The sequence below is a fragment of the Streptomyces sp. AgN23 genome (genome assembly GCF_001598115.1).
GTDB classification, from domain to species: Bacteria; Actinomycetota; Actinomycetes; order Streptomycetales; family Streptomycetaceae; genus Streptomyces; species Streptomyces antimycoticus.
Map to the genome: position 1 here is coordinate 9,229,662 of NZ_CP007153.1, position 57,671 is coordinate 9,287,332.

37 protein-coding genes, 2 pseudogenes and 1 riboswitch (2 of these 40 cut by a window edge) are annotated in these 57,671 nt (G+C 72.8%); of the genes and pseudogenes, 24 read left to right on the top strand and 15 right to left on the bottom strand.

Translation table 11 applies throughout. The features are described from left to right. Nucleotides 1–258 carry the beginning of an MFS transporter gene (locus AS97_RS40125; protein WP_059146005.1) on the bottom strand. 1,080 nt of this gene lie to the left of the window's left edge, so only the first 258 of its 1,338 coding nucleotides appear in the window; the start codon lies at nt 256–258; the stop codon falls past the left edge of the window. 136 nt (nt 259–394) lie between these two features. Continuing rightward, a pseudogene (locus tag AS97_RS40130) lies at nt 395–559 on the bottom strand (winged helix-turn-helix transcriptional regulator); the annotation flags it as partial. Nucleotides 560–598: 39 nt separating this feature from the next. On the opposite strand from AS97_RS40130, the gene AS97_RS40135 reads away from it, so the two are divergent. Then, a complete protein-coding gene (locus AS97_RS40135) occupies nt 599–784 on the top strand; it encodes a hypothetical protein (RefSeq protein ID WP_330786131.1) in 186 nt (61 codons plus the stop codon). 52 nt (nt 785–836) lie between these two features. Here the strand turns inward: AS97_RS40135 and AS97_RS40140 are convergent, their stop codons facing one another. The 4 genes and pseudogenes from AS97_RS40140 to AS97_RS40155 form a co-directional block, all read right to left on the bottom strand. Next, nucleotides 837–1,958, bottom strand: coding sequence for a DMT family transporter (locus AS97_RS40140; RefSeq protein ID WP_059146003.1), 1,122 nt, complete (start codon nt 1,956–1,958; stop codon nt 837–839). A 97-nt stretch (nt 1,959–2,055) separates the two neighbouring features. Continuing rightward, nucleotides 2,056–3,612, bottom strand: coding sequence for a phosphatase PAP2 family protein (locus AS97_RS40145; protein WP_059146002.1), 1,557 nt, complete (start codon nt 3,610–3,612; stop codon nt 2,056–2,058). A 238-nt stretch (nt 3,613–3,850) separates the two neighbouring features. Beyond that, nucleotides 3,851–6,182 (bottom strand): annotated as a pseudogene (locus tag AS97_RS40150) (glycoside hydrolase family 95-like protein). 242 nt (nt 6,183–6,424) lie between these two features. After that, nucleotides 6,425–7,021, bottom strand: a complete 597-nt coding sequence (locus AS97_RS40155; RefSeq protein WP_059146198.1) for a TetR/AcrR family transcriptional regulator C-terminal domain-containing protein — start codon at nt 7,019–7,021, stop codon at nt 6,425–6,427. 148 nt (nt 7,022–7,169) lie between these two features. Here AS97_RS40155 and AS97_RS40160 point away from each other — a divergent pair, with 148 nt between their 5' ends. The 13 genes from AS97_RS40160 to cobM all read left to right on the top strand — a co-directional run bounded on the left by AS97_RS40160 (nt 7,170) and on the right by cobM (nt 22,282). After that, entirely contained in the window at nt 7,170–8,681 is a 1,512-nt protein-coding gene (locus AS97_RS40160; protein ID WP_247204641.1) for an FAD-dependent monooxygenase, read from the top strand. A gap of 180 nt (nt 8,682–8,861) precedes the next feature. Next, entirely contained in the window at nt 8,862–9,032 is a 171-nt protein-coding gene (locus tag AS97_RS40165) for a hypothetical protein (protein ID WP_185930157.1), read from the top strand. A gap of 280 nt (nt 9,033–9,312) precedes the next feature. Continuing rightward, complete coding sequence (locus AS97_RS40170) at nt 9,313–9,840, top strand: helix-turn-helix transcriptional regulator (protein ID WP_210566611.1); 528 nt, start codon at nt 9,313–9,315, stop codon at nt 9,838–9,840. Next, nucleotides 9,827–10,519 (top strand): hypothetical protein, encoded by a 693-nt coding sequence (locus tag AS97_RS40175; RefSeq protein WP_059145998.1) that lies wholly within the window; start codon nt 9,827–9,829, stop codon nt 10,517–10,519. Before AS97_RS40170 ends, AS97_RS40175 begins: the two co-directional genes overlap by 14 nt. Next, on the top strand, nt 10,512–11,696 hold the full coding sequence (locus tag AS97_RS40180; protein ID WP_059146197.1) for an MAB_1171c family putative transporter: 1,185 nt from the start codon (nt 10,512–10,514) through the stop codon (nt 11,694–11,696). Before AS97_RS40175 ends, AS97_RS40180 begins: the two co-directional genes overlap by 8 nt. 192 nt (nt 11,697–11,888) lie before the next feature. Next, nucleotides 11,889–13,118: a cytochrome P450 gene (locus AS97_RS40185; protein ID WP_125760530.1), complete on the top strand. Its 1,230-nt coding sequence runs from the start codon at nt 11,889–11,891 to the stop codon at nt 13,116–13,118. 333 nt (nt 13,119–13,451) lie between these two features. Continuing rightward, a complete protein-coding gene (gene mutA, locus AS97_RS40190) occupies nt 13,452–15,335 on the top strand; it encodes a methylmalonyl-CoA mutase small subunit (RefSeq protein ID WP_086706831.1) in 1,884 nt (627 codons plus the stop codon). Continuing rightward, nucleotides 15,335–17,563, top strand: coding sequence for a methylmalonyl-CoA mutase (gene scpA / locus AS97_RS40195; protein WP_086706830.1), 2,229 nt, complete (start codon nt 15,335–15,337; stop codon nt 17,561–17,563). Before mutA ends, scpA begins: the two co-directional genes overlap by 1 nt. 3 nt (nt 17,564–17,566) lie before the next feature. After that, the gene (meaB, locus tag AS97_RS40200; protein ID WP_059145994.1) at nt 17,567–18,565 is read left to right on the top strand and encodes a methylmalonyl Co-A mutase-associated GTPase MeaB; all 999 of its coding nucleotides are present in this window, start codon (nt 17,567–17,569) and stop codon (nt 18,563–18,565) included. Continuing rightward, the gene (locus AS97_RS40205; RefSeq protein ID WP_086706828.1) at nt 18,558–19,316 is read left to right on the top strand and encodes a (2Fe-2S)-binding protein; all 759 of its coding nucleotides are present in this window, start codon (nt 18,558–18,560) and stop codon (nt 19,314–19,316) included. The genes meaB and AS97_RS40205 overlap by 8 nt, the downstream gene beginning before the upstream one ends. A 37-nt stretch (nt 19,317–19,353) precedes the next feature. Further along, nucleotides 19,354–20,169, top strand: coding sequence for an acyltransferase (locus tag AS97_RS40210; protein WP_210566612.1), 816 nt, complete (start codon nt 19,354–19,356; stop codon nt 20,167–20,169). A gap of 50 nt (nt 20,170–20,219) precedes the next feature. Then, nucleotides 20,220–21,515 carry a precorrin-6y C5,15-methyltransferase (decarboxylating) subunit CbiE gene (cbiE, locus tag AS97_RS40215; RefSeq protein WP_346160284.1) on the top strand — a complete coding sequence of 432 codons (1,296 nt, stop codon included), beginning with the start codon at nt 20,220–20,222 and terminating at the stop codon, nt 21,513–21,515. After that, nucleotides 21,512–22,282, top strand: a complete 771-nt coding sequence (gene cobM, locus AS97_RS40220) for a precorrin-4 C(11)-methyltransferase (protein ID WP_059145991.1) — start codon at nt 21,512–21,514, stop codon at nt 22,280–22,282. Before cbiE ends, cobM begins: the two co-directional genes overlap by 4 nt. 123 nt (nt 22,283–22,405) lie before the next feature. Here the strand turns inward: cobM and AS97_RS40225 are convergent, their stop codons facing one another. Next, a complete protein-coding gene (locus AS97_RS40225) occupies nt 22,406–23,554 on the bottom strand; it encodes a cobalt-precorrin-5B (C(1))-methyltransferase (protein ID WP_059146195.1) in 1,149 nt (382 codons plus the stop codon). 53 nt (nt 23,555–23,607) lie between these two features. On the opposite strand from AS97_RS40225, the gene AS97_RS40230 reads away from it, so the two are divergent. After that, the gene (locus AS97_RS40230) at nt 23,608–24,369 is read left to right on the top strand and encodes a cobalt-precorrin-6A reductase (RefSeq protein ID WP_059145990.1); all 762 of its coding nucleotides are present in this window, start codon (nt 23,608–23,610) and stop codon (nt 24,367–24,369) included. 9 nt (nt 24,370–24,378) lie between these two features. Here the strand turns inward: AS97_RS40230 and AS97_RS40235 are convergent, their stop codons facing one another. Genes AS97_RS40235 through AS97_RS40245 form a run of 3 tightly spaced genes read right to left on the bottom strand, consistent with a single transcriptional unit; the run spans nt 24,379 to nt 28,117 of the window. After that, nucleotides 24,379–25,878: a precorrin-2 C(20)-methyltransferase gene (locus tag AS97_RS40235; RefSeq protein WP_125760486.1), complete on the bottom strand. Its 1,500-nt coding sequence runs from the start codon at nt 25,876–25,878 to the stop codon at nt 24,379–24,381. Further along, nucleotides 25,875–26,534 carry a precorrin-8X methylmutase gene (locus AS97_RS40240; RefSeq protein WP_059145988.1) on the bottom strand — a complete coding sequence of 220 codons (660 nt, stop codon included), beginning with the start codon at nt 26,532–26,534 and terminating at the stop codon, nt 25,875–25,877. Before AS97_RS40240 ends, AS97_RS40235 begins: the two co-directional genes overlap by 4 nt. Next, nucleotides 26,531–28,117, bottom strand: coding sequence for a nitrite reductase (locus tag AS97_RS40245; protein WP_210567388.1), 1,587 nt, complete (start codon nt 28,115–28,117; stop codon nt 26,531–26,533). Before AS97_RS40245 ends, AS97_RS40240 begins: the two co-directional genes overlap by 4 nt. A 75-nt stretch (nt 28,118–28,192) precedes the next feature. Further along, nucleotides 28,193–28,354, top strand: a riboswitch (cobalamin riboswitch). A gap of 33 nt (nt 28,355–28,387) precedes the next feature. On the opposite strand from AS97_RS40245, the gene cobN reads away from it, so the two are divergent. Further along, nucleotides 28,388–32,029 carry a cobaltochelatase subunit CobN gene (cobN, locus tag AS97_RS40250; protein ID WP_210566614.1) on the top strand — a complete coding sequence of 1,214 codons (3,642 nt, stop codon included), beginning with the start codon at nt 28,388–28,390 and terminating at the stop codon, nt 32,027–32,029. Between the two features lie 149 nt (nt 32,030–32,178). Here the strand turns inward: cobN and AS97_RS40255 are convergent, their stop codons facing one another. Beyond that, the gene (locus AS97_RS40255; protein WP_059146193.1) at nt 32,179–32,433 is read right to left on the bottom strand and encodes a hypothetical protein; all 255 of its coding nucleotides are present in this window, start codon (nt 32,431–32,433) and stop codon (nt 32,179–32,181) included. A 293-nt stretch (nt 32,434–32,726) separates the two neighbouring features. On the opposite strand from AS97_RS40255, the gene AS97_RS40260 reads away from it, so the two are divergent. Then, a complete protein-coding gene (locus AS97_RS40260) occupies nt 32,727–33,710 on the top strand; it encodes a cation diffusion facilitator family transporter (protein WP_197049160.1) in 984 nt (327 codons plus the stop codon). A 141-nt stretch (nt 33,711–33,851) separates the two neighbouring features. On the opposite strand, the gene AS97_RS48760 is transcribed toward AS97_RS40260, so the two are convergent. From AS97_RS48760 to AS97_RS48000, 3 genes are all read right to left on the bottom strand, one after another. Further along, nucleotides 33,852–33,980 (bottom strand): hypothetical protein, encoded by a 129-nt coding sequence (locus AS97_RS48760; RefSeq protein ID WP_282615712.1) that lies wholly within the window; start codon nt 33,978–33,980, stop codon nt 33,852–33,854. Between the two features lie 167 nt (nt 33,981–34,147). After that, nucleotides 34,148–37,831, bottom strand: coding sequence for a cation-translocating P-type ATPase (locus AS97_RS49115; protein WP_349017645.1), 3,684 nt, complete (start codon nt 37,829–37,831; stop codon nt 34,148–34,150). After that, a complete protein-coding gene (locus AS97_RS48000; RefSeq protein WP_247204642.1) occupies nt 37,720–38,772 on the bottom strand; it encodes a hypothetical protein in 1,053 nt (350 codons plus the stop codon). The genes AS97_RS49115 and AS97_RS48000 overlap by 112 nt, the downstream gene beginning before the upstream one ends. A 106-nt stretch (nt 38,773–38,878) precedes the next feature. Here AS97_RS48000 and AS97_RS40270 point away from each other — a divergent pair, with 106 nt between their 5' ends. Further along, nucleotides 38,879–39,196, top strand: coding sequence for a hypothetical protein (locus tag AS97_RS40270; RefSeq protein ID WP_125757986.1), 318 nt, complete (start codon nt 38,879–38,881; stop codon nt 39,194–39,196). A gap of 19 nt (nt 39,197–39,215) precedes the next feature. Here the strand turns inward: AS97_RS40270 and AS97_RS40275 are convergent, their stop codons facing one another. Beyond that, entirely contained in the window at nt 39,216–40,661 is a 1,446-nt protein-coding gene (locus tag AS97_RS40275) for a lipase maturation factor family protein (RefSeq protein ID WP_210566616.1), read from the bottom strand. 304 nt (nt 40,662–40,965) lie between these two features. On the opposite strand from AS97_RS40275, the gene AS97_RS40280 reads away from it, so the two are divergent. The 6 genes from AS97_RS40280 to AS97_RS48005 form a co-directional block, all read left to right on the top strand. Next, nucleotides 40,966–42,006, top strand: a complete 1,041-nt coding sequence (locus AS97_RS40280; RefSeq protein WP_059145983.1) for a beta-ketoacyl-ACP synthase 3 — start codon at nt 40,966–40,968, stop codon at nt 42,004–42,006. A gap of 38 nt (nt 42,007–42,044) precedes the next feature. Beyond that, complete coding sequence (locus tag AS97_RS40285; protein WP_059145982.1) at nt 42,045–43,763, top strand: 3-hydroxyacyl-CoA dehydrogenase; 1,719 nt, start codon at nt 42,045–42,047, stop codon at nt 43,761–43,763. A 637-nt stretch (nt 43,764–44,400) separates the two neighbouring features. Beyond that, nucleotides 44,401–47,277: an AAA family ATPase gene (locus AS97_RS40290; RefSeq protein WP_247204643.1), complete on the top strand. Its 2,877-nt coding sequence runs from the start codon at nt 44,401–44,403 to the stop codon at nt 47,275–47,277. A gap of 136 nt (nt 47,278–47,413) precedes the next feature. Further along, nucleotides 47,414–48,286: a glucose-1-phosphate thymidylyltransferase RfbA gene (gene rfbA / locus AS97_RS40295; protein ID WP_059145980.1), complete on the top strand. Its 873-nt coding sequence runs from the start codon at nt 47,414–47,416 to the stop codon at nt 48,284–48,286. A 13-nt stretch (nt 48,287–48,299) separates the two neighbouring features. After that, complete coding sequence (gene rfbB, locus AS97_RS40300) at nt 48,300–49,274, top strand: dTDP-glucose 4,6-dehydratase (RefSeq protein WP_210566618.1); 975 nt, start codon at nt 48,300–48,302, stop codon at nt 49,272–49,274. 137 nt (nt 49,275–49,411) lie between these two features. Continuing rightward, nucleotides 49,412–57,671, top strand: the 5' portion of a protein-coding gene (locus AS97_RS48005) for a type I polyketide synthase (protein WP_247204644.1). 4,838 nt of this gene lie beyond the right edge of the window; the window shows 8,260 of its 13,098 coding nt (coding positions 1–8,260); the start codon lies at nt 49,412–49,414; its stop codon lies beyond the right edge, outside the window.

Consider the following 57,671-nt stretch of genomic DNA (forward strand, 5'->3'; position numbering starts at 1 on the left):
CTTACGGCCGCGCCGGTCGGCGAACCGGCCCAGCAGCCAGCCGCCGACGGGACGCATGAAGAAGCCGACCGCGAAGATCCCGGCGGTGTTGAGGAGCTGTGCGGTGTCGTTGCCCTTGGGGAAGAAGGCTCCGGCGAAGTAGGTGGCGAAACTGGCGTAGACGAACCAGTCGTACCACTCGACGAGATTTCCGATCGAGCCGCCGAAGACGGCTCGCCAGGGTGTGCGCGCTTGGCTCGGGGGAGCGCTGTCGGTCACGGGGCCTCCAAGTGAGCGGGGTGATCTCCACACCCCTACCCCGCGGAGGCCCAGTTGGAAAATACGTGCGACGGCGCCGGTTGACGCCGATTCCCCGGCGCGGCCGCCGCCCCGGGCGGTGTGGCCGCCCCGTAGCTCAGCCTTGCCCCGCCTCCTCCAGCACCGCCATCCGGCGCTTGCCCCACGCGCCCAGCGGGCCCAGTGCCGTATTCAGCTCGTCGCCCAGCTCGGTCAGCGAATACTCCACCTTCGGCGGCACCACGTCGTACGACTCCCGGTGGACGATTCCGTCCGCCTCGACTCCGGCGACCACGCCACCGGGGTGGTCTCCAACCTCGCCATGCAGTCGGCCGCGTATCTCAACTTCACCGGCTCCGCGGAGGACCAGGGCATCAGCCCCGAACTGATCGCCCCGATCGGCGACCTCATGGCCCGCCGGGTCGCCGACGGCCATGGCCATGAGGGCCTCTCGGGGCTGGTGGAGCTGCTCGGCGCGGGACGGCCCGGCGCCGCCTGGACGAGGTAGCCGTCCAGGCGGGGTGCCGCCTGGGCATGGCGCCGCCTAGGCGTGGTGCTGCCTAGGCGTGGTGCTGCAATACCGCCTCGCCGCATTCGGGCAGGCGCGGGCCGGGGTCGTCCTCGCCGGTGGGCTGGCGGGGGATCGGCTGGGGGAGAAGGAGCGGGGTACCGGGCTCGGCAGGCCCGTCGGGGCCGGCCGGGACCTCGTGCGGGCCGGATCCGATGGGCCCGTCCGGAACCTCCGGCCCGCCGCCCCCGCCGCCGTGCCCGGGGGCGCCCGGCCCCTCGGCGGCCGCGGCCGGGGCGGCCGGAGCCTCCTCGGCGGCCGCTTCGGTCGCGGCCTCGGCTTCGGCCTCCGCCTCGGCGTTGTGCACCGTCAGCATCACCAGGCCGGTGCTCGCGACGAGGGCCGCGACCAGGGCCAGCAGGGTACCGGGCGTGCCGTGCCGGAAGTTCTCGCCCAGCGCGGCGATGCCGACGGCGGTGGCGACCACGGGGTTGACCACGGTCGCCGTCGCCAGCGGCGAGGCCAGCCCGGCGCCCCGGTACGACGCCTGGGAGAGCAGCACCCCGCCCGAGGCCAGCAGTCCGATCGTGACCAGGCCCGGCAGGGCGTCCTGCCACGCGTCCCAGGTCCACTCCACGGCCACGTTCTTGGTGACCACCGACGAGACGCCGAAGGCCGTCCCGGCGGCCGCCGCCAGCAGCACACCGCGGATGACGGGCGACCGCATCAGGCGAGCCGCCCCGGCCAGTACGGCGATGGTGGAGACCGTGATCACGACCAGCCAGACGCCCTCCTGCTCGGCCAGCGCCTGGGCCCGCGCGGTGCCGGTCAGGGAGAGCAGCCCGGCGAGCCCCACGGTCGCCAGCAGCGCGCCCCGCCAGCCGGGTCCGCCGACCCGGCGGCGGACGAATATGGCCGCCATCGGCAGGGCGAAGACGATCGTCAGAGCCCCTAGGGGTTGCACCACGCTCAGGGGGCCGTAGGCCAGGGCGATCACATGGAGAACCGCGCCCGCACCGTTGAGGGTCACCGCGGCCCACCAACTCCCGCGCCGCAGCGGGGCGGCGGCGAGGCGCGGCGTCGTGGCCGCGACATGCTCCTGGAGTATGGCTCCCGCGGCGTAGCAGACCGCCGAGACCAGGGCCAGCAGCACAGACAGCGCAAGGGAGGTCACGTCGCGGCCCCCTGGGCCGATCGGTCGTCGTCCATGCCCTCATCCTTGACGGTGGGAGGCGCCCCCGTCGTCGTCCTTGAGCACAGATTTCCGAGTACTACTTGCGTAGTAGAGACCTCCACCAATGGGGGGCCTTCGCGGCGGCCGTACGGGCCCGCTGGAGCAGTTCGTTCTGCGGCTCGGCGGGGCGGTAGACGGTGAGTGCCCCCGGCCACTTGTCGATCAGCAGCTCCTCCGCGGGGTCGGCGGCCACCTCTCCGTCGTAGGCGCGGCTGTCCACGGCGTGGAGGCCCGAGAGCCGCAGTTGGCGCATGCGCCGCGTCGTGTAGACGTGGGACCGCCCGAGCGTGCCGGTGAGCGCCGAGATCAGCAGTCGGGTGCGGGCCAGCCGCTCCTCGCCGTCGATCGCCCGCACGTCGAGCAGCCCGTCGTCGAGCTGCTGACGGTAGGTGGGCGCGAAACCCTCGGGGGAGTAGATGCCGTTGCCGGCGAACAGCATCCACAGCCGCCGCTGCCGCCCGTTGACCTCGACCTCCATGGGGCTCGCGGTGCGCAGCACCCGGGTGAGCGCGACCGCGGCCGCGGGCCACTTGCCGAGCCGGCCCTCCAAGCCCTCCCGGATCCGCACCAGCTCCGGGTAGAAGCCGATGCTGAAGGTGTTGACGAACTGGCTGGTCTCGCCGCCGCCCGCGAGAGGGGTGGCGCGGCCGAGGTCCACGGCCACGGCATCGCCCTCGGTCACGGCGTGCGCGGTGTCCTCGAAGGCCGGTACGCCGAGGTCCAGCGCGAAGTGGTCGAGGGTGCCGCCGGGGAACACGGCGAGCGGCAGCCCGCGTTCGGCCGCGATCGTGGCGGCCGCGTTGACGCTGCCGTCCCCGCCGCAGATGCCCAGTGCCCCGGCCCGGTCGGCGGCGCGCCGGGCGGCCTGCCGGAGCAGGTCCAAGAAGTCGTCGTCGGGCCCGCACTCCAGAATCTCCGCGGCGGGCAGCAGCACCTGCAGCTGCTCGGCGACCGTGAAACCGCCGGGGGTGGCCATCCCGGCCCGCTGGTTGACCAAGACCACCAGCCCCTCGCCCTTGGGCAGGGCGGGCGCCGAGATCCGCGGCCGGGCCTGCGCCGGGGCCTCGGGGCGCGGCGGCCAGTAGCGGCAGGTCAGCGCGGCGGCGCCGGCGCCGAGGGCGATTCCGGCCAGCACATCGCTCGGGTAGTGGACGCCCACGTACACCCGGGAGACGGCGACGGCGGCGGCGAGCGGGGCGACCATCAGGCCGTACCGCGAGGACTCCAGGGCCACCCCGGTGGCGAAGGCGGCGGCGGAGGCCGCATGCCCGGAGGGGAAGGAGCTGGTCCACGGCTGCCGGCGCAGCTGACGGACCAGGGGCACCGTGTCCCTGACCGGACGCTTGCGTTCGACCGTCCACTTGACCACGACGTTCGACACGAGTGAGGCGGCGGCGAGCGAGCCGATCCCGCGCAGCGCGGCCCGCCGCGCGGTGCGGCCGCCGACCGTGGCGAGCACCCCTGCGGTGCCGAACCACAGCCTGCCGTGGTCGGCGGCCCGGCTGAGCCGGGGCAGCAGCGGGTGGGCGCCGCGGAGCCGGCTGTCCGCGACCCGCACGAGCAGCCGGCGGTCCAAGTCACTGATGCGTCTCATGCGTGATGGGTATCCCGGATCGGCGGTCGGCAGTCGTCATCGGACGCCGATCGGGCCGATCCGGACCGCTCCACCGACGGGACCGTGCCGGTCGAACCGACCGTGCCGGTCGAACCGACCGCGTCATCGGAACGGTCCGGCCCGGCCCGGACCGGCCCGGAGCGGACCGGCCCGGATCGCCGAATCGGGGCGGCCGGGCCCGGCCGGGAGAAGCGTGCCGGGAGACCCTGCCGGGGGATCAGGACGCGGGGAGCCCCCAGCGCGGCGCCGGCTCGCCTGCCTCGACCGGGCGGACCGTCAGGTCCGGGCGGTCGCCGCGGGCGGTGATGATCGCCTCCTGGCCCCTGCGGAGCGCGATCCGGATCGTTCCCGCGCCCACCGTCTCGTACGGCAGCCGCCGCCCGCGCGCGTCCCGCACCTCGATCGGCCCGTCGAGGGAGTGACGTACCACACAGGGCGCGCCCGCCTCGCTGCGCAGCCGCACCCAGCGGGTTCGGCCCTCCTCGCGGGCGGCGCTCAGCAGGAACGCGCCCTGGGTGCGGAAGTCGTGGACCACCAGCTCACGCCAGGCGGCGGGCAGCGCGGGGAAGATCCGGATCACCTTGCCCCAGCTCTGGCAGACCATGTCGTGCAGCGACTGCGCGGCGGACAGCGGAGTCTCGATGACCGGGCCCGACTCCTTGTACATGGTGTTCGCCTGGATGAAGCGGCTCATCAGCTCGCCCAGGTACGTGAGCGCGTCCTCACCACGCCCCATCTGCGCGGACATCGAGGCGGCGCCGGTGAAGGTGTAGCCCTGGAGCGCGCCCTCGAAGCCGACCCAGTGGTTGGAGGGAGGTCTCGATCAGCTCGCGCTTGGCGGGATCCTCCCAGGTGACCTCGTACAGCGGATAGACGGCGAGCAGATGGGAGTAGTGGCGGTGGGACTTGGCGAACGGAACACCCGCGCCGATCATGAAGCCGTTCTCGTCGACGGGGTACGGCGTGAGCTTGGCCAGCACCTCCCGCCAGCGCGGCGCGGCGGGATCCTTGACACCGAGCAGCCGGGCCGAGTCCAGGAGAGTGGCGCAGCCCCAGCGCAGCAGCATCAGATCGTAGTTGCAGTCGGGCGCGTTGACGCCGTACTCGGGCGAGAAGGTGGCGGGCAGATGCAGCTTGCCGTCGCCGCCGGGGGTGAGGAAGTGGAGGTAGTACGCGACGGACTTGCGCAGCAGCGGATAGACCACCTCGCGCAGCACCGACTCGTCCATGGTGTGGCGGTAGGTCAGCCAGACGTTGTGCAGCGCCCAGGTGAGGTTGCCGACCTCGGGGGTGGGCGGGTCCTGGCCGGGGATGCCGACCGCGTAGCCGCCGTTCGCCGCGTCGCCGCCGTTGACCAGGTGGATGTCGGTGGTGCGGGGAATGCCCGCCGAGTCCTTGCGGTACGGGGTGTCGAGCTGGTTGGAGAGGTTGTCGCGGAATTCGCTGAGCGCCCGGGTCACCGCGTCGAGTTCGAGGTGGTTGGAGCCGTGGATCAGCCAGTACTCGAGCTGCACATTGAGGTTCCACCAGGTCGCGGGCCACGGGGTGGACTCCAGCCAGGGCCCTGAGGTGGCCATCACGGGGGCGTCGGCGCGCGCGGCCGCCGCCACCTTGTACAGCTGGATCCAGTAGAAGCGCTGCAGCCGGGCGTCGGGGAGGGAGAGGAAGCTCTTCCGGTAGTACGCGTGCCACCAGGCGCGATGGCTGGGCGCGAGGACGTCGTAGGAGAGCGCCGAGGCGAGCCGGATGTCCTTGAGCGCGCGGTCGCGCGCGGTGCGCCGGGGGTGGGAGTGGGCCACGGTGACGTACAGCGTCCGCCGCCCCGGGTGGGTCCGCTCCCGCCAGGCCGTCACATGCTGTCCGCCGGCGAGCAGCGGCTGCACGGCCGCCTGGATGCCCTGGTGGTCCTCGACGACGGCCGGGGGGTTGCCGGTGTAGCCGTCGGGGACCGGTTTGAAGGCGACCCGCGGGCTGATGGCCTCGGCGGGGTGGAACACCCAGCGGAACGCGGTCTCTCCGGCGCTCGGGGTCACCTCGATGGCCAGCAGGGAACGGGAGTTGTGGACGAGGGCGCGCAGCCGCAGGGTGCCCTTGTCGGTGGTGATGGTCCCGGTCAGCTCGGCGTCGCGCAGCCGCAGCCGCCAGTCGATGGCGGTGATGGCCCCGACCGGCTCCAGGGTGAAGTACCCGATGGGCAGCCGGGCGAGCCCGAAGAGGGAGCCGAACTCCGGCCGGTGGTCCTGGACCTCGCTGTGCTGCACATTGAAGCGCACCGCGTTCGCGTCGCCCGGCTCGGCGTAGATGCCCGAGCCGAGCAGGGCGTTCCCGAGGAAGGGGCCCTCGTACCAGGTCTGCGGCAGCTTCTGCCACACCAGGTCGGCATCGGCGAGGACCGTGGCCCAGGGGTCCCCCGCGGGCTGGGCGGTCACGGCCGCGGCGGGGGTCTGCGGCTCGGCGGCGTACGCGGTGGCCGGGCCGGAGAGTCCGGCGGCGGCACCGGCGGCCACGGCGGTGCCGACGACTGTCCTTCGGGTGGGTGCGGATGACATGACGCTCCAGGGGATGTGAACCGGGTGCGGACGATCTTCTGCGGGGGCAGCAGCGGACGGTCACGTACATGCCTGAGGTTCCACGATCTGAACCTCCGGGCATGATGCAGCTCCCGTGGCAGAACCGGAACCCCTTGTGCGCCATAAACATCGGATGGACGGCGTGCAGTTATGGGGGAAATGGCGCCCGCATGGTGCCAGACACAGGAAGACCTCGGACCTCCCGGCCCTGAGTGAGCGGGTTACGCGCTCGCTTCCCGCCCCCGGACGATCAGCCCGACGCCATGCCGGAAGCGGTGCTCGAAGTCGCCGAAGTGTCCGGCGACCGCGGCCAGGGCGGGGAAGCGCCCGGCGGTGGCCGCGCGCAGCAGCGGCTCCATGCCGCCGATGCCCTGGGCGGCCTGTTCCTCCTGGGTCAGGCCGAGCGTGAAGTAGACCAGCGACCAGGTCCGCCAGCCGGCTTCGGTGGCGCTGTGGCCGCCGCTGAGGAACGCGCCGGTCAGGGCGTCCGCGAAGCGCAGGGTGTGCTCCTCGGCGACATACGTCCCGGCCACGACCCGTGCGCCGTCGCGGCGGGAGAGCAGCGCGGCGCGATAGCGGTGGGCCAGGGTGCACGCCCGGTCGTCCCAGGAGTCCGGGAGCGGCGCGTCGGCGCATCCCACGAGCATCGTGTCGGCCATCAGCTCCAGCAGCCGGGGCTTGCTGGAGGCGTGCCAGTAGACGGTGTTGAGCCGCACACCCAGCCGCTCGGCCACCTTGCGCATCGTGAGCTTGTCCAGCCCCGCCTCGTCGAGCAGTTCCAGCGCCGCCGTCACCACGGCCGTGCGGTCCAGGCCCATGCCGCCGATCTCCTTCGCTTGCGTCTTGATCCGGGATCAAGTCTACTGGGGGCAGCTTCTTGATCCTGGATCAAGAGAGATCGAGAGAGATCAAGAGAGGGACCAAGGAGCCGATCGAGAGACAAGACCGAGCGACAAGGGAGATGGTGTGGTGAACGACGTCGTCGTGGTGGGGGCCGGACCCGTGGGGCTGCTGCTCGCCGCCGAACTGCGGCTGGTGGGTGTGGACGTCACGGTGATCGAGCGCGCCGCCGCCCGCAGCCCGCACTCCAAGGCGCTGACCCTGCATCCACGCTCCCTGGAGGTGCTGGCGATGCGCGGTCTCGCCGGGCCGTTCATCCGTGAGGGCGTTCCGATGCCCACCGGTCACTACGGCGGGCTGCCGGTCCGGCTGGACTTCTCCGTACTGGACACCCGCTTCCCGTACACGCTGGTCCTGCCGCAACTCCGCACCGAGCAGCTGCTGGAGGAGCGGCTGCGGGAGCTGGGCGGGGAGATCCGCTGGGAGCACCGGGCGCTGCGGGTGCGCCAGGACGCGGACGGCGCCGAGGTGGACGTGGCGGGCCCCGACGGGACGTACACCCTGCGCGCGGCATGGGTGGTGGGCTGCGACGGGGCCGGAAGTACCGTGCGGAGCTCCGCCGGTATCGACTTCCCCGGCACCCGCGCCACCACGACCGGCTTTCTCGGCGATGTGGTGCTCGACGCGCCGCCTTCGGCCCCCTCGGTCGACAATGAACACGGGGGCTTCCTGGTCGTCCCGCTGGCCGACGGACACCACCGCATCGCGGGCACCACCGGGGAGTCCCTCGCCATCCCCGCCGATCAGCCGCTCACCTTCGACGAGCTGCGCGGATATGTGCGCCAGGTCGCGGGCACGGACTTCGGGATGCGGGCGCCCCGCTGGCTGTCCCGGTTCGGCAACGCCTCCCGCCAGGCCGCCCGCTACCGCGACGGCCGCATCCTGCTCGCCGGGGACGCGGCGCATATGCATATGCCCATGGGGGGCCAGGGCCTGAACGTGGGGCTCCAGGACGCTTTCAACCTCGCGTGGAAACTGGCCGCGGTGTGCCAGGGCCGCGTCCCCGAGGGGCTGCTGGACACCTACCACGCCGAGCGCCACCCCGTGGGGGCCGCGCTGCTGGAGAACACCCAGGCCCAGACCATGCTCGGCGCCACGTACACCGCCGACGCGCGCGCCCTGCGCTCGGTGTTCGGCCGGCTCCTGGCCGTCCATCCGGCGGTGAACCGGCAGTTCGCCGGGGAACTCTCCGCGCTGGACGTGGCCTACCGCCCGGCCGCGGGGGAGGAGGCGGGGGCAGCGGGGCGGGGAGGGGGCGGCCACTCGCTGGTCGGTACCCGCGCCCCCGACCTCGGGCTGGACGGCGCGCCCGAGCCCAGCCTGTATCCGCTGCTGACCGACGGGCGCTTCGTACTGCTCCACCTCGGCCCGGGCGGCGACGCGGGCCGTGGGACGGCCGATGGCCCGGGCGCCGCCGAGGCGTGCGCCGCCGCCGAGGCGATGGCCGGGAGTCCGGACCGGATACGGGTCGTGACCGCGCGCCCGACCACCACCCATGACGGCTGGGCGGGCCGGAGCACGGTGCTGGTGCGCCCGGACGGCCATGTGGCCTGGGACGCGGCGCCGTCCAGCACGTGAGACGAGTTCGGTGGGTCTCGTAGTGCCAGCTCACCACGGACGGCTCCGCGCGGCCACCGGACGCGGAAGGGGGTCCCGGCGACGGCTCGTTGTCCAGTCCCTGAGAATCGACGCGCGGACCGTTCAGACGCTGGTTAGTCTGACGACAGATCCGGTTCAGCCGACACGAGGGAGTGTGCGGTGACCCCCGAACAAACACAGAGCGACGACGCGCGCGCCGATAACGGCGGGCGGTTCGTGCAGGCCACGGAGGTGGGCAGTCTGGAAGTGTGGGCGCGTTCCGCGCCGATCCGACTTGCCGGTTACGAGGACGACCTCGCCGAGCCGCACATTCTCCAGAGCGTGGACTGATGGCCCGGCGCAGGCGCTGAGAGCGAGGGAGGACACCGGCCCCCCGGCCGCGGCCGCTGGCAGCAAGCGGACATCGCGGCCGTCGGCCGACCTCCTCCCTCGCCTGATCGATCACCCTCTCGGCCCGGCTACCAACTGGTAGTTAAGTCGGCCGCCCCCAGGATTCGGCATCGGACTGGTGTGCTGTGCGATGGACGTGGCAGGATGCGTCGCGCGGCATCGTCCGCCTTAACCAACCGTGAGGGTGTTCGAGCCCGGGAGCAGCCGTGAGGGGGCGCAGATGGCAGCGGGTGCCGACAGGTCACCGGACGCGGCCCACAGCCCGCTGGCGGACCGGCTCAACTACCTGTTCACCACCATGCACCCGCCGGGCGCGCCGTACACCAACGCCCACGTCGCCGAGGAGATCAGCGGCGGCGAGGAGTACGGCGGGGTGAGCGTGACCGAGCAGTATCTGTCGATGCTGCGCAACGGCAAGCGCACCAATCCCAGCCCGGATGTGCTGCGGGCGCTCGCCAGGTTCTTCGCCGTGCCGGTCGGTTATCTGCTGGGCGACCTGTCGCCTTCGCAGGCCGAGCGGGTCGAGGAGGAGGTACGGTTCCTTGTCGCGATGCGCGACAAGCGGGTCCGCAGCATCGCGCTGCGCTCCGTGGGCCTCCCGCCGGAGGTCCAGGACAGTCTCACCACGATCATCTCCCAGTTCCGGCAGCAGATGAACCTTCCGCCCGAGCCTCCCGGTGCGAACGGGGCCGCGGAAGCGGACGGTTCGGGTGGTCCGGACGGCGAGGCGACGAATGGCCGCCGATGACCCGGAACTGTTCTCCTCCTGGCGGCAGACCGGATACGAGGGTGGTACAGGCATGCGAGTGGGCCGGATACGGCGGCAGTGCAAGCAGCTCATCAAGGAGCTCGGGCTGCCCGCCTCGACCGACCTGCCCGGTCTGTGCGACCTCGTGGCCCGCCGCGTCGGACGCCCCGTCCACCTGGTGCCGATGAGCCTGGGCGGTGTGGTCTCGGGCATGACCGCCTCCACCGACGAGGACTACTGGATCTTCTACGAGCTCAGGACGTCCCCCTGGCACCAGATCCATATCGTGCTGCATGAGATCGGCCATCTCCTGCTCGGACACGAACAGGACCCGGCGGTCACCGAGGACGCGCTGCGGATGTGGACGCCGTCCGTCGATGTGACCACCGCGATGCGCCGGCTGGGGATGACTCCGGACTTCGCCCGCCACCACTGCTACGACAACCTCACCGAGCGCGAGACCGAGGTGCTGGGCACGCTGCTGATGGAGCATGTGGTGCCGACCTCGCCGGACCACGGGCTGCCGCTCCAGGGCCGGGCGGCCGAACTCGCCGCGGCGCTCGGCCCGGCGCTGCGCCACGTGCGCACCGACCGCGCCGACCACGCCCACCTGGCCGACCGCACGGGCGGCGCCGACGGTGGCGTACGCGGTGAACCGGGCGGTGACACCGGTGTTTGACCTCGTCTATCTCTGCTTCGGCGCCGCCGCTTGGACGATGGCCGGCTACAAGGCCCGGGCCTGGTTCCGCGACCGCGCCAACGCCGATCTCGGCCTGGCATGTGTGATGACCGCGGCCGTGGCGAATGTCTTCCTGCTCTCCGCGCCCAGCGTCTACCGCTGGTTCGACGGCCTGGTGGGCGTCGCCAATCTCGCCATGGTCTTCCTCTACTCCTCCGTCGTGGTGTTCGCGACCGGCGCCCTGGTGCTGCTGCTGCGCTGGACGGGGTCGGCGGTGCGGCCCGTCGTGGTGGTCGCCGCCGTGGCCGTGGCATGGACCGTGGCCATCATCGGCTTCGCGGTCGGCCGCCCGGACGCGGTCGAGCACCCCCGCGACTTCAGCACCGCCTATGCGGATGCCCCAGGAGTGCTCCTCTTCCTGGTGCTGTATCTGGCCATTTTCGGAGCCGGTCTGGCAGGGCTCGGCATCCTCTGCCCGCGCTATGCCGCCAGCCTCCGCGGCTCATGGCTGGCCCGGGGACTGCGGGTGCTGGCCGCCGGATGCTGGCTGGGACTGGCGTACTGCGCCTGCAAGCTGATCGGTTTCGTCTTCTCCTGGGCGGGCCGTGAGCTGTACTGGCTCTCCAACGGGGTCGCCCCGCTGACCGCATCGGTCGCGGCGCTTCTGGTGCTGGCCGGTTTCGCCATCCCCGCCGTGGGGCCCCGGGCGTCCGCATGGCGCCGCTTCCGGCGGCTGCGGCCGCTGTGGCGGGAGGTCACCGCGCAGGCCCCCGAGGTGTCCATGGGCCATTCCCGCTGGAGCGGCTGGTGGCCGTTCGCGGACCTCGAGTGGCGGGCCAACCGTCAGATGGCGGAGATCCGCGACGTCCAGCGCGGCGTACGGCGCCATGTGGAGGCCGGCGCCCTGGAGATCGCGCATGTCAAGGCCGGCGCGGCGCGACTCGACGATTGGCAACTTGCTGCCGTAGTGGAAGCTGCGGCGCTCAGACGCGGTTTGCTGAATCAAGCAGCGGGCCATGTGCCGGAGTCCGCGGCGGACAGCGTGGTGATGACGACAGGGGCCGAACTGGTGGAGGAGCACGAGCATCTGGCCCGCGTCGCCGACGTCTATCACCTGCCGCTCGTGGACGAGGTGCTCGCGGAACTGAGGGAGGGGACCGCCGCACAGCGGCGGTGAACGGGGGGGATCACAGACGAGGTGGCCCTGGACGGGGGTCGGGGCCGCCCGTGGCACAGGCGGCGCCGGGGGGATTCAGCCCCGGCGCCGCCTCCCGGCCACCACCACGCGCAGCTGTGCGCATCGCCCGGACGGGCCGAAACGCCCCACCCGTTCCGGCCCGGAGGACGCCACCGCCTAGAGTCGGGATCCATGCAGAACACCGCGCACGCCGCCGGAACGGACGGTCCGGAGCTCGTTGACACCGCCCCGATGATCGAGGACCTCTACCCGGCCCTGGCCACGCTCCGCGAGGTCGGCCCGGTCCATCGGATCGCCGGCACCGACGGACGCCCCGCCTGGCTGGTGACTCGTTACGAGGATGTGCGGCGGCTGCTCGCCGATCCGCGCCTGGCCCTGGACAAGCGCCACGCCGCCCCGGGCAACTACAGCGGCTTCTCCCTGCCGCCCGCCCTCGACGCCAATCTGCTCAACATGGACCCGCCGGACCACACCCGGGTGCGCCGGCTGGTGGTCAAGGCGTTCACCCCCGGCCGCGTGGAGCGGATGCGCGAACCGGTCCGGCGGATCGCCGACGAGCTGCTCGACGCCATCGCGTCCGACGGCCGCGCGGACCTGCTCACCGCCTACGCCGGACAGCTGCCCATCATCGTCATCTGCGATCTGCTCGGCGTCCCGCAGCGCGACCGGCTCGACTTCCGGGCCTGGAGCGACGCCCTGATCACCCCCGATCCGGCGCGGCCTGGGGCGGCGAAGGAAGCGGTCGGCAGCATGCTCCGCTTCTACACCGAGCTGATCGCGAAGAAGCGCGCAGAGCCCGGGGACGATCTGCTCTCGGATCTGATCCGGGTCCGCGACGACGAGGCCGGGGACGGCGACGGCAGGCTCACCGAGGACGAACTGACCTCGCTTGCCTTCCTCATCCTGCTCGCGGGCTACGAGAACACCGTCCACCTCATCGCCAACTCGGTGCTCACCCTGCTCGACCACCCCACGGTGCTCCAGAAGCTGCGCGAGGACCCGAGCGGTCTCGCGCCCGCCTTCGACGAACTGGCGCGGTACCAGGGCCCCGCGTCGCTGGCGATCCGCCGTTTCCCGCTCGAGGAGATCGAGATCGGGGGTGTGACCATCCCCGCCGGGGAGACCGTGCTGCTCTCGCTGGCCTCGGCACACCGTGACCCGGCCCAGTTCAAGGATCCGGACGACTTCAATCCACATCTTGGCCGGTCCGGTCACCTTGCGCTCGGCCATGGCATCCACTACTGCCTTGGCGCGCCCCTGGCCCGGATGGAGATGGAAATCGCTCTGGCCGCGCTGCTTCGGCGTTTTCCGGGGCTGCGGCTGGACGCCCCGAGGGAGCAGCTCCGGTGGCGGCCGTCGACCCGCGCGCGTGGCCTGATCTCGCTGCCCGTCGCATGGTGAACCGGGGAAGCGAACACGTTTTTGATGCATAACCCCCCGCCGATGCGGTAAAAAGGTCTTCGAGCCCGCCCGGTGTGCATCCCCCGTCGCACCGGGCGGGCCTCTGCGTGCCCGAGGCGGTGCCATGTCCCGGCAGCCGGTCTGTATCCGGGGCCGTCGTCGACCTTGGGCTCCCGTTCCGCACCCCGCGCCGGGCCCATATGCCTCACCCACCCCGGCCGGGGGCGGGCGCCACTGTTGAAATCCCCAGTGCTCACACCTGAGATCACTAGAGAGTAAGGTCACAGCCTGAACCACTGCTCCGGCTTTAGCGGATCCCATTAGCCTCCTCCTATGACGGTCCTGCCCGACGGGCTTCCCCTAGCCGACGATTTCCCTGAAGTGACGCGAGACCAATGGCGCCACCTCGTCGAAGGCGTGCTGCGCAAAACCGGCACATCGGACGCCGTGGGCGCCGAGGCCGAAGAGGCCCTCGCGACCGCGCTCGAGGACGGCATCACCGTCCACCCCCTCTACACCGCCGAAGACGCACCCCAGGACGCCGGATTCCCCGGCTTCGCGCCCTTCGTGCGCGGCGGCCGGGCCGAGGGCTCCGCCGTATCCGGCTGGGACGTACGCCAGCGCCACGCCCACCCCGATCCGGCGCGCACCAACCAGGCGATCCTCGCCGACCTGGAGAACGGCGCCGGCTCGGTCTGGCTCGCGGCCGGCGCGGCCGGAGTGCCCGTGGACGCCCTCCCCGAGGCGCTCAAGGGGGTCTACCTCGACCTCGCCCCCGTCGCCCTCGACGCGGGCGCCGACTTCGAGGACGCCGCCCGCGCCCTGCTGCGGCTCTACGCCGGCCACGAGGTGCCGCCGGGCGCCGCGCTCGGCAACCTCGGCGCGGACCCGCTGGGGCTCGCCGCTCGTACCGGACGCGACGACGGCCTGACCGGGCAGCTGGCCGCCGCGGCCGACCTCGCCGGGATCTGCCACCGCGACCACCCCGGGGTGACCGCCTTCGCCGTGGACGCCCTGCCGTACCACGAGGCGGGCGCCGGGGCGGCCCAGGAGCTCGGCTGCTCCCTCGCCGCCGCGGTGGCGTATCTGCGCACCCTCACCGAGGCCGGGCTGAGCGTCGAAGCCGCCTGCGCCCAGCTGGAGTTCCGCTACGCGGCCACCGCCGACCAGTTCCTCACCATCGCCAAGCTCCGGGCCGCCCGCCGCCTGTGGGCGCGTGTGGCGCAGGCGTGCGGCGCGCCCTCTGAGGCGCGCGCCCAGCGTCAGCATGCGGTGACCTCCCCGGTGATGATGACCCGGCGCGACCCCTGGGTGAACATGCTGCGCACCACCGTGGCCACCCTCGCCGCCGGCGTCGGCGGCGCGGACGCGGTCACCGTGCTGCCCTTCGACAGCGCGATCGGCCTCCCCGACGACTTCGCCCGCCGCATCGCCCGGAACACCTCCACGATCCTGCTGGAGGAGTCGCATCTGGCCCGGGTGATCGACCCGGCCGGCGGCTCCTGGTACGTCGAGAAGCTCACCGACGACGTCGCCCGCGCCGCCTGGGCCTGGTTCCAGGAGATCGAGCGCGCCGGCGGAATGGCCGCGGCCCTCGCCTCCGGGCTGGTCCGCGACCGGCTCGCCGAGACCTGGGCGCGCCGCGGCCGCGACCTCGCCCGCCGCAAGGAGCCGATCACCGGCGTCAGCGAGTTCCCGAACCTCGCCGAGCGGCCCGTCGAGCGCGAGCCCGTCCCGGAGCAGCCCAGTGGCGGACTGCCCAGGGTGCGCCGCGACGAGGCGTACGAGGCGCTGCGCACCCGCGCCGACGCCCAGCTGGCGGCCGAGGGCAGCCGGCCCAGGATCTTCCTGGCCGCGCTGGGCCCCGCCGCCGCGCACACCGCCCGAGCCTCCTTCGCCGCCAACCTCTTCCAGGCGGGCGGGATCGAGGCGGTTCACGAGCCCGCCACCGTGACCGCGGAGACGGTCGCCGAGGCGTTCGCCGCCAGCGGTGCCCGGGTGGCCTGCCTGTGCTCCAGCGACAAGCTGTACGAGCAGGAGGCGGCGGCCGTGGCCGAGCGGCTGAAGGCGGCCGGGGCGACCCGGGTCTACCTGGCCGGACGGCCGGGCACACAACAGGATGAGTACGAACGGGCCGGAGTGGACGGATACGTCTTCGCGGGCTGCGACGCGGTCGAGGTGCTCTCCTCGGCTCTGAACACCATGGGGGTGGCGTGATGGCCGGCGCTCCGGTGGAGCCGGGCAAGATCCCGGACTTCTCGGCGGTCGATCTGGACGGACCGGCCGAAGGCCCGGTGCCCAGCTCCGGCGACTGGGCCGCCGCGCTGCAGAACAGCGTGGGCAAGGGCGTGGAGGACCTGGTGTGGGACACCCCCGAGGGCATCGGGGTCAAACCGCTCTACACCGCCGAGGACCTGCAAGGCGTCGACTTCCTGGGCACCTACCCCGGCGCCGCGCCCTATCTGCGCGGCCCGTACCCGACGATGTACGTCAACCAGCCCTGGACCATCCGGCAGTACGCGGGCTTCTCCACCGCTGAGGAGTCCAACGCCTTCTACCGCCGCAACCTCGCGGCCGGTCAGAAGGGCCTGTCGGTCGCCTTCGACCTGCCCACCCACCGGGGCTACGACAGCGACCACCCCCGGGTCACCGGTGACGTCGGCATGGCGGGCGTGGCCATCGACTCCATCTACGACATGCGGCAGCTCTTCGACGGCATCCCGCTGGACAAGATGAGCGTGTCGATGACGATGAACGGCGCGGTGCTGCCCGTGCTCGCGCTCTACATCGTGGCCGCCGAGGAACAGGGCGTACCGCCCGAGAAGCTGGCCGGGACCATTCAGAACGACATCCTCAAGGAGTTCATGGTCCGCAACACCTACATCTATCCGCCGCAGCCGTCGATGCGGATCATCTCCGACATCTTCTCCTTCACCTCGCAGCGGATGCCGCGTTACAACTCCATCTCCATCTCCGGCTACCACATCCAGGAGGCCGGAGCCACGGCCGATCTGGAGCTGGCGTACACCCTCGCCGACGGTGTGGAGTATCTGCGGGCCGGCCGGGACGCCGGGATGGACGTGGACGCCTTCGCGCCCCGGCTGTCGTTCTTCTGGGCGATCGGCATGAACTTCTTCATGGAGGTCGCCAAGCTGCGGGCGGCGCGGCTGCTGTGGGCCAAGCTGGTCAAGCAGTTCGACCCGAAGAACCCCAAGTCGCTGTCGCTGCGCACCCATTCGCAGACCTCCGGCTGGTCGCTGACCGCCCAGGACGTCTACAACAACGTCGCGCGCACCTGCGTGGAGGCCATGGCCGCCACCCAGGGCCACACCCAGTCGCTGCACACCAACGCTCTGGACGAGGCGCTCGCGCTGCCCACCGACTTCTCCGCCCGGATCGCCCGCAACACCCAGATCCTGCTGCAGCAGGAGTCGGGCACCACCCGGGTCATCGACCCGTGGGGCGGCAGCGCGTACGTCGAGAAGCTGACGTACGACCTGGCGCGGCGGGCCTGGCAGCACATCGAGGAAGTCGAGGCGGCCGGCGGCATGGCCAAGGCCATCGACGCGGGCATCCCCAAGCTGCGCGTGGAGGAGGCCGCCGCCCGCACCCAGGCGCGGATCGACTCCGGGCGCCAGCCGGTGATCGGCGTCAACAAGTACCGGGTCGACAGCGATGAGCAGATCGAGGTCCTCAAGGTCGACAACTCCGCGGTGCGCACCCAGCAGATCGAGAAGCTGCGGCGGCTGCGGGCCGAGCGCGACGAGGCCGTCTGCCAGGACGCGCTGCGTGCCCTGACCGCGGCCGCCGAGTCCGGCCCCGGCGCGGGCCTGGAGGGCAATCTGCTGGCGCTCGCGGTGGACGCCGCCCGCGCCATGGCCACCGTGGGCGAGATCTCCGACGCGCTGGAGAAGGTCTATGGCCGCCACTCCGGCCAGATCCGTACGATCTCCGGTGTGTACCGAGACGAGGCCGGACCGTCGTCCGGCGTGGACCGCACCCGCGCGCTGGTCGAGGCGTTCGAGCGCGAGGAGGGCCGCCGCCCCCGCATCCTGGTCGCCAAGATGGGCCAGGACGGGCATGACCGCGGCCAGAAGGTGATCGCCACCGCCTTCGCCGACCTGGGCTTCGACGTCGACGTCGGCCCGCTGTTCCAGACCCCGGAGGAGGTCGCGCGGCAGGCGGTGGAGGCCGATGTGCACATCGTCGGCGTGTCGTCGCTCGCGGCCGGCCACCTCACGCTGGTGCCCGCGCTGCGCGAGCAACTGGCCGAGGCGGGGCGCGAGGACATCACCATCGTGGTCGGCGGGGTCATCCCGCCGCACGACGTCCAGACCCTGCACGAGGCCGGTGCCGCCGCCGTCTTCCTGCCGGGCACGGTCATCCCGGACGCCGCCCACGACCTGGTGCGGAAGCTGGCCGCCGACCTCGGCCACGAGCTGTAGGCCATGCCGCGGACGATCGACATCGAGGAGTACGCCAAGGGCGTGCTCGACGGCAATCGCGCGTACATCGCGCGTGCGATCACGCTCGTCGAGTCCACCCGGCCCGACCACCACGACCTCGCCCAGCGGCTGCTGGTCGAACTGCTGCCGCACACCGGCGGGGCGCGGCGGATCGGCATCAGCGGGGTGCCCGGGGTGGGCAAGTCCACCTTCATCGACGCCCTGGGCACCATGCTCACCGGGACCGGCCACAAGGTCGCGGTGCTCGCCGTCGACCCGTCGTCGACCCGCACCGGCGGCTCCATCCTGGGTGACAAGACCCGGATGGAGCGGCTGGCGGTCGACCCGGACGCCTTCGTACGGCCCTCGCCCAGCGCCGGGACGCTGGGCGGGGTCGCCCGCGCCACCCGCGAGTCCATGGTCGTCATGGAGGCCGCGGGCTATGACGTGGTGCTGGTGGAGACCGTGGGCGTGGGCCAGTCCGAGACCGCGGTGGCCAATATGGTCGACTCCTTCCTGCTGCTCTCCCTGGCCCGCACCGGCGATCAGCTGCAGGGCATCAAGAAGGGCGTCCTGGAGCTGGCCGACGTGGTCACCATCAACAAGGCCGACGGCCCCCACGCGCGGGATGCCAAGTCGGCGGCCCGTGAACTGGCAGGCGCGCTGAGGCTGCTGCAGCCGCCGGACGCGCCCTGGAACCCGCCGGTGCTCACCTGCAGCGCCCGCGAGTCCACCGGGCTCGACGTGGTGTGGGAGCGCCTGGAGCAGCACCGCCGGGTGCTGGAGGCCACGGGCGCGCTGCGGGCCAAGCGGCGCGACCAGCAGGTCGACTGGACCTGGTCGATGGTGCGCGACCAGCTGCTCGCGCGGCTGCACGCCCACCCCGAGGTGCGGCGGCTCGGGCCCGAGCTGGAACAGCGGGTCCGCGAGGGCACCCTGACGGCCACGCTCGCGGCGGACCGGCTGCTGGAGGCGTTCCGGGCCCCGGCCGACGGTGAATGAGGCACCGCTGCCGGACGCGGCGCGGGTCGGGCCGTTCTTCGCCCTGCGCACCGGGAGCGGTGACCCGCGCGAGGAGGGGTACGTACGCATCGGCGAGGCGTACCGGCTGACCGCCGAGGGCGCTGCCGGGCCGGTGCTGCGCGCCCGGGTCGAGGCGGTCGCCGCGAGTCTGCGCACCGATGAGCCGAGGGTCGCGGCCTCGCTCGCCTTCCAGGGGCTCGCCGCCCGGGTGTGGTCGCTCGCGCTCGGCCCGGCGGCCCTCTCCGGCCGGGTGCCCCACCTCCGGCCCGACCGGCTGTGGTGGAACCCCGGGCGAGTCGCCCCCGACGACCTGTGGTGGCCCGGCGCGCCGCACGTGATGGGCGAACCGGGAGGACTCGCCGGTCAGGTGGGCACCGCGGCGTTTGTCCATCTGATGCCGCTGCACCATGCCATCGGACGGGCCTACCGGGTCTCGGAGCGGCTGCTGTGGGGCAACGCCGCCTCGGCGCTGGCCGGTTCACTGCGCGTGCTGCACGACTGGTGCCGGGCGCACGGCCGCGCCGAGGCGGCGGACCGGGCCACCGAGCTGGCGCGGGCCCAGCTCGTCCACCCGCCGCTGCGCGAGGCCGGCACCCTCGGCACCGCGCCGCTCGGCTACCGGCGCCGCACCTGCTGTCTCTACTACCGCGTGCCCGGTGGCGGGTTGTGCGGCGACTGCGTACTGCGCGAGGCGCCGGGGCGCGGGAGCGCGCAGGGGAGCCCGGGGTGACGCTGACGGTCTCCCGAGGGGCCGATACGGTGGGCGAATGCCGAAGAACGAGAACCTGTTCTCATCCTGGCGGGGCCGGCGTGGGCGCGTCACCTCCCGTCTGGTCCACCGTGGATGGCGCGCCGTGCAGCGGGCCGGCGCGGTGACGGCCGAGCGCCCCGGCCCGTACCGGTTCGGCCGCATCGGCGTCGGCACCCGGCTGGCGTTCCCCCAGGGCACCCTCTTCGGCGAACCGTGGATCGAACTCGGTGAGCACTGCGTCATCGGCGAGCAGGTGACGCTCACCGCCGGCATGATGCCCGGTGTGGACCTCGGCCCCGATCCGGTGCTGCGCATCGGCAACGGCGTGGTGCTGGGCCGGGGCAGCCATGTGATCGCGTCGGTGCCGGTCGAGTTCGGCGACGATGTCTTCTGCGGCCCGTACGTCTACGTGACCAGCGACAACCACTCCTACGACGATCCGGAGCAGCCTGTCGGCCGCCAGTGGCCGCGCTCCGCGCCCGTCCACATCGGCCCCGGCAGCTGGCTGGGCGCGGGCGCGGTGATCCTGCCCGGGGCGCGGCTGGGGCGCAATGTGGTGGTGGCGGCGGGCGCGGTCGTACGGGGCGAGGTGCCCGACCACGCCGTGGTGGCCGGGGCGCCGGCCCGGATCATACGGCGGTGGGCCCCGGAGGAAGGCTGGCAGCCGCCGCTGCGCACCCCGGCGCCGGTGCCGATCCCCGAGGACATGACCGTCGAGCAACTGCTGGCGCTGGCGGAGCTGGAGCGCGACCAGGAGCGGGCGGGGGAGCGGGGGCTGGAGGAGGCGCGCGAAGGGGGCCTGGAGCGGGAGCCGGGGGCCGGGGCGTCGTAGCAGGTCAGTAGAGTTTCGTGGACCGCTCCCCGACCCGTGAGGTGACCATCGTGAGCCCGCCGCCTCCCCCCGTGACCGTCATCGGCATCGGCGCCGACGGCTGGGACGGGCTCGGGCCCGTGGCCCGCGAGGCGTTGCGCACGGCCGAGGTGGTTATCGGCGGACGGCGTCATCTGGGTCTGCTGCCGCCGGAGTGCCGCGGCGAGCGGGTGCCGTGGCCGTCCCCGCTGCGCCCCGCCGTCCCCGGGCTGTTCGCCGCGCACACCGGGCGGCGGGTCTCTGTGCTGGCCAGCGGCGACCCCATGTTCTTCGGCATCGGCCGTACCCTGGCCGAGCTGCTGGGCGCCGAGCGGCTGCGGGTGTTGCCCCATCCCTCATCCGTCTCCCTGGCCTGTGCGCGGCTCGGCTGGGCGCTGGAGGAGACCGAGGTGATCAGCCTCGTCGGCCGTCCCCTGGCCACGCTGAACCGTGAGCTGTACGCCGGACGGCGGCTGCTCGTGCTCAGCGCGGGCGCCGAAACCCCCGCCGAGGTGGCCGGGTTGCTCGGGGACCGCGGCTTCGGCCCGAGCCGGATGCGGGTGCTGGAGCAGTTGGGGAGCGCGGCGGAGCGTTGTGTGGAGGGCACGGCGGACAAGTGGCCCCATCCGCCCGCCGACCCCCTCAACGTCATCGCCGTCGACTGCGCCCCGGCGGACGGCGCCCGGCCGCTGTCGCTCACGCCGGGGCTGCCCGACACGGCGTACGACCACGACGGGCAGCTGACCAAGCGCCATGTGCGGGCCGCCACCCTCGCCGCGCTCGCCCCCGCCCCCGGGGAGCTGCTGTGGGACGTCGGCGGTGGCTCGGGCTCCATCGCCGTGGAGTGGATGCGCGCCCACCGCACCTGCCGGGCGGTCTCGGTCGAACGCGACCCGGTGCGCGCCGAGCGCATCGGCCGCAACGCCGACGCGCTCGGTGTGCCCGGGCTGACCGTCGTCACCGGCGCCGCCCCGGACGCCCTGTCCGGACTGCCCACCCCCGACGCGGTGTTCATCGGCGGCGGCCTGACCGCCCCCGGGGTGCTGGAGGCGTGCTGGGCGGCCCTGCCGCCGGGCGGCCGGATCGTCGCCAACACCGTGACCCTGGAATCCGAGGCACTGCTCGCCGACCGGTACCGCCGCCACGGCGGCGACCTCGTCCGCCTCGCCGTCTCCCACGCCACCGCGGTCGGGGCCTTCACCGGCTGGCGGCAGGCGATGCCCGTCACCCAGTGGTCCGCCACCAAACCGCTCGACTCCCGAGGCCCTGGCGGGCATGCCGCCGATCCCGCGGGATTCGTCGAAGCCGCTCAAGGAGAGACACGATGACGGTGTACTTCATCGGCGCGGGCCCCGGTGCCGCCGATCTGATCACGGTGCGCGGCGCCCGGACCCTGGCCCGCTGCCAGGTGTGTCTGTACGCGGGCAGTCTGGTGCCGCGTGAACTGCTCGCCGAATGCCCGCCGGACGCCCGCCTCGTCGACACCGCCCGGCTCGACCTCGACCAGATCGCCGCCGAGTTCGTCGCCGCGCACGAGGCGGGCCATGACGTGGCCCGCCTCCACTCCGGCGACCCGTCGGTCTTCAGCGCCGTCGCCGAACAGATGCGCCGCCTCGACGCCGCCGGCATTCCGTACGACGTCGTCCCGGGCGTTCCCGCCTTCGCCGCCGCGGCCGCCGCGCTGAAGCGTGAGCTGACGGTCCCGACCGTCGGCCAGACCGTCATCCTCACCCGCATCGCCCAGCAGGCCACCCCCATGCCGGAAGGGGAGGACCTCGCCACCCTCGGCCGCAGCGGCGCCCTCCTCGTGCTGCATCTCGCCGCCCGCTATGTGGACCGCGTGGTCGGCGAACTCCTCCCGCACTACGGCGCCGACTGCCCGGCGGCCGTGGTCGCCATGGCCAGCCGCCCCGACGAACTGGTGCTCCGCGGCACGCTGGACGACATCGCGGCCCAGGTGAAGGCGGCGGGCGTGGTACGGACGGCGGTCATCATCGTGGGCCGCACCCTCGGCGCCGAACAGTTCCGCGACAGCCACCTCTACTCATCGGACCGCGAACGCCCCCACGGGCCCTGCCACCCACACGGCACCTGACCGGCCCGGCCACCACCCGCCGCCTGACGGTGCCGGGGCATTGGCCCCGGTGGTGACCGCATGGGCGTGGGCACCGCATCGCGCCGGGCGCCGTGCCGCAACGCGCTGGGCGCGGCGAAGGGGTCAGCGCTCCCGGGGGCCGCGGGGTCCGGCGCGGCCCACGATCGTGCCCGCGCGGTCGATGCAGATCACGTCCACCGCCACCGGTGCCCCGCGCAGCACCCCGAGCGCCGTGTCGCGGGCCGCCGCCGCGACCAGGTCGCCGAGGGGTACGCCACGGGCGGAGCACAACTGGACCGTCTCCAGGCCGGTGTTGGCCGTCGCCACCGCCTCCGCCAGCTTCTCGTCCGCCCCGCCCCGCCGGGCCAGGTCCGCGAGGAACCCCTTGTCCACCTGGGAGCGTGCGGAGTGCAGATCCAGATGCCCGGCGGCCAGCTTGGAGAGCTTGGCGAAGCCGCCGGCGACCGTCAGCCGGTCCACCGGATGGCGGCGCAGATACTTCAGCACCGCCCCCGCGAAGTCGCCCATGTCCAGCAGCGCGTCCTGCGGCAGCCCGTGCACGGCCACCGCCACCTTCTCGGACGTCGAGCCCGTACAGCCCGCCACATGGCGGCGCCCCGCCGCGCGTGCCACATCCACCCCGCGCCGGATGCTGTCGATCCACGCCGAGCAGGAGTAGGGCACCACGATGCCCGTCGTGCCGAGGATGGACAGCCCGCCGAGGATGCCCAGGCGCGGATTCCAGGTGGAGCGGGCGATCTCCTCGCCGTGGTCCACCGAGATCTCGATCTCGACGTCGCCGGTGCCGCCGTGCCGGGCCGCGACCGCGGCGATGTGGTCGCGCATCATCTGGCGTGGCACGGGGTTGATGGCCGGTTCGCCGACCGGGAGCGGCAGCCCGGGCCGGGTCACCGTGCCGACGCCCGGACCGGCCCGGAAGACCACTCCGCCGCCGGACGGCAGGGCCCGTACCGTGGCCCTGACCAGCGCGCCATGGGTCACATCCGGGTCGTCGCCCGCGTCCTTGACGACCGCGGCCATGGCATGGTCCGCCGCCAGCTCCTCGGCCGCGAGCGCGAACGCGGGCCGCTGCCCCTTGGGCAGTTCGATGGTCACCGGATCGGGGAAATCCGCGCCCAGCAGCGCGGTGTACGCGGCCGTCGTCGCGGCGGTCGCACACGCCCCGGTGGTCCAGCCGTGCCGCAGCCCCGACCGCTCCAGCTGGGCGCCCCGCCCCCCGGTCGCCTTGGCCTCCGTCTCCGCCTCAGCCATGGGCCGGCCGCCGCGCATACGATGACGGGCGCACGGACGACGAAAGGCACCCGATGAACAGCGCACCGGCGCGGCGCCATGTGCTCATCCTCGGCGGCACCACCGAGGCGCGCCGCCTCGCCGGGGAGCTCGCCGACGACCCCGCCCTGCGTGTCACCAGCTCCCTCGCGGGCCGGGTCGCCGCGCCGCGGCTGCCCGTGGGGCAGGTGCGGATCGGCGGGTTCGGGGGAGCCGAGGGCATGGCCCGCTGGCTTCGCGAGCACCAGGTGGACGCGCTCATCGACGCCACCCATCCTTTCGCCGACACGATCAGTTCCCACGCGGCCCGGGCGGCCGCCGACGTCCATGTTCCCCTGCTCGCCCTGCGCCGTCCCGGCTGGGTACCCGGCCCGGGCGACCGCTGGCATGCGGCCGGCTCACTGGCCGACGCGGCGCGGCTGGCCCCGGTCCTGGGAGAACGGATCTTCCTCACCACGGGCCGCATGGGCCTGGCCACCTTCGCCCACCTCACCGAGCCCTGGTTCCTGGTCCGCTCGGTCGACGCCCCCGAGCCGCCGGTCCCGCCCCGGATGGCGGTGATCCTCGACCGCGGCCCGTTCACCCTCGACGGCGAGGCGGAGCTGCTGCGCCGCCACCGCATCGAGGTGCTGGTCACCAAGGACAGCGGCGCCCACGCCACCGCCCCCAAACTCGCCGCGGCCCGCGCCGCCGGCATCCCGGTCGTCGTCATCCGCCGCCCGCCCGCCCCGCAGGGCGTCCCGGTGGCCGAGACCCCGGCCGAAGCCGCCGACTGGCTTCGTACGAGCCTGGCCTGAGCCCGGAGGCTAGCCCTCCGGGTACCGGCGTGGCGTCCAGACGACCTCGGTGCCGTCGCCGCGGCGGACCGTGCGGGTCTGGGAGGAGCCCACCAGGAGGATCGTGCGCATGTCGACGTCGGCCGGGTCGAGGTCGGCCAGGCGGACGATCCGCACTCGTTCGCCGGGGCCGCCGATGTCGCGGCCCAGCACCACGGGCGTGTCGGGGGCGCGGTGCTCCAGCAGGAGTTCGCGGGCCTTGCCCACCTGCCAGACGCGGCTGCGGGAGCCGGGGTTGTAGAGGGCGAGCACCAGGTCGGCCGCGGCGGCGGCGCGCAGCCGTCCGGCGATGACCTCCCAGGGCTTGAGCCGGTCGGAGAGGGAGAGCACCGCGTAGTCGTGGCCGAGCGGGGCGCCGGCCCGGGCGGCGGCGGCGTGGGCCGCGGTCATGCCGGGGACGATCCGCACCGGGACCTCGCGGTAGGGGTCCTCGGAGGCGGCCTCCAGGACGGCGGTGGCCATGGCGAACACGCCGGGGTCGCCGGAGGAGACGACGGCGACACGCCGGCCCCGCCGGGCGAGGTCGAGGGCGAACTCGGCGCGTACGGACTCGACCTTGTTGTCGGAGGCGTGGCGCCGCTGGCCCGGCCGTACGGGCACCCGGTCCAGATAGGTGCTGTAGCCGACCAGGTCCTGCGCGGCGGCCAGTTCGGCCCGCGCCTCGGGGGTGAGCCACAGCGGGCCGGCCGGGCCCAGGCCGACGACCACGACCTCGCCCACGCCGGACTCCTCGCGCGGCGCGTCCACCCGGCTGGGCAGTACCGCCATCGAGAAGTACGGCACCGACTCCGGGTCGACCTCGGCCAGCGGGGCGGTCCGCTCCGCGTCCATCGTGGCGCGCTCCACATAGCGCGCGTCCGCGAGCCGCCCCGACCGCTCCAGCGCGCGCCGCACCGTGGGGAAGGTCCGGCCGAGCTTCATCACGGCCGCCGCGTCCGTCGTCGCCAGCCGGGCCGTCAACTCCTCCTCCGGCAGGGTGCCGGGGAGGACCGTCAGCACCTCCTCGCCCTCCACCAGCGGCGCGCCGAGCCGGGCGGCCGCCGCGCTGACCGAGGTGACCCCGGGGACGACCTCGGTGAGGTAGCGGTCGGCGAGCCGCTTGTGCATGTGCATATACGAGCCGTAGAAGAGCGGATCGCCCTCCGCGAGCACCGCGACCGTGCGCCCCGCGTCCAGATGCGCGGCGAGCCTGGCGGCCGCGTCCGCGTAGAACTCGTCCATCGCGCCGCGATAGCCGCCCGGATGGTCGGTGGTCTCCGTGGTGACCGGATAGACCAGCCGCTCCTCGATGTGGTCGGGCCGCAGATGCCGCTCGGCGATGGAGCGCGCGATGCTGCGCCCGTGCCGGGCGCTGTGGTACGCGATGACATCGGCCTCGGCGATGACCTCCACGGCGCGTACGGTCATCAGGGAGGGGTCGCCGGGGCCGAGCCCCACACCGTAGAGCCGGCCCGTCTGCTGCTCGCTCACTCTTCCTCGCTCGCTATCGCGTTGATCGCGGCCGCGGCGATGGCACTGCCGCCCCGCCGGCCGTGCACCACCAGATGGTCGAGCGCCGCCGGATGCCCGGCCAGCGCCTCCTTGGACTCGGCGGCGCCGATGAAGCCCACCGGCACACCGATCACGGCGGCCGGGCGCGGCGCGCCCGCCCCTTCCGCCCCTCCTTCTTCGAGCATCTCCAGCAGCCGGAAGAGCGCCGTGGGGGCGTTGCCCACCGCCACCACCGCCCCTTCGAGCCGGTCCCGCCACAGCTCCAGCGCGGCGGCGCTGCGCGTGGTGCCCATGCGCCGCGCCAACTCCGGTACGGCGGGGTCCGCGAGGGTGCAGATGATCTCGTTGTCGGCGGGCAGCCGCTTGCGGGTGACCCCGCTGGCGACCATGCGGGCGTCACAGAGCACCGGCGCGCCGGACCGCAGCGCGGCACGGGCGCGGGAGACCACCTCGGGCGTGTACGCGAGGTCCTTGACCAGGTCGACCATGCCGCAGGCGTGGATCATCCGCACCGCCACCTGGCTGACGTCGGCGGGGAGCCCGGCGAGGTCGGCCTCGGCACGGATGGTGGCAAAGGACGCGCGGTAGATGGCCGCCCCGTCCTTCTCGTAGTCGAACACGGTGTCCTCGATCATGTCGTTCCACGGGCCGCCGCGACGGCGCCGGCCAACTGTTCTGCTGTCACATCCGCGCTGTCCGCGCTGTCCGCCTCCGGCGTGTCTCCCCTCACGCCCCGTACGGTGACGCGGTAGTCCGTGTCGCCGGTCGCGAGCGCGTCCACCCAGCGGCCCCCGGGGTGACCGCAGCGCCGTTCACAGCCGGAGACGTACACCGGCAGCGGATCGGGCCCGGCCGGGCCGCCGCCGTACGCCGTGCCGCTCACCGGCCACGGCTTCGCCCCGCCCGCGTCCGCTCCCGCCGGGTTCGCGGCTCCCCGGGCCGTGCCCGAGGTCCCGCGCGCCGGGTCCATGGCCCCCCGCGCCGTGTTCGCGACCATGCATGCCGTGTCGGCCCGCACATCCGCCAGGGACTTGGCGCAGCCCGGCCGTCCCGTGCACGCGCCGACCCCGAGCCACGGAGAGTCCGGCGTGGTCACCAGTCCCGCGTCGGACAGTTCGGCCAAGGCACCGCGCGTGTCGTCCGGGGAGAACCCGGGGAGCACCACGCCGCGCCAGGGTGTCATACGCAGCTCAGCGGCCCCGCTCCGGGAGGCGAGCCCGGCGAGCAGCCGCCACTGTGCGGCGCTCACCCGGCCCAGGGGGAGGGCGACGGACAGCGCGTGACGCCCGTTCGGGCCGGGGACCGGCCCGAAAGCGGGTGGCGTGGCGCGGGCGCGGGGCGCTGGTTCATGCTCCACGGGTACGGCCTCGACGCCCGCGTCGGCGAGTCGCGCGGCCAATCCCTCGGTCGTCACGGCGTGTCGTGCGGGGAGTTCGCGTACCCGCCACGCCCGGGTGCCGCTCTCATGGGCCTTGGCCAGGAACTCCACCGCGGCCAGCGCCGCCGCACGCGGCGCGTCCTCGCGCCGCACCCGGAGACCGCCCCCTGCCGCCGACCCGGCCGTAGGAGACCCCCGCCGCGCTGCCGCGTCCGGGTGTGCCCCCGCCGTCGACGGCGACGGCACACCGGGGCCCGGCAGCGGACCGCCGACCCGTAGCACCGCTCCACCGTCCGGCGTTGCGATCAATGTCACATCCGCGCCCAAGGTGGCCACATCGCCACGCCCATCGTCCAGCGCGAAGAGGAACCTGCCCGACAAGCCCGACAATTCCCCGCCCCTCGTCGGTGCGCCGCCGCACAGTGCGGCGTCCAACTCCCGCACCCACGCCACCACGTCCGCATGCCCCTCGCCGTCCAGGCCGGACAGCGGCGACGCCACGATGTTGCGCACCCGGTCATGGCGGTCGGAGGGCAGCAGTCCGGCCGCCCGTAGCCGGGCCGCCAGTTCCGCGCCGCACCCCGCGTCCAGGCCGCGCACCTGCAGATTGCCCCGTGAGGTGATGTCCAGCCGCCCGTCGCCCAACTCCTCGGCCACCCGCCCCAGCGCCTGTGCCTGACGGGCCGTCAGCAGTCCGCCCGGCACCCGTATCCGGGCGAGCGAACCGTCGTCCGCCGGGTGCAGCCGCAGCGCGCCCGGACAGGCGTCATCGCGCCCGCGCACGGGGGTTTCATCCCCGGATGGGGTGGTTGTCGGGGGGAGGGGCATGGCGGCGAGCATACCGACGATCCGGTCCGGCCCGCCGCCCCGGCCAGGCCGGAACTCACCGTCCCGTGGCAGGTCAGCAACGCTTACTATGCTCAACGGTGGGTCGGTCCCGGCCCGCGATACGCACAAGACGGCACTCACGGTAGGAAGCCGGTGGAAATCCGGCGCGGTCCCGCCACTGTGAGCGCGGCGGCTGCCGAACGGCAGCGGCGGCGCGAGCCAGGAACTGCCGCCGTCTTCAACCCGCCCGGGGCGCGGACCCCGAGGAAGGCATGCCGTCGCATGATTCTGCTGCTGTCGACGTCCGACACCGACCTGCTGAGCGCCCGTGCCGCCACGGGCCCGGTGCCGTACCGCCTCGCCAACCCGGCCCGTCTCGCTCTCGACGACCTCCCCGGCCTCCTCGACGGTGTCGAACTCGTCGTCGTACGGCTCCTCGGCGGCATCCGCGCCTGGCAGGAGGGGCTCGACACGCTGCTCGCGGGCGACCTCCCCGTGGTCGTCCTCACCGGTGAACAGGCGCCCGACGCCCAGCTCATGGAGGCGTCCACGGTCCCGGTCGGCATCGCCGCCGAGGCCCACGCCTACCTCGCCCACGGCGGGCCCGCCAACCTCGACCAGCTCGCCCGGTTCCTCTCCGACACCGTGCTGCTCACCGGCCATGGCTTCGAACCGCCCGCGCCCGCGCCCACCTGGGGTCCGCTGGAGCGCACCGGCCGCGAGGCCGCCCCCGGCGGCGTCACCGGCCCGACCATCGCGGTGCTCTACTACCGCGCCCACCACATGAGCGGCAACACCGCCTTCGTGGAGGCCCTGTGCCGGGCCGTGGAGGACGCCGGTGGCCGCCCGCTACCGCTGTTCGTGGCCTCGCTGCGGGCCCCCGAGCCCGAGTTGATCGAGGCACTCGGCGCGGCCGACGCCATCGTCACCACCGTCCTCGCGGCCGGCGGCACCCGCCCCGCCGAGGCGTCCGCGGGCGGCGACGACGAGGCGTGGGACGCGGGCGCGCTCGCCGCGCTCGACGTGCCCGTGCTGCAGGCGCTGTGCCTGACCTCGTCGCGCGCCGCGTGGGAGGAGAACGACGAGGGGCTCTCCCCGCTGGACGCCGCGACCCAGGTCGCCGTCCCCGAGTTCGACGGGCGGCTCATCACCGTGCCGTTCTCCTTCAAGGAGGTCGACGAGGACGGCCTGCCGGTCTATGCCGCTGACGCCGAGCGCGCCGCGCGTGTCGCCGGAATCGCGGTACGACACGCCCGGCTCCGCCATATCCCCGCCGCCGACAAGCGCCTGGCGCTCGTCCTCTCCGCCTACCCCACCAAGCACTCCCGGATCGGCAACGCCGTCGGCCTCGACACCCCCGCGAGCGCCGTCGCCCTGCTGCGCCGGCTGCGCGCCGATGGCTACGACCTGGGCCCCGAGGACGGGCCGGACGCGCTCCCGGGCCTGGTCTCCGGCGACGGCGACGACCTGATCCGCGCCCTCATCGAGGCGGGCGGCCACGACCAGGAGTGGCTCACCGAGGAGCAGCTCGCCCGCAACCCCGTCCGCGTCCCGGCCGCCGACTACCGTCGCTGGTACGCCGCGCTCCCGCAGGTGCTCCGGGACGCGGTCGAGGAACACTGGGGCCCGCCGCCCGGCCAGCTGTTCGTCGACACCAGCCGCGACCCGGAAGGCGAGATCGTGCTGGCCGCGCTGCGCCGCGGCAATCTCCTGGTGGTCATCCAGCCCCCGCGCGGCTTCGGCGAGAACCCCATCGCCATCTACCACGACCCCGATCTGCCGCCCTCGCACCACTACCTGGCCGCCTACCGCTGGATGGCCACCCCTCGTGCCGACGGCGGATTCGGCGCCGACGCCATGGTCCACCTGGGCAAACACGGCAACCTGGAGTGGCTGCCGGGCAAGAACGCCGGGCTGTCCGCCGCCTGCGGCCCCGATGCCGCGCTCGGCGATCTGCCGCTCATCTACCCCTTCCTGGTCAACGATCCGGGCGAGGGCACCCAGGCCAAGCGCCGCGTCCACGCCACCCTTGTCGACCACCTCGTCCCTCCGATGGCCCGCGCCGACTCCTACGGCGACATCGCGCGGCTGGAGCAGCTGCTCGACGAGTACGCCGCCATCTCCGCGATGGACCCGGCCAAGCTCCCCGCCATCCGCGCCCAGATCTGGACCCTCATCCAGGCCGCCCGGCTCGACCACGACCTGGGCCTGGAGGACCGGCCGGACGACGACGGCTTCGACGACTTCCTGCTGCATGTCGACGGCTGGCTGTGCGAGGTCAAGGACGCCCAGATCCGCGACGGACTGCATGTCCTGGGCACCGCCCCGGCCGGGCCCGCGCGCGTCAACCTGGTGCTGGCCATCCTCCGCGCCCGCCAGATCTGGGGCGGTACGTCCGCGCTCCCCGGCCTGCGCGAGGCGCTCGGCCTGGACGAGTCGGCCGCCACCCGCACCGGCGCCGACGAGGCCGAGGAGCGGGCCCGCGGGCTGGTCCAGGCGATGGAGGACGCCGAATGGGCCCCGGAGGCCGTCGAGAAGGCCGTCGTCACCCTGCCCGAGGAGCAGCGCCCCGCCGTCTCCGCGATTCTCGCCTTCGCCGCCCGCGAGGTCGTCCCCCGACTGGCGGCCACGACGGACGAGATCGACCACGCCGTCCACGCCCTCGCCGGCGGATTCGTCCCCGCGGGGCCGTCCGGCTCGCCGCTGCGCGGACTGGTCAACGTCCTGCCGACCGGCCGCAACTTCTACTCCGTCGACCCCAAGGCCGTGCCCAGCAGGCTGGCCTGGGAGACCGGCCAGGCCCTCGCCGATTCGCTCCTGGAGCGCTACCGCGCCGACAACGACGGCCAGTGGCCGAAGTCCGTCGGCCTCTCTCTGTGGGGCACGAGTGCGATGCGCACCTCCGGCGACGATGTGGCCGAGGCGCTGGCGCTGCTGGGCGTCCGGCCGGTGTGGGACGACGCCTCGCGCCGGGTGACGGGCCTGGAACCCGTGCCGCTCGACCAGCTGGGCCGCCCGCGCGTCGATGTCACCCTGCGCATCAGCGGCTTCTTCCGGGACGCCTTCCCCCATGTCGTCGGGCTGCTGGACGACGCCGTACGGCTCGCCGCGTCCCTGGAGGAGAGCGACGAGGACAACTACATCCGGGCACACACCCGCGCCGACCTCGCCGCACACGGTGACGAGCGCCGCGCCACCACCCGGATCTTCGGCTCCCGCCCCGGTACCTACGGCGCCGGGCTGCTCCAGCTCATCGACAGCCGCGACTGGCGCACCGACGCCGACCTCGCCGAGGTCTACACGGTCTGGGGCGGCTACGCCTACGGGCGCGGTCTCGAGGGGCGGCCGGCGCGGGCCGAGATGGAGAGCGCCTACCGCCGGATCGCGGTCGCGGCCAAGAACACCGACACCCGCGAGCACGACATCGCGGACTCCGACGACTACTTCCAGTACCACGGCGGCATGGTGGCCACTGTGCGCGCCCTCAAGGGCACCGCGCCCGCCGCGTACATCGGCGACTCCACCCGCCCCGAGACGGTCCGCACCCGCACCCTCCACGAGGAGACCTCACGGGTCTTCCGTGCCCGGGTGGTCAACCCGCGCTGGATCGAGGCGATGCGCCGCCACGGCTACAAGGGCGCCTTCGAGCTCGCCGCGACGGTCGACTACCTCTTCGGGTACGACGCGACCACGGGCGTGGTCGCCGACTGGATGTACGACAAGCTCGCCCAGACCTATCTGCTCGACCCGGAGAACCGCGCCTTCCTGGAGCAGGCCAACCCCTGGGCGCTGCACGGCATGGCCGAGCGGCTGCTGGAGGCCGAGAGCCGCGGGCTGTGGGACGAGCCCGACCCGGAGGTGCTGGAGCGGGTGCGGGAGCTGTATCTGGAGACGGAGGGCGGCTTGGAGGGCGGGGACGAGTAGCCACGTCCGCGGGGGCAGGTTGGCGTGTTCGCGGGGACGAGTAGGCACGTCCGCGGGGGCGGAGTAGGCACGTCCGCGGGGGCGGGTGGGCGTGTCCGCGCCGCCCCCGCGCGAGCCGGCCGGTGGACGGGCGGTGTACGGCCGGTGGCTCAGTCGGCGGACGGTCGTGCGGCCGGGCGGGCCGCCGCCCGGATCCGGTCCGGCCAGGGGGGACAGCTGACCAGTTCGGTCCACTCGCGGTCGTAGCGCCCGGGCACCGCGCGCCCCGCGGACGCCCAGCGCTCGACGAGCGCCGCGTAGATGGGTACGGAGGTGGATGTGTGAACGGTCTGATGAACCGTTCCGTCGCCTTCGGTGCTCCGGTCCAGCGCTCTGCTCGGCTGCGAGAGAGAACGGCGTCGCATCGTCGTCGTCATAGTCGGACAACGCGCCGTGCCCCGCCGGGTCACCCTCCGCGCGCCGGTCTCACCCGCATCGGCGTGGTCTCGCACATGTCAGCGACTCCCTGGCGGCGGGCCCGGGCGGCCGGGCCGTACCTCTTTTCGCACTGCGAAATGAAAAGCATTGCCGCATTCATAAAGCCACTTCGCCGGCGGTGCGGAAGTTTATTGATAACCGTGTCCATTGCAGCCTTTGGCGAATTCCCTCCGGGGCTGTTTCAATTGCGCTGTCCCGAAGACGATCCGAGGAGGAGCCGGTGGGAGCTCATGCGCACGGACCCGACGAGGGGCACGGCGGCCACGCCCACGGGGTGGCGGAGAACGCCGACCGCCGGTGGCTGTCCTTCGCCCTCGCGCTGATCAGCGGCTTCATGGCGGTCGAGGTCGTCGTCGGGATCATCGCCCGTTCCGTGGCGCTGCTGTCCGACGCGGCCCATATGCTCACCGACGCCGCCTCGATCGTTCTCGCGCTCATCGCGATCCGGCTCTCGGCGCGCCCCGCACGGGGCGGATACACCTATGGGCTCAAGCGGTCGGAAATCCTTTCCGCCCAGGCCAATGGGCTTTCTCTGCTGCTGCTCGGCGCCTATCTCGGCTATGAGGGCGTGGGGCGGCTGATCGATCCGCCCGAGGTGACCGGCGGTCTGGTGCTGGTCACCGCGCTGGCCGGGGTGGCGGTGAATCTCGTGGCCGCCTGGTGCATGTCGAAGGCCAACCGCTCCTCGCTCAATGTCGAGGGCGCCTTCCAGCATGTGCTCAACGATCTCTACGCCTTCATCGCCACCGCCGTCGCCGGACTGGTGGTGGTGACGACGGGCTTCGCCCGTGCCGACGCCATCGCCGGTCTGCTGGTGGTCGTCCTCATGATCAAGGCGGGTGTGGAGCTGCTGCGGGCCTCCGGCCGGGTGCTGCTGGAGGCCGCCCCGGCCGGGGTCGAACCCGATGAGGTGGGCGGCCGTCTCGTCGCCCATGGGCAGGTGGCCGAGGTGCACGATCTGCATGTCTGGCAGATCACCTCGGGCGAGGTCTCGCTCTCCGCTCATGTCCTGGTCGCGGCGGGCGGCGACTGCCACGCGGTCCGGGAGGACCTGGAGGCGGTGCTGAGCGGTGAGTACGGGATCACCCACACCACGCTTCAGGTCGATCATCTGGAGGACCCCGCCGCGCGGGGACGGCAGGACGGGGAGCACTGTCCGACCGCCCACGGTCCGGTGCACCGGGCGGCGTCGTACGGCCACTGAGTGACGCGCCGAGCAGGGCCGCGCGGCGGCGTCGCTCCGCGGAAGGCCCGGGAGCGTCGCGGCGCTTCCGGGCCTCGATGACGATGGCGGGGCGCCGTCCCTGGGGACGTCACCCCGAACGGCCGGCGGGTGCCGGCCGTATCAGGCGGCGGCCGGAGCGTCGGCCGGCTGGAAGACCGAGGTCACCAGTGTCTTCACGAGCTGGGCGACAAACGCCTCCAGCGCGACCTGAGCCAGCTTGACCAGGGCGGTCGTCAGAATGTGGGCCATGAGTACCTCACTGGACGGAACACGAGCGGAAGCGAGGCATCCGCTTCCCATCCGCAGCCTGACCCGCGTCGGGAAGCGGATGGCGCACACCGGGTGAGCGTCCGGTGAATGGATGGAAGGCTCAGGTTAAGAAACGCCGGAGATGTCCCGTTTCCCGGGTGATGCGTTCAGACCGCGAGCGGCGCCCGCCGGGGGAAGAGCAGCCGTGGCGCGACGGCCGCCCCCAAAGTGGCGGCGGCCGAGCACGTGCCGACGACCGACCAGGCCATCGGGCCCAGGGGCGTACAGCCGAAGAAGTGGCTGACCACCGGGGTCTCCACGATGGCGAACAGCGTGGCCGCCGAGGCGACGCTGGTGGCCAGCACCAGGGGGCTGTGCCAGTCGGTCATGAACGTCTGGCCCAGCTGGGTGCCGACCAGCGCCGCGAGCCCCATGGTGCTCGCCCGCCGGGCCCGGCCCGTCATCCGCCCGCACTGCCAGGCCGCGGCGGCGCCCAGCGCGGTGGCACTGCCGCGCACCGCGAGGATGCGCCCCAGATCGGAGCCGAACAGTGCGGAGGCAGGGCCGCCCACCAGCGGGTCCTCACCGGACTTCTGCTCCCGGGACCGGGCCAGGGCCACCGCCAGGGCGGGCAGCATGTCGGTGAGCAGATTCACCAGGAGCAGCTGACGGGTGCCCAGCGGCGCCCGCCCGGCCACCGCCGCGCCCAGGACGGTGAAGGCGACCTCACCAGCGTTCCCGCCGACCAGGATCGCCACCGCGTCGCGCACACTGCGCCACAGCGCCCTGCCCTCCTGCAGTGCGTCGAGGATCCGGGTCGGGTCCGGGTCGGTGAGCACCAGGTCGGCGGCGGCGCGGGCCGAGGCCGAGCCGTGGGCGGACAGCCCGATGCCGATGTCAGCGAGGCGGATGGCGGCCGCGTCGTTCACCCCGTCCCCGGTCATGGCCACCACCTGCCCGGCCTGCCGCAGCGTCTGGACGATACGGACCTTGTGCTCGGGGGAGACCCGGGCGAAGACGGTGGTACGGGCGATCCGCTCGACCCGCTCGCCTTCCGGCAGGGTGTCCAGCTCCGCCCCGGTGAGCACCGGCTCGGCGTCCGGGATGCCCAGCTCCCGGGCGATGGCGACCGCCGTGGTCGGGTGGTCGCCGGTGACCATGGCGACGCGCACCCCGGCATCCGTCAGCCGCTTGACGGTCTCGGCGGCACCGGGCCGTGTGGTGTCGGCGATGGCGATGAAGCCCAGCAGCGTGAGCTCCGTGGCGATCCCGGCCACCTCCTCCGCCGGCGTGTCGGACGTGGCGGGCCGGGTCTCGGCCACCGCCAGCACCCGCAGCCCGTCGGAGGCCAGCGAGTACAGCAGGCGCTCGGTGGCGTGTCGCCGCTCGGCGGTCAGCGGCACGGTGTCGCCCGCCGCCCCCGGACTCAGGGCGTACGCACACCGGGCGAGCACGATCTCCGGTGCCCCCTTGACGGCCAGACGCGGGCGCCCGGACTCCGTGCCCAGCGACGCGGAGAATCCCCGGCTGGCCTCGAAGGGCAGCTCGGACACCGGAGACCAGGCGCCGTCCCCGTCGCAGTGCGCGGCCGCCGCGTCGATGACGGCCTGGTCGGTGGCGTGCGCCAGCGCCCGCCCGCCCTCGCGCTCGGGACAGGCCCGGGCCGCCGTTCGCAGCAGCCGCATGCCCAGCGCACTGCCGGTCGGCAGCTCGTGGTCGTACCCGGCGACCCGGGCCACGGCCAGCCGGCCCTCGGTCAGGGTGCCGGTCTTGTCGAAGCAGACGACGTCGACCCGGCCCAGGGCCTCCAGCACCCGCGCCGAGCGGGTCAGCACTCCGCGGTGCGAGAGCCGGCGCGCCGCGGCGGACTGCGCGACCGTGGCCACCAGCGGCAGTCCCTCGGGTACGGCGGCCACCGCGATGGCCACGCCGGTGGACAGTGCCTCGCGCACCGGCACCCCGCGCATCAGCCCCAGCAAAGTGACGGCGGCGCCGCCGAGGCCGGTGGCGGGCAGCGCGACCTTGGTGAGCGCGGCCAGCCGGCCCTCGATCCCGATGGGCGCGGTGGCGCGTCCGGCCAGTTCGGCGGCGCGCCCGGCCTCGGTCTGCGGTCCGGCGGCCACGACCACGGCGTATCCGGTTCCGGCGAGCACCGTGCAGCCTTCGTAGACCATGCAGAACCGGTCCGCGAGGTCGGCGCCCGGAGTGGCGGCCGGGTCCTTGGCGACCGGGCCGGACTCGCCGGTGAGACCGGCCTCGTCCAGTTCCAGCCGGTCGCTGACCAGCAGCCGGGCGTCGGCCGGTACGACATCCGAGGGCCGCAGCGCGATGATGTCCCCGACCCGCAGCTCCTCGGCGGCCACCGTGCGCACCGGCGCGGTGGCCAGCCCCGCGAAGAACACCTGGCGGTCTGCCGCCACCCCGTCCGCCAGCGGCATCGCGGGCGCCCAGTCGACCAGCCGGGCGTTCATCCGCTCGCTCAGCAGCAGGCCGCGCAGCGAGCGCTCGGCGCGCAGCCGCTGTGCGCCGCTGATCACCGCGTTGCCCGCCATCACGCTGACGACGAGGAAGGAGTCCACACCGGATCCCACCGCAGCCGAGGCCGCGGCGCCCAGCGCCAGCACCGGGGTGAGCGGATCGTGTAACTCCTCGCGCACCGCGTTCACCAGCGAGGTGGCGTTCCGGTGCAGCGCCGCGAAGCAGGCGGAGGCGGCCCCCATGGCACCGGGCGCCCCGGCCCGTACGACCGTCCCGGCGGCCTTGCGCACCGGGCGCACCCCGGCTGACCGCAGGACCCCCGGCGCGCCCGGCTCCCCGGGACCCGCACCGCGTGAGGCGCCCGAACCGTCGGGCAGCTCCGTCCCGTTCTCCCGGAACGCGCACAGCACGCTCAGGGTCTCCCGTGCCCCCAGGGCATGCCAGTTGCCGCGGACGCGGGGCGGGGGCGGGGGGCGGCGCTCCACCCGGCGCGCCGCGCCGATCCCGCCGAGCACGGCCAGGAACGCCGCGCTGTACACCGGGGAGGTGGCGAGTCCGGCCACCGCGGGCCGGGTTCCCGCCGCGGCGATGAGCGCGCCGAGCGCGGAACCGCCCATCGACAGCCGGGCCGAGCGCCGGCTGACCGAGCGCGCGTCCTCCAGCGCCCGCAGCACACGCCACGCATGAAGGAGTCCGGGGCCGCAGATCAGATCGGCCGACCAGCACACCCGGCCCTCGCCGCGCGCCGTGACGGCGACGCCGAGATCGGCCGCGCCGAGCGCCTCGTCATCCTCGCCGCTGATCAGCAACACGCCGTGGCCCTCGATCTGCAGCCGGCGCACCGTGTCGGGGAGCGAGGCGCCGAGGGGGAGCAGTTCGTCGGCCCAGGGAGCGATCTCGTCCGTGCTGGCGTGTCCGGTGAGCACCAGATGTCGCGCGCCGGTACGGGCCGCCGCCACCACGGCGTCGGCCAGCGGGTCGAGTTCGCAGCCGATCCGGATCCGGGCCTGCCGCCGGCCGTCCTCGTCGTGCAGGTCCGCGGTCAGGGCCAAGGGGCTGGCCGGGATCGCCGCGGGGATGTCGTGGGGCCGCTCCAGCCGCCAGGCGCCGCGGGTCCAGGGCCCCTCGTCGGACAGCTCCCGCAGTGTGCGGCGGTCCAGGACGGACTGCGCGGCGCTCCACGCCTCGGCCTCGCCCAGGTCGCCGACGGTGGTGACCGACATCAGCCGCGGACGGCCGGCGCACAGCACCCGCGAGTCGATCAGCACCGCCGACACGCGGTCCAGCAGCCGCAGCGCGGTGCCGTCCATGGGCACCACACCATCGCGCGCCAGCACATCGCCCAGCCGGGCGGCGAACGCCTCCCGCCCCATGGCGGCCGCCTTCGGCACGGTGGCCAGCAGCGCCTTGGCGGCCTGCTCGGGGTCGCGGGTCCACGCCAGCAGCCCGCCGGCACCGGACAGCGAGCCCAGGGAGGTGCGGTCGATGCAGGTCTCCACCGGCCCGTGCGGCAGGGGAGTGGGCCGGGGGCGGGCGGGTGCGAGCGCTCCGGGAGCCCGTCGCCGTCCGTCACCAACTCCGGCTCCCGGCTCTGCCATACGACCTGTCGGCCGCGGATCTCGGCGAGTTGCAGCATGCGCTGCAGCGCGTCCAGGGCGAGTGGGGCCTCGCCCCTGGTCAGGGCGTGCACCACGGCGTTCGACACGCCGATCAGGGTGTCGGCCTGGGCGCGGCCGAGCCGGGACTCCAGCAGACCGCGCACCCGCGGCTGGATCTCCGCCATCGCCATGGGGATGCGCAGTGCGGGGGAGAGCGCGGGCACCATCGACACCCGTCGGATCGTGGCCGCCACCAGGCCCAGGCAATCGGCGGCGAGCGCGGTCGCGGCCAGCGTCGCCGGCGCGGAGGCGAACGGCGGCTGCGGACGGCCCGCCGGGAACGAGTCCACGTCCGTGCCCTGGGCCGCCTCGACGCACTCGACCACCTTCAGCACGTCCTCGGCGCCGAGCTGGTCCTCGTCGAAGTCGACCAGCACCTGGCCCAGCGCCGCGTTCACCCCGGCCCAGTTGACGCCCGCCACCCGCCGCAGCGCCTCCTCCACCGCGCGGGCCAGCCGCTCATGCCCGTCCCCATGGCCGGTGAGCCCGTGGACCTCCACATGGGCCCGGCCGGCCCGAGCCCACACTCTCCGGCTGGTGCGCCGGTCGCCGGTGTCGCGCAGGGCGTCGGCGATGTCCGCGAGGCGCAGCCGCAGACCGCTCATCCCACGGGACGGGGCGGAGACGAGGCCCGTGAACACAGTGATGGGCAGCAACGGCTGCTCTCCCCTCGTTCCGGATATGCCGGGATCGTGAATTCGGCCTATGCTTACCTAATTCAGTCACAAGGTAATCAAAGTGACAATTCGGTAGGAGGAAGGCGTGAGCGCAGCGACGACATCGTCCGAGACGACCGACACCCGGAAGACAAGCGCGTCCCCGGGGAAGGACCGCACCGTCACCTTCACCGTCCCCCGCGCCGCCATGGCCACGGCGAGCGTGGCCACGATGCCGATCAGGACCGCACGGCGGATCCTGCCCGCCAAGGGCGGGCTTCCGCTCTACCTCGGCCTCGGCGCGATGGGCCTGGCCGGAGTGCTGGAATGGCCGATCGCGGTGGGCGTCGGCGTCGGTTACGCCGTACTGCGCAACCCCCCGCCGGGCGCCGAGACTCCGAACGCGAAGGGTGCCGCCGCCTGAGCGTCGGTCCGGCCTGATGTCACGTCCGTGACGAGCCGTGGTCCTCCAGCCGGACCGGCGGCAGGAACTCGCTCAGCAGGGTCCGATGCCACCAGGCCCCGGTGGCCCGCCGTTCCGCCGGGGTGGTGAAGCGGTAGAGATACAGCCGTGCGCGCATATGGGTGGGCGGCGCCTCCGGGAAGGGGGTGGCGCGCAGCAGCTTCACCGTCGCCCGGTCGTTGACCAGCAGCTTGCCGATCAGCGGGGTGAACCAGGACCCGGCGTAGGCGGGTGAGAGCCCCGCGAACCACATCATCCAGTCCAGCCGCAGATGGTACGGGGCGTACTGACGCGGCATCCGCCGCACATCGCCCGGCTTGCCCCGGAACTCGTAGTCCTTCCAGACCGTGTCCGAGGTGAGGACCGCATCGCCGGTGCCCTGGATCACCACCTCCTGCCGGCTGCGGCTGATGCTGCCGAAGGCCCCGTAGGTGTTGACCAGATGCAGCGGGTTGAACGAATAGTTCATCAACTGACGGCCCGACAGCAGATTGCGGGCCGGCCAGTAGCTCAGCACCAGCACCAGCGCGGCCGCGGCCAGCACCACCACCTCGTACCATACCGGGGGAGCGGCGAGGGCCGGCGGTCCGGGCAGCCCCAGCACCTCGGCGGCGCGACGCCCGTCGACCGCCGGGAACGCCAGCAGGATCGTCAGCCAGTTGAGCCAGGAGAAGTTCCCGGAGGCCACCAGCCACAGCTGGGTGACCACGACGATCCCCGCCGCCACGCTCGCGACCGGCTGCGGGGTGAACAGCAGCACCGGCACGATCAGCTGCGCCACATGGTTGGCCGCCACCTCCGCCCGGTGCAGCGGCCGCGGCAGATGGTGGAAGAACCAGCTCAGCGGGCCCGGCATCGGCTGCGTCTCATGGTGGTAGTAGAGGCAGGTCAGGTCCCGCCAGCAGCGGTCCCCACGGATCTTGATCAGCCCGGCGCCGAACTCCACCCGGAACAGCAGCCAGCGCAGCAGCCACAGGATGAGCACGGGCGGCGCGGTGTGCTCATTGCCCAGGAAGACGGCGAGGAACCCCGACTCCAGCAGCAGGGACTCCCAGCCGAAGCCGTACCACACCTGTCCCACGTTGACGATCGACAGATACAGCAGCCACAGCACCAGCCACGCCACCATCGCGACCGCCAGGGGCGCCCGGTCCGCGGCCCCCACCAGCAGCGCGGCCGACAGTGCGGCCCCCAGCCACGCGCAGCAGACGAAGAACCGGTCGGAGTAGTGCAGATGGAACAGGCTGGGCGAGCGCCGGAACGGCACCCGTTCGAGGAACCGCGGCACCGGGGTCAGCCCTCGCTCGCCGAGCAGCGCCCGGCCCTGCAAGGCCGCCGTCAGAAAGGCGATCAGATAGACGGCGGCCAGTCCGCGTTGGAAGACCAGTCGGCTCAGCCAGTAGTCGGATGAGGTGAACCACTCCATGGGGGCCGCTCCCTGAGCCGGTCTGCCTTCGGCCTGCATGTATCGGTACCACCTTGAGCGGGTGCCCGCCATGCGCCGGCTCATACGGTGGACCGGGTTCATTCGGTAGGGGGCCTAGGGGGGTGATGGGTTAGGGGTTATCCGTGCCGTGCCCGGTCCGTAGCGTCAATGCCCGGCATGGATCCGGAGGGAACCACTCAATGCTTCTTCTCGAGCACCGCCGAACCCCGCGAACAGCGATGACAGCGATGACAGCGACGGCACCGGCGAACGCGGCGGTGGCCGCTGGGGCCGGGAGACACGGATGACCGACCACCCGGTCCGGACACCGGGCGGCCGGCCCGTCGGGATCCTCGGCACCGGCTCCTATCTGCCGGCCGAGGCCGTGTCCAATGAGCTGGTGGCCGAGCGCGCCGGGGTGACCGCGGAGTGGATCTCGGCCAAGACCGGGATCCGGCGCCGCCGTTACGCCGCCGACCACGAGGCCACCTCCGACCTGGCCGTGGAGGCGGCCCGCGCCGCCCTCGCGGACGCCGGGATCCACGCCGGTCAGCTCGGCTGGATCGTGGTCGCCACCTCGACACCCGATCACCCCCAGCCGGCCACCGCCTGTCTGGTGCAGCACCGGATCGGTGCCACGGGCGCCGCCGCCTTCGACATCAACGCGGTCTGCAGCGGCTTCGTGTTCGCCCTGGTGACGGCGGCCGGGCTGCTGTCGGCCGGGTCCGGCGCCCCCGCCCCGTACGCACTGGTGATCGGCGCCGACGTCTACTCCCGCATCATCGACCGCACCGACCGGCGCACCGCGGTGCTCTTCGGCGACGGGGCGGGGGCGGTGGTGCTCGGGCCCGTGCGCCCCGGCTACGGCCTTACCGGATCGCTGCTCACCAGCGACGGCGCACTCCACGAGCTGATCCAGGTGGCGGCGGGCGGCAGCCGCGCGCCGGCCTCCGAGAAGACCCTCGCCGACGGGGGCCACTTCTTCCGGATGCGGGGCCGCGCGGTCAGCGAGTACGTCCTCGCCGAGCTGCCGCGTGCGATACGGGCCCTGCTGGCCGCGCAGCGCACGGACGCCGCGAGCGTGGACCACTTCATTCCCCATCAGGCCAATGGCGTGCTGCTGGCCAAGGCGCTCCCGGACCTCGGGCTGCCGCGGGCACGCACGCATCTGACGGTGGCCGAGCACGGCAACACCAGCGCCGCCTCCATCCCGCTGGCGCTCGACGACGCCCGGCGACAGGGCGCGTTCACCGACGGCGAGTTGCTGCTGCTGGCCGGTTTCGGCGGCGGGATGTCGCTCGGCGCGGCGCTCGTCAGGTGGCAGGACGGCCACGGCGGTTCGTGAGCTACCCAAGGTCCCAGCCAGTGAAAGGACTCATCGGCATGGCACAGCGCTTTCCCACCGTCGCGGTGTTCGGGCTCGGCACCACCGGCTGCCACCTCGTGGACGCCCTGGTCCACGGCGGTCGGCGGGTGATCGCCGTGGAGCGGGACGAGGCGGCCCTGCGGCGCGGCCGGGGGCGGATGACCGCGGCGGAATCCGCGGTCGAGTTCACCACCGACCCGGCGGCCGCCGCACGGGCCGATCTGGTGGTCGAAGCGGTCCCCGAACGGCTGGAGACCAAGCGCCGGCTGCTCGCCCGCGCCCACGCCGACTGTCCGCCGGAGACGGTGTTCGCCACCACGACCACCGGGCTCCCGGTGACCGAGATCGCCTTCGGCTCCGGCCGGACCGACCGCACGGTGGGGCTGCACCTCTTCCCGCTGGGCCCGGACCGCGAGGACCGGGCGGTGGAGGTGGTGGGCACCCCGCTCACCGGCGACGCGGTCCTGGCGGACGTCCAGGAACTGGTCCGCGACCTGGGCCGGATCCCGGTGCCGGTGGCCGACCGGCCGGGCTTCATCGGGGGCGCGCTCACCATGGCGTACCTCAACAACGCCGTGGCCATGTACGAGCGGCGCTACGCCTCGCGCGACAGCATCGACACCGCCATGACGCTCGGCTGCGGACTGCCGATGGGGCCGCTGGCCCAGCTGGACGCCATCGGCCTGGACACCGCGCGGGACTCCCTGGAGGCGCTGTACGAGCGGACCGGCGATCCGCGGTACGCACCCGCGCCCACCCTGGCCCATATGGTCACCGCCGGTCTGGTGGGGGTGAAGGCGGGCCGCGGCTTCTACGAGTACGAGGCGGGCGGCGCCGCCCGGGGCGGGGAGGCGGACGGCCTCGGCGAGCCCGTACCGGCGCGCGCGGTGCGGCGGATCGGGGTGGTGGGCTCGGGCACGATGGCCGTCGGCATCGCGGAGGTGTGCGCGCGCGCCGGCTATCCGACGGTGCTGGTGGCCCGCAGCGAGCTGCGCGCGAAGGAGGCCACGGCCGCCGTGGAGCGCTCGCTGGAGCGGGGAGTGCGGCGCGGCAAGCTGGCGCCCGGGCTGCTCACCGAGTCGATGGACCGGCTGACCGCGGGACGTGAACTTCAGGCGCTCGGCACCTGCGACCTGGTGGTCGAGGCCGTGGCGGAGGACATCGACGTCAAGCGGGCCGTGTTCGCCGATCTGGACCGGGTGTGCGCACCGGGGGCGGTGCTGGCCACCTCCACCTCGAGCCTGCCCGTCATCGCATGCGCGATGGCGACGCGGCGGCCCGAGGACGTCATCGGGATGCACTTCTTCAACCCGGCGCCGGTGATGCGGCTGGTCGAGGTGGTGCACACCGTGCTCACCTCCAAGGAGGCCCTGGGCACGGCGCACGCCGTGGCCGCGGCGCTCGGCAAGCGTGCGGTGGACTGTCCGGACCGGGCCGGTTTCATCGTCAACGCCTTGCTCTTTCCCTATCTCAACAGCGCGGTGGCGATGGTCCAGGAGGGCTGGGCCACCGCCGAGCACATCGACACGGTGATGGCGGCCGGGCAGGGCTATCCGATGGGTCCGCTGCGCCTGCTGGATGTGATCGGACTCGATGTCTCCCTCGCCATCCAGCGCACCCTGCACGGCACCTTCCGGGATCCGGCCCTGGCTCCGGCCCGCCATCTGGAGCGGCTGGTCGAGGCAGGTCACCTGGGCCGCAAGGGCGGCAGGGGGCTGCACCTCCACGAGCGCTAGTGGCGGATCACGGGGGATGCCGGGGCCGGGGGACACACCGTCCCCCGGCCCCGGCATCCGTATGCCCCCGAGCGATGACAATGGGCAGGCACGTGCCATTGGAATAGACCAAGGGGTTGGATGCTTGACTGTGGAATTCATTGTGACAGGGATGAGTGTGCCATCCCTCTGTCCGCTTTATGGCATGAGAATTCCCGGCGAATCACTTGCGGTTACCGATGACAACAGACATAAGAATCGCATTAGCGATCAAAACGGGCAAATAAATGTTCGAAGGGGATCCGGGGTGCCTCAATGGATGACCACTTGGTGTCAAGCCAAGGATGTCCTGGCTTATCCCGGGTCCTGCTAGGGGGGCTCGTGTATGCTGGCCCCTCCGAACAAATGCCCACGTGAACGGGGGTGGCGCAGGGTTGTCAGGGTGTTGGTGCACTTCAGCTTCGCGGTGTTGCCCACGTAAGGGCCGGCTCGATCGCATCGATTTTGTCGATCGTCGGGCAGTTAGCTCAGAATTGGTAATTCGTTAACGATGATTTTACGTGCGGCGATGGTGGCGTGGCCGGTGGGCGTATAGCTTGCTGGAGGTCGTTCGGGCTGCCGTGAGCAGTGCTTCGCGTCGCATTCGGGGGTGCGAGCAATGGTATTTTCATCGGCCAGAGTCAGACAATTCGACGCACAATTCGAGAGACTTCGTCGGACGTTTTCCCGATGCCTCTCGGGGGAAGCGGGCATCGTGCTCGTCGAGGGCGCGGTCGGATGCGGCAAGACCCATACACTCGAAGCCGTCACGGCCCATGCGGCGAAGGCCGGAGCCCTTGTCCTCAAGGCCTACGGAACGTCGGCCGACCGGGCTCCGCTCGGCACACTGCGCCAGCTTCTGGACTCGCCCCGGCTGCCCAAGGCAACCGCCGACCATCTGCGCAAGGCGCTTGACCAGGGCGCCCTCGACGCCTCACAGCCCCGTGAAACCCCTGGTGGCGACCCCGCCGGCGTGACCCAGCCGCATATCCAGGCGGCCAGGGAGTTCCGTGCCGCGCTGTATGAACTCGCCTTACGCGAACCGGTGGTGATCTGCGTCGACGAACTCCAACTCGTCGACGCGGAGTCACTTCAGTATCTGCTGTACCTGGCGACCCGTTCACGCTCCGCCAAACTGCTCATGGTGTTCGCACAGGCGACGGACAGCGATCAGAAAGACGCGGTCTTCAATACCGAACTGCTACGTCAACCCAATTTCCAGCGGCTGCGGCTGGAGAGGCTGTCCTGGGAGGAGACCGCACATCTGCTGACCACCCGTCTGGGACTTCCGGATTCGGCCGATGTGGCCTACACCTGGTATGAGGTGAGCGGCGGTAATCCGTTGTTGCTACGCGCGGTGATGGACGATTACCGCACCGCCGGGGCGCCCCCACGGCACGGTCGCGCCGTGGAACCCGTGGTGGGCGACATGTTCGTCCAGGCCGTGCTCACCTGTGTCTACCGCAGCGGGCACACCGTTTCCCGGCTCGCCGAGGGCATCGCGGTGCTCGGCGCCTCCGCCTCCCCCGAACTCCTCGGCCGGCTGCTGCGCATCGGCCCCGCCGGAACCCGGCGCGGAGTCGCCGCGCTGGACGCGGCGGGCCTCGTCGACGGTCTCGCCTTCCGCCATCCGTATGTAGAGGCCGCGGTGCTGGAGGACATGGACCCCGAGGTCCGGCTGGACATGAACCGCCGTGCCGCCGTCCTGCTGCACCAGGGCGGCGGGGGCACCCTCGCCGTGGCCCGCCATCTGCTCGCCGCCCAGGGCACCGACGAGCCCTGGGCGGTGCCGCTGCTGCGGGACGCCGCGCAGCAGGCGCTCGCCGAGGACGACGCCAAACTTGCGGTCGCCTGCCTGGAGTTGGCGTACGCGGCTTGCCAGGACGAGGAGCTGCGGGCCGGCATCAGGATCGGCACCGCCGGGATCATGTGGCGGCTCAACCCCTCGGCGTCCGAGCGGATGATCGAGGAGCCGCTGGCCGCGCTGTGCGCCGACCGGCTGCCCGCCGCCCATATCGGACGGCTGGTCGAACTGTTGCTCGCCCACGGCCGGATCGAGGAGGCGCGCGGCGCCATCGGCCGGCTCAACGCCGTCATGAGCAACGCGGGACCCACCTCGATGGCCCAGTTCCGGATGACCGCCCGCTGGGCCCAGGACTCCGGTGCGCCGGACCGCGGCCCCGGGGCCGCGGCGCGCCAGGGCGAGGACGGCGGCGCCTCCCGTACGCCGCTCAGATCCCGCAGACCCTCCTCGCTGTCGACGATCACGGCGGCGTTCAGCGGCTTCTTCGGCCGTGGGGGGAGCGAGGAGTCGCCCGTCGCCGCGGCGGAGAAGGTGCTCGAGGTCTCTCCGCTCACCGATGCCACCTTCGAGCCCATCGTCAACTCGGTGAACGCGCTGGTGTACGCGGGCCGCCCGGACAAGGCGGCGCCGTGGTGCGATTCGCTGATGGAGGAGGCCGAGCGGCGCCGGGCACCGGGCTGGCGGGCCATCTTCGCCTCGATCCGGGCCGAGATCGCCCTGCGGCAGGGCAACCTCGTGGAGTCGGCCGCCTATGCGACCATCGCCCTGGACATCGTGCCCGGCAGCGACGGAAGCGTCTTCATCGGCGGCCCCCTGGCCAGCCAGATCCTCGCGTACACGGCGATGGGCAAGTACGACGCGGCGGCGCGGCAGCTGAGCCGCCCGGTCCCCGAGGCGTTGTTCAAGAGCATCTACGGACTCGGCTACACCCGCGCCCGCGGCCGCTATTACCTGGCCACCAACCGCATCAACGCGGCGCTCGGCGAATTCCTCATGGCCGGCCGGCTCGCCCAGCTGTGGGAGCTGGACCAGCCCGCACTGCTGCCCTGGCGCTCCGACGCCGCCGAGGCGTGGCTGGAGCTCGGCGACCGGGAGAAGGCCGCGAAGCTGGTCTCCGAGCAGCTGGCCAGGAAGGGCGCCGGGGACTCCCGGGTCCGCGGCGTCTCCCTGCGGTTACTGGCCGCCGCGGGCGACATCGAGAACCGGTCCCGGCTGCTCGGTCAGGCCGTGGAGGAGCTGCAGTGCTCCGGCGACCGCCTCGAGCTGGCCCGGGCGCTGGACGACCTGGGTCGCACGCTGCGCGGCTCCGGGGAGCTCGGACGGGCCGACGCCATCACCGGCCGGGCCTGGCGGATGGCCAAGGAGTGCGGGGCCGAGGAGCTGTGTGACCGGATCCGCCTCGACTCCGGTCTGGAGGCCCGCGATCCACGGCCGGTGGTACGGCCGATGTCCGGACCGCTCGGCCCGAAACCGGCGGTGCCGCCGACCCTCGGGACGAAGCTCAGCGAATCCGAGGCCCGGGTCGCCGCCCTGGCGGTGGACGGTTATACGAACCGGGAAATAGCCGCCAGCCTGTTCATCACCATCAGCACAGTTGAGCAGCATTTGACGCGGGTGTACCGCAAGCTGAATATAAGGAGTCGCCAGCAGCTGCCGACCGCGCTGCGGGCCCAGGTGGATGAAATCGCCTGAGCGCTGACGGGGGCGAGGTCCCGCGGAAGGGGTGGCGGCATGATGCCACCCCTGTTCCATGACCACCCCTGATTACCCCCCTATCGCCGCGGCAGACCTGGAGCGCGGGCCGACGGCGTTGATAGCTTCTGGCCGCATGAAGGGCATAGTCCTCGCCGGAGGAAGCGGTACCCGACTGCATCCTTTGACACATGCGGTGTCGAAGCAGATCCTTCCCGTCTACAACAAACCGATGATCTATTACCCGCTGTCGGTGCTCATGCTCGGCGGCGTCAGGGAAATACAGATCATTTCCACCCCGCTCCATGTGGGACTGTTCCGCGCGCTCCTCGGCGACGGCCGTCGGCTGGGCCTTTCGATCGAGTACGCCGAACAGCCCGAGGCCAATGGCATCGCCGAGGCATTCATCATCGGCGCCGAGTTCATCGGCGACGACCAGGTGGCACTGGTCCTCGGGGACAACATCTTCCACGGGCCCGGGTTTTCGAAGATGCTGCACAACGAGGCAAGCCATGTCGATGGCTGCGTGCTCTTCGGCTACGGAGTCAAGGACCCCGAGCGCTATGGTGTCGGGGAAATGGACGAGCAGGGCCGGCTGATCTCCCTCGAGGAGAAGCCGGCCGTCCCCCAATCCAATCTGGCGATCACCGGCCTGTATCTCTACGACAACGACGTCGTGGACATCGCCAAGAACGTACAGCCCTCCGCGCGCGGTGAACTGGAGATCACGGACGTCAATCGCGTCTATCTGGAGCGCGGAAAGGCCAGACTGGTCGGGCTCGGCCGCGGATTCGCCTGGCTGGACACCGGAACCCATGACTCGCTGCTGCAGGCGGGCCAGTATGTGCAGCTTCTGGAACAGCGCCAGGGAGTGCGGATCGCCTGTCTCGAGGAGATAGCCTTCCGTATGGGTTTCATCGACGCGGCCGCCTGCTATGAGCTCGGTGCGGAACTCGGCAAGACGGAATACGGAAAATATCTGATGGATATCGCGGCCAATCATCGCTGAAGGGTTGTCTCCAGTGCGCATAGTTGTGACCGGCGGCGCGGGCTTCATCGGCTCCCACTTCGTCCGGCAGACGTTGACAGGGGCGTACGCCGCCTGGGCGGACGCCCAGGTCGTGGTGGTCGACAAGCTCACCTACGCGGGCAACGAGGCCAACCTGGCCGAGGTCGCCGACAGCCCCCGGCTGCGCTTCGTCCGCGGCGACATCTGCGACGGCCAACTCGTCGGGGAGCTGCTGCGCGGCACCGATCTGGTGGTCCACTTCGCCGCGGAATCGCATGTCGACCGCTCGATATCCGGCGCCGAGGAATTCGTGCGCACCAATGTGCTGGGCACGTACACCCTCCTCAACGCGGCCGCGAACGTGGGGGTCGGGAAATTCGTCCACGTTTCCACGGACGAGGTCTACGGCTCCATTGAAAGCGGCTCCTGGAGCGAGGAGGCACCGCTGGAGCCCAACTCGCCGTATTCCGCGTCCAAGGCATCCTCCGATCTGCTGGCCAGGGCCTTCCACCGCACCCATGGACTGCCCGTCTGCGTGACCCGCTGCTCCAACAACTACGGCCCGTACCAGCACCCCGAGAAGGTCATTCCGCTCTTCGTCACCAACCTCATGGACGGTACACCGGTGCCGCTCTACGGCGACGGCGGAAACGTCCGGGACTGGCTGCACGTGGACGACCACTGCCGCGGTATCTCCCTGGTCGCCGAGAACGGCCGCCCGGGAGAGGTCTACAACATCGGCGGCGGCACCGAACTGACCAATCTGGACCTCACGGAACGGCTGCTCGAACTCCTCGGCGCCGACCGGTCGATGGTCGAGAGGGTGCCCGACCGCAAGGGCCATGACCGCCGATACTCGGTGGACATCGCGAAAATCTCCGCCGAACTGGGATACCGCCCCGAGATGTCGTTCGAGAACGGCCTCGCGGAAACCGCCAAGTGGTACATGAAGCACCGAGGTTGGTGGGAGCCTCTCAAGAAGAGGTGACCACCCCTATAGCCACGGTTAGGGGTGCCGACGGTTAGGGGTGGTTGAGGCGACTCCCGAGCCCATACCGTCGACTTCCGGATCATGGTCAGTCCAGTCGCGTCGTATCTCAACTGAGAGAAGAGTCTGAGGTCGTGATGTCGGAGAACTCCCTGGTGCGGCACGGGCACATCGCGGTCATCGGTATGGCATGTCGCGTACCGGGCGCATCGACACCGGACGAGTTCTGGAAGTTGCTGCGCAATGGAGAGAGCGCCATCACGGAGATTCCGGCGGACCGGTATGCCGATGAGCTCCGGGACGCCGGCATTCGATTCGGCGGGTTCGTCGAAACGGCAGCCGAGTTCGATCCGGAGTTCTTCGGGATTTCACCCCGCGAGGCACTGGCGATGGACCCCCAGCAGCGGCTCGCACTGGAACTGTGCTGGGAGTCCCTGGAAAACGCCGGACTCGTCCCCGCACACCTCGAGGGCAGCCGTACCGGCGTCTTCATCGGCGCGATCGCCGACGACTACGCGACACTGGTCCACCGCCGCGACCCGGCCGCCATCACCCAGCACACCCTCACCGGCCTGAACCGCGGCATCATCGCCAACCGGGTCTCCTACGCCCTGGGACTGCGTGGCCCCAGCGTGGCCGTGGACACCGGGCAGTCCTCGTCCCTGGCCGCCGTCCACCTGGCCTGCGAGAGCCTGCGGCGCGGCGAGACCGAGACCGCCGTCGCCGGCGGCGTCCAGCTCAACCTTGCCCCCGACAGCTTCATCGCCGCCTCCCGGTTCGGCGCGCTCTCCCCGGACGGCCGCTCCTTCACCTTCGACGCCCGCGCCAACGGCTATGTGCGTGGTGAGGGCGGCGGCCTCGTCGTGCTCAAGCGGCTCGCGGACGCCCGCCGCGACGGCGACCCCGTGCTGGGCGTGATCCGCGGCTCCGAGGCCAACAACGACGGCGGCGGCAGCAGCCTCACCGCCCCCGCGGCCCACGGGCAGGAGGCCATGCTGCGCGCCGCCTACGAGCGCGCCGGAGTCGACCCCGCCCGGGTCCAGTACGTCGAACTGCACGGCACCGGCACCAAGGTCGGCGACCCGGTCGAGGCCGAGGCACTCGGCGCGGTCCTGGGCGCAGGCAGGGCGAACGGCGCGCCCCTGCGCGTCGGCTCCGCCAAGACGAACGTGGGCCACCTCGAAGGCGCCGCCGGAATCACCGGCCTCATCAAGACGCTGCTCTCGCTCACCCACCGCGAACTGTTCCCGAGCCTCAACTACGAGACACCGAACCCCGCCATCCCCCTGGACACCCTGGGCCTCACGGTCCAGACAGCCCTCGCCCCCTGGGCCCCGGAGGCGGACACCCCGCGGCTCGCGGGCGTCAGCTCGTTCGGCATGGGCGGCACCAATGTGCACATGGTGCTGGAGCAGGCACCCGCCGAAGACCCGGCCGCGGAACGGCCGATGGACCTCGACGTGGTGCCCTGGGTGCTCTCGGCCCGCGGCGAGGTGGCGCTGCGGGCTCAGGCGCGGCGGCTGCGGTCGTACGTGGCGGCGCGGCCGGAGCTGGACCCGGTGGATGTGGGCTACTCGCTCGCGCTGAGCCGGTCTGCCTTCGGCCATCGCGCGGCGGTCGTCGGCCGCGACCGGGAGGAGCTGCTGAGGGGCCTCGACGAACTGGCCACGGGCGTGGCCCCGGTCACGGTGGCGGGCCGCGGTGGGACGGCGTTCCTGTTCACCGGGCAAGGTGCCCAGCGGCTGGGCATGGGGCGGGAACTGTACGGCGCGTTTCCGGTGTTCGCGGCGGCGTTCGACGCGGTGTGTGTGGAGTTGGGCCGTCATCTGGAGGGTTCGGTTCGGGAGGTGGTCTTCGGTGGGGACGGGGAGGCGCTGGACCGGACGGTGTTCACGCAGGCCGGGTTGTTCGCTGTGGAGGTGGCGCTTTTCCGGCTCGTCGAATCGTGGGGCCTCGCGCCGGATTTTGTGGTGGGGCATTCGGTGGGGGAGCTGGTGGCGGCGTATGTGGCGGGGGTGTTCTCGCTGGAGGACGCGTGTGTGTTGGTGGCCGCGCGCGGTCGGCTGATGCAGGCGCTGCCCGAGGGCGGGGCGATGGTGTCGTTGAAGGCTGCGGAGGCTGAGGTGTTGCCGTATCTGGCCGGTTATGAGGATCGGGTGAGTGTGGCCGCGGTCAACGGTCCGGCGGCGACTGTCATCTCCGGTGAGGAGTCGGCGGTGCTGGCGGTGGCGGAGGCGGTGGGGGTCAAGAGCAAGCGGTTGAGCGTCTCGCACGCCTTCCACTCGCCGCTGATGGAGGGGATGCTGGCTGAGTTCGCCGAGGTGGCGGCCGGGATCTCCTATGGCATGCCAGGCACCGCGATCGTCTCGAACGTCACGGGCGAGTTGGTGGGTGAGGAGGTGTGCTCGCCGGAGTACTGGGTGCGTCATGTGCGTCAGGCGGTGCGCTTCGGGGACGGCGTTGGGTTCCTCGAAGGGCAGGGTGTCACCCGGTATGTGGAGATCGGCCCGGCCGGTGTGCTCTCCGCTATGGGTCAGGAGTGCGTAACCGGCCCCGCCGCGTTCGTTCCCCTGTTGCGCAAGGACCGTGACGAGGTCGAGGCGCTGCTCGCCGGGGTCGCTCAGGTGCACGCTCACGGTGGCGAGGTGGACTGGGAGGGGGTGTTCGCCGGGCGCGGTGCGCACCGGGTGGAGCTGCCCACGTACGCCTTCCAGCGCCAGCGCTACTGGCTGGACAGCGACCTGCCCGGGATCGAGGAGGCCGTCACCGGTGAACCCCGCTCCTGGCGCGAGGAGTTCGCGGCACTGACCGACCCGGCCGAGCGCGAGCGCGTGGCGCTGGAGCTGGTCCGTACGCACACCGCCTGGGTCCTGGGCTCCCGGGGCTCCGACACCGTCGACCCCGAGAAGATCTTCAAGGATCTCGGCTTCGACTCGCTGATGTCCGTCGAGCTGTGCAACCTCCTCAGCACCGCCACCGGAACACGGCTCGCCGGGACCGTCCTCTTCGACCACCCCACCCCGCTGGCCCTCTCCCGCCACGTGCAGGACGTGGCGGTGGGCTCCCGGACGGCCACGACCAAGGCCACGGCCCCGCGTCCGGCCGCCGCCCGGCGCGCCACCGGCCACGACGACCCGATCGCCATCGTGGCGATGAGCTGCCGCCTCCCCGGCGGAGTACGCACGCCCGAGCAGCTGTGGCAGCTGGTCGGCGAGGGCCGGGACGCCATCGCGGGCTTCCCCGCCAACCGGGGCTGGGATCTGGAGGGGCTCTACGACCCGGACCCGGCCCGCCACGGCACCAGCTATGTGCGTGAGGGCGGATTCCTCTACGAGGCCGACCAGTTCGACCCGTCCTTCTTCGGCATCAGCCCCCGCGAGGCCCAGGCGATGGACCCCCAGCAGCGGCTGCTGCTGGAGACCGCGTGGGAGGCGTTCGAGCGCGCCGGGATCGACCCCACCACGCTCAAGGGCAGCGACGCCGGCGTCTTCGTCGGCACCATGCCGCAGGACTACGGGCCGCGGATGGACGAGGCGTCGGAAGGGTTCGAGGGCTATCTGCTGACCGGCGGCACCACCAGCGTCGCCTCCGGCCGGATCGCCTACACCTGGGGTCTCCAGGGCCCGGCGGTCACGGTGGACACGGCGTGCTCGTCGTCCCTGGTGGCCCTGCACATGGCCGTGCGGTCGCTGCGTGAGGGCGAGTGCTCGCTGGCGCTGGCCGGCGGTGCCACCGTGATGTCCAGCCCCGGGATCTTCGTGGAGCTGAGCCGCCAGAAGGCGCTGTCGCCCGACGGCCGCTGCAAGGCGTTCTCGTCCGACGCCGATGGCACCGGCTGGGGCGAGGGCGTGGGCATGGTGCTGCTGGAGCGCCTGTCGGACGCGCGGCGCAACGGCCACCGGGTGCTGGCGCTGGTCCGTGGCTCCGCGACCAACCAGGACGGCGCGAGCAACGGCCTCACCGCCCCGAGCGGACCGGCCCAGCAGCGCGTCATCCGGCAGGCGCTGGCCGACGCCGGGCTCACCACGGCCGATGTGGACGCGGTCGAGGCACATGGCACCGGCACCTCGCTCGGCGACCCCATCGAGGCGGGCGCCCTGCTGGCCACGTACGGCCAGGACCGGCCCGAGAACCGGCCGCTGCTGCTCGGCTCGCTGAAGTCCAACGTCGGCCACCCCCAGGCGGCCGCGGGCGTGGCCGGGGTCATCAAGATGGTGATGGCGCTGCGCCATGGCACGCTCCCCAAGACCCTGCACGTACACGAGCCCTCGCCGCATGTCGACTGGACGTCCGGGGCCGTGGAGCTGCTGACCGAGGCCCGGCCGTGGCCGGAGCCGGAGACCGCGCGGCCGCGGCGCGCGGGCGTTTCGTCCTTCGGCATCAGCGGCACCAACGCCCATGCCATCCTGGAGCAGGCCCCGGCCGAACCGGCCGCCACCTCGGAGGAGCCCCGCCCCGCTGCCCCGGGCCTGCCCGTGCTGCCCTGGGTGCTGACCGGGCGCACCGAACAGGCGCTGCGGACCCGGGCCGAGCAGCTGCGCGACCACCTGGCAGACCATCCCGGCACGGACCTCGCCGCGCTCGGCCGCGCCCTCGCCACCACTCGGACGGCCTTCGGCCACCGGGCGGTGATCCTCGGCCGGGACCGGGAGCGGCTCCTGGACGGGCTCGGCGCGCTCGCGCAGGGCACCCCGGCGCCCCATGTGGTCGAGGGCACGGCGGGCGGGCGGCGGAAGACCGTGTTCGTCTTCCCCGGGCAGGGCTCGCAGTGGATCGGGATGGCGCTCCCGCTGTGGAACGCCTCGCCCGTGTTCGCGGAGCAACTGGAGGAGTGCGCCGACGCGCTGGAGCCGTTCCTGGACTGGTCGTTGCGCGAGGTGCTGCGCGGTGAGCCGGGCGCCCCGTCGCTGTCCCGCATCGACGTGGTGCAGCCCGCGCTGTTCGCGGTGATGGTCTCGCTGGCCGCGCTGTGGCGCTCGTACGGCGTCGAACCGGCCGCGGTGGTGGGCCATTCGCAGGGCGAGATCGCCGCCGCGTACGTGGCCGGAGGGCTCTCGCTGGAGGACGCCGCCAAGGTGGTGGCCCGGCGCAGCCAGGCATGGGCCGAACTGAGTGGCAAGGGCGGCATGCTCTCGGTGCTCGCGTCGGCCGAGACGGTCGCCGAGCGGCTTCGGCCGTGGAGCGAACGGCTCGGCATCGCCGCCGTCAACAGCCCCGCGACCGTGACCGTCTCCGGCGACCCGGAGGCCCTGGACGCCTTCATGGCCGAGCTCGCCGCCGACGGGGTGAAGTCCCGTCGGGTGCCGGGCGTGGACACCGCCGGGCACTCCCCGCAGGTCGACGGCTTGCGCGAGCGGCTGCTGCGCGAGGTGGCGGGGGTGCGGCCGCGGGCCTCGCGGATCGCCTACTACTCCACGGTGACCGGCGGGCCGCTGGACACCACGGAGCTGGACACCGACTACTGGTACCGGAACATGCGCGAGCCGGTGGACTTCGAGCGGGCCACCCGAGCGCTGCTGGCCGACGGCCACACCGCGTTCATCGAGTGCGCTCCGCACCCCATGCTCGCCATGTCGCTCCAGCAGACCGTCGAGGACGCCGGAGGGAACGCCGCCGCCATTGTCGGGACGCTGCGCCGGGACGAGGGCGACCCGGAGCGCTTCGCCGGCTCGTTCGCCGAGGCGTATGTGCAGGGTGTCGAGCCGTCCTGGGACACCGTGTTCGAGGGCGGCCCGGGGCGCGGCGCACCCGACGTGGAGCTGCCGACCTATCCGTTCCAGCGGCAGCGGTACTGGCTGGACAAGCCGGTCGCGGCGAGCGATGTGGCCGCCGCCGGGCTCGAAGCCGCCGGACATCCGCTGCTCGGCGCGGCGGTCCCGTTGGCCGGGGCGGACGACCATCTGTTCACCGGCCGGATCTCCGCACAGGACCACCCCTGGCTGACCGAGCACACCGGCCCGGACGTGGCCGTGCTCCCCGGCAGCGCCCTCGCCGAACTGGCGATCCGGGCGGGCGATCAGGTCGGCTGCGACCGGATCGAGGAACTCTCCCTGGACACGCCGCTGGTGCTGCCCGAGAAGGGCGCCGCGGTGATTCAGGTGCGTGTCGGTGCCCCGGACGGTGGCGGTTTGCGCGCGCTCAGCGTCTATGCGCGTGCCGAGGGCGCGGACTCCGACGAGCCGTGGACGGGGTACGCCACCGCGGTCCTGGGCGCCGGTGCGCCGGTCGCGGACCTGGGCCTCGCCGTGTGGCCTCCGGTCGGCGCGGTCCCGGTGGAGGTGGCGGGAGGCGCCGTCGCGGCCTGGCGGCTCGGTGAGGACGTCTACGCCGAAGCGGGGCTGACCGAGGCCGAGGAGGCCGACGCCCAGCGCTACGGTCTGCACCCGGTGCTGCTGGAGTCGGTGCTCGACGCGGTGGAGACCCCGGGCGACGGTGGCGGGTCGCGGCTGGCCTCCTCATGGAGCGGTGTCGTACTCCACGCCACGGGCGCCACGGCGCTGCGGGTACGGTTCACACCGGCCGGTCCCGGCACCTACGCGGTGGCCGCGGCCGACCCGAGTGGCGCCCCGGTGGTCTCGGTGGACCGGCTCGTACTGCGCGCGGTGGACACGCCCGAACCGATCGGCGGCCGCTCCGCCCTCCACCCGTCGCTGTTCCGCCTGGAGTGGCCCGCCGCGCCCGCCGCGGACAACAGTGTGGCCCCGGCGACCTGGGCGGTGCTCGGCGACGACCCGCTCGGGCTCTCCTCGGCCGTGGACGCGGCTCCCTACGACGAGGCGTCGGATGTGCCGGACGCGGTGCTGGTGACGTGCACCCGCACCGCCGAGGGCGACGGGGACGTGGCGGAGGTGGCCCACGCGGCCACCCACCGCGTGCTGGCGCTCATCCAGCGGTGGATCTCCGATGAGCGCCTCGCCGCCTCCAGGCTGGTGTTCGTCACCCGAGGCGCGGTCGCGGCCGTCCCCGGCGAAGAGGTGCCCGATGTGGCACACGGCGCCGTTTGGGGGCTGGTGCGCTCGGCGCAGTCGGAGCACCCCGGACGCTTCGTCCTCGTCGACCTCGACGGCCACCCGGAATCGGCCGACGCCCTCCCGGGCGCGGTGGCCTCGGGCGAACCGCAGTGCGCGGTGCGCGAGGGCCGGGCGCGGGTACCCCGGCTGGGCCGGGTGGCTAGCGGGGCTGGGGCCGCCGAGGCCGCCGTCACACAGTCCACCGAGGCCCCCGACGCCCACCGACGGCTGGACCCCGAGGGCACCGTTCTCGTCACCGGCGCCACCGGCACCCTCGGCGGGCTCCTCGCCCGCCATCTGGTGACCGAGCACGGCGTACGGAATCTACTGCTGACCAGCCGACGTGGGCCCGCCGCCGAGGGCATGGCCGAACTCCGAGCGGAACTGGACGAGTTGGGGGCCCGCGTCACCGTCGCTGCCTGCGACACGGCCGATCGGGAGGCGCTCGCCGGGCTGCTCGGCGCGATACCCGCCGCACATCCGCTGACCGCGGTGATCCACGCGGCGGGTGTGCTCGACGACGGCGTCGTGGACGCGCTGAACCCCGAGCGGCTCGACCGGGTGCTGCGGCCGAAGGTGGACGCCGCATGGAATCTGCATGAGCTGACCGCGGACCACGACCTGGCCGTATTCGTCCTCTACTCCTCCGTCGTCGCCACCATCGGCAACGCCGGACAGGCCAACTACGCCGCCGCCAACGCCTTCCTGGACTCCCTCGCCCAGCACCGCAGGGCCCGCGGCCTGGCCGGCCAGTCCCTCGCCTGGGGCCTGTGGGAGCAGCGCAGCGGCATGAGCGGCCATCTCGCCGACGCCGATGTGCGGCGTATGGCGCGCTCCGGTATCCGTCCGCTGCCCAGCGCGGAGGGCATGGAACTCTTCGACGCCGCGCGGACGGCCGGGGACGCCACTCTGGTGCCCGTCCGGCTCGATCTGGCGGATCTGCGCAGGCGGGCCACGAGCGGCACGCCCGGCCAGGACGCCGTACCCGCGTATCTGCGCGGCCTGGTCAGGATGCCGGTCCGCCGGGTGGTACGGGCCGCCGGCGGCGGGGCCGCGGAAACCGGCGAGAGTTCGTTCGGCCGGCGGCTGGCCGCCCTGGCGGTGGCCGACCGGGATCCGTTCCTGCTGGATCTGGTGCGGGAACACGCGGCGGCCGTACTGGGGCTCGCCGCCCCGGAGGACATCGAGGCCACCCGCGCCTTCCGGGAGGTCGGCTTCGACTCCCTGACCGCAGTGGAGTTGCGCAACCGGCTGGGCACGGCCACCGGGCTGCGGCTGCCGACCACTCTCCTCTTCGACTATCCGACCCCCGCCGTGCTGGTGGACCATCTGCGGCGCGAGGCATTGGGCGAACGGGAGGAGGTGGCGGCCGTGGTGGCCGCCGTCC

What these genes read in the sequence shown, in the direction of transcription:
- AS97_RS40135 (WP_330786131.1), top strand. Translation starts at nt 599, where the DNA reads ATGCAGTCGGCCGCGTATCTCAACTTCACCGGCTCCGCGGAGGACCAG.
- AS97_RS40145 (WP_059146002.1), bottom strand. Translation starts at nt 3,612, where the DNA reads ATGAGACGCATCAGTGACTTGGACCGCCGGCTGCTCGTGCGGGTCGCG.
- AS97_RS40155 (WP_059146198.1), bottom strand. Translation starts at nt 7,021, where the DNA reads ATGGGCCTGGACCGCACGGCCGTGGTGACGGCGGCGCTGGAACTGCTC.
- AS97_RS40170 (WP_210566611.1), top strand. Translation starts at nt 9,313, where the DNA reads ATGGCAGCGGGTGCCGACAGGTCACCGGACGCGGCCCACAGCCCGCTG.
- AS97_RS40175 (WP_059145998.1), top strand. Translation starts at nt 9,827, where the DNA reads ATGGCCGCCGATGACCCGGAACTGTTCTCCTCCTGGCGGCAGACCGGA.
- AS97_RS40185 (WP_125760530.1), top strand. Translation starts at nt 11,889, where the DNA reads ATGCAGAACACCGCGCACGCCGCCGGAACGGACGGTCCGGAGCTCGTT.
- mutA (WP_086706831.1), top strand. Translation starts at nt 13,452, where the DNA reads ATGACGGTCCTGCCCGACGGGCTTCCCCTAGCCGACGATTTCCCTGAA.
- scpA (WP_086706830.1), top strand. Translation starts at nt 15,335, where the DNA reads ATGGCCGGCGCTCCGGTGGAGCCGGGCAAGATCCCGGACTTCTCGGCG.
- meaB (WP_059145994.1), top strand. Translation starts at nt 17,567, where the DNA reads ATGCCGCGGACGATCGACATCGAGGAGTACGCCAAGGGCGTGCTCGAC.
- AS97_RS40210 (WP_210566612.1), top strand. Translation starts at nt 19,354, where the DNA reads ATGCCGAAGAACGAGAACCTGTTCTCATCCTGGCGGGGCCGGCGTGGG.
- cobM (WP_059145991.1), top strand. Translation starts at nt 21,512, where the DNA reads ATGACGGTGTACTTCATCGGCGCGGGCCCCGGTGCCGCCGATCTGATC.
- AS97_RS40225 (WP_059146195.1), bottom strand. Translation starts at nt 23,554, where the DNA reads ATGGCTGAGGCGGAGACGGAGGCCAAGGCGACCGGGGGGCGGGGCGCC.
- AS97_RS40230 (WP_059145990.1), top strand. Translation starts at nt 23,608, where the DNA reads ATGAACAGCGCACCGGCGCGGCGCCATGTGCTCATCCTCGGCGGCACC.
- AS97_RS40240 (WP_059145988.1), bottom strand. Translation starts at nt 26,534, where the DNA reads ATGATCGAGGACACCGTGTTCGACTACGAGAAGGACGGGGCGGCCATC.
- AS97_RS40245 (WP_210567388.1), bottom strand. Translation starts at nt 28,117, where the DNA reads ATGCTCGCCGCCATGCCCCTCCCCCCGACAACCACCCCATCCGGGGAT.
- cobN (WP_210566614.1), top strand. Translation starts at nt 28,388, where the DNA reads ATGATTCTGCTGCTGTCGACGTCCGACACCGACCTGCTGAGCGCCCGT.
- AS97_RS40255 (WP_059146193.1), bottom strand. Translation starts at nt 32,433, where the DNA reads ATGCGACGCCGTTCTCTCTCGCAGCCGAGCAGAGCGCTGGACCGGAGC.
- AS97_RS48760 (WP_282615712.1), bottom strand. Translation starts at nt 33,980, where the DNA reads ATGGCCCACATTCTGACGACCGCCCTGGTCAAGCTGGCTCAGGTCGCG.
- AS97_RS49115 (WP_349017645.1), bottom strand. Translation starts at nt 37,831, where the DNA reads ATGGGGCGGGAGGCGTTCGCCGCCCGGCTGGGCGATGTGCTGGCGCGC.
- AS97_RS40275 (WP_210566616.1), bottom strand. Translation starts at nt 40,661, where the DNA reads ATGGAGTGGTTCACCTCATCCGACTACTGGCTGAGCCGACTGGTCTTC.
- AS97_RS40280 (WP_059145983.1), top strand. Translation starts at nt 40,966, where the DNA reads ATGACCGACCACCCGGTCCGGACACCGGGCGGCCGGCCCGTCGGGATC.
- AS97_RS40285 (WP_059145982.1), top strand. Translation starts at nt 42,045, where the DNA reads ATGGCACAGCGCTTTCCCACCGTCGCGGTGTTCGGGCTCGGCACCACC.
- AS97_RS40290 (WP_247204643.1), top strand. Translation starts at nt 44,401, where the DNA reads ATGGTATTTTCATCGGCCAGAGTCAGACAATTCGACGCACAATTCGAG.
- rfbA (WP_059145980.1), top strand. Translation starts at nt 47,414, where the DNA reads ATGAAGGGCATAGTCCTCGCCGGAGGAAGCGGTACCCGACTGCATCCT.